Annotated in this window: 48 protein-coding genes, 2 tRNA genes and 2 pseudogenes; 32 read left to right on the forward strand and 20 right to left on the reverse strand. The window is 59.2% G+C overall.

Annotation, left to right across the window (positions count from 1 at the left end; genetic code table 11):
• The first annotated feature begins 502 nt into the window (after positions 1-502).
• The 12 genes from rimP (at position 503) to CBW50_RS07710 (ending at position 14,758) form a co-directional block, all read left to right on the forward strand.
• Positions 503-991, forward strand: coding sequence for a ribosome maturation factor RimP (gene rimP, locus CBW50_RS07655; protein WP_086145074.1), 489 nt, complete (start codon positions 503-505; stop codon positions 989-991).
• Positions 988-2,553: a transcription termination factor NusA gene (nusA, locus tag CBW50_RS07660; RefSeq protein WP_086144982.1), complete on the forward strand. Its 1,566-nt coding sequence runs from the start codon at positions 988-990 to the stop codon at positions 2,551-2,553. The genes rimP and nusA overlap by 4 nt, the downstream gene beginning before the upstream one ends.
• 46 nt (positions 2,554-2,599) lie before the next feature.
• Positions 2,600-5,458 carry a translation initiation factor IF-2 gene (infB, locus tag CBW50_RS07665; protein WP_086144983.1) on the forward strand — a complete coding sequence of 953 codons (2,859 nt, stop codon included), beginning with the start codon at positions 2,600-2,602 and terminating at the stop codon, positions 5,456-5,458.
• A gap of 116 nt (positions 5,459-5,574) precedes the next feature.
• Positions 5,575-5,991 (forward strand): 30S ribosome-binding factor RbfA, encoded by a 417-nt coding sequence (gene rbfA / locus CBW50_RS07670; RefSeq protein WP_076569135.1) that lies wholly within the window; start codon positions 5,575-5,577, stop codon positions 5,989-5,991.
• A gap of 2 nt (positions 5,992-5,993) precedes the next feature.
• Positions 5,994-6,929, forward strand: coding sequence for a tRNA pseudouridine(55) synthase TruB (gene truB / locus CBW50_RS07675; RefSeq protein WP_086144984.1), 936 nt, complete (start codon positions 5,994-5,996; stop codon positions 6,927-6,929).
• A gap of 355 nt (positions 6,930-7,284) precedes the next feature.
• Entirely contained in the window at positions 7,285-9,117 is a 1,833-nt protein-coding gene (gene typA, locus CBW50_RS07680; protein ID WP_086144985.1) for a translational GTPase TypA, read from the forward strand.
• A 120-nt stretch (positions 9,118-9,237) separates the two neighbouring features.
• Positions 9,238-10,233, forward strand: a complete 996-nt coding sequence (dusA, locus tag CBW50_RS07685) for a tRNA dihydrouridine(20/20a) synthase DusA (protein ID WP_086144986.1) — start codon at positions 9,238-9,240, stop codon at positions 10,231-10,233.
• Positions 10,233-10,697 carry a hypothetical protein gene (locus CBW50_RS07690; RefSeq protein WP_086144987.1) on the forward strand — a complete coding sequence of 155 codons (465 nt, stop codon included), beginning with the start codon at positions 10,233-10,235 and terminating at the stop codon, positions 10,695-10,697. The genes dusA and CBW50_RS07690 overlap by 1 nt, the downstream gene beginning before the upstream one ends.
• A gap of 534 nt (positions 10,698-11,231) precedes the next feature.
• A complete protein-coding gene (locus tag CBW50_RS07695; protein ID WP_086144988.1) occupies positions 11,232-12,983 on the forward strand; it encodes a methyl-accepting chemotaxis protein in 1,752 nt (583 codons plus the stop codon).
• Between the two features lie 148 nt (positions 12,984-13,131).
• The gene (locus tag CBW50_RS07700; protein ID WP_086145075.1) at positions 13,132-13,458 is read left to right on the forward strand and encodes an energy transducer TonB; all 327 of its coding nucleotides are present in this window, start codon (positions 13,132-13,134) and stop codon (positions 13,456-13,458) included.
• Positions 13,459-13,625: 167 nt separating this feature from the next.
• Positions 13,626-14,198, forward strand: coding sequence for a hypothetical protein (locus tag CBW50_RS07705; protein ID WP_139842437.1), 573 nt, complete (start codon positions 13,626-13,628; stop codon positions 14,196-14,198).
• 176 nt (positions 14,199-14,374) lie between these two features.
• Positions 14,375-14,758 (forward strand): hypothetical protein, encoded by a 384-nt coding sequence (locus tag CBW50_RS07710; RefSeq protein WP_086144990.1) that lies wholly within the window; start codon positions 14,375-14,377, stop codon positions 14,756-14,758.
• Positions 14,759-15,078: 320 nt separating this feature from the next.
• Here the strand turns inward: CBW50_RS07710 and CBW50_RS07715 are convergent, their stop codons facing one another.
• The 3 genes from CBW50_RS07715 to CBW50_RS07725 all read right to left on the reverse strand — a co-directional run bounded on the left by CBW50_RS07715 (position 15,079) and on the right by CBW50_RS07725 (position 18,905).
• Positions 15,079-15,528 carry a hypothetical protein gene (locus tag CBW50_RS07715; RefSeq protein WP_086144991.1) on the reverse strand — a complete coding sequence of 150 codons (450 nt, stop codon included), beginning with the start codon at positions 15,526-15,528 and terminating at the stop codon, positions 15,079-15,081.
• Positions 15,529-15,788: 260 nt separating this feature from the next.
• Positions 15,789-16,454: an FxDxF family PEP-CTERM protein gene (locus CBW50_RS07720; protein WP_086145076.1), complete on the reverse strand. Its 666-nt coding sequence runs from the start codon at positions 16,452-16,454 to the stop codon at positions 15,789-15,791.
• Between the two features lie 330 nt (positions 16,455-16,784).
• Positions 16,785-18,905, reverse strand: coding sequence for a TonB-dependent siderophore receptor (locus CBW50_RS07725; RefSeq protein ID WP_086144992.1), 2,121 nt, complete (start codon positions 18,903-18,905; stop codon positions 16,785-16,787).
• Positions 18,906-19,192: 287 nt separating this feature from the next.
• Between CBW50_RS07725 and CBW50_RS29300 the strand changes: the two genes are divergently transcribed.
• A complete protein-coding gene (locus CBW50_RS29300) occupies positions 19,193-19,639 on the forward strand; it encodes a response regulator (RefSeq protein ID WP_157792379.1) in 447 nt (148 codons plus the stop codon).
• 28 nt (positions 19,640-19,667) lie between these two features.
• Here CBW50_RS29300 and CBW50_RS07735 read toward each other — a convergent pair.
• The 6 genes and pseudogenes from CBW50_RS07735 to CBW50_RS07760 form a co-directional block, all read right to left on the reverse strand.
• Positions 19,668-19,965: pseudogene (locus CBW50_RS07735) on the reverse strand (addiction module antidote protein).
• Positions 19,965-20,263 (reverse strand): annotated as a pseudogene (locus CBW50_RS07740) (type II toxin-antitoxin system RelE/ParE family toxin). Before CBW50_RS07740 ends, CBW50_RS07735 begins: the two co-directional pseudogenes overlap by 1 nt.
• A 203-nt stretch (positions 20,264-20,466) precedes the next feature.
• A tRNA-His gene (locus tag CBW50_RS07745) sits at positions 20,467-20,542 on the reverse strand.
• A gap of 133 nt (positions 20,543-20,675) precedes the next feature.
• A complete protein-coding gene (gene murI, locus CBW50_RS07750) occupies positions 20,676-21,476 on the reverse strand; it encodes a glutamate racemase (protein ID WP_086145077.1) in 801 nt (266 codons plus the stop codon).
• Positions 21,477-21,663: 187 nt separating this feature from the next.
• Complete coding sequence (locus CBW50_RS07755) at positions 21,664-23,205, reverse strand: fumarate hydratase (protein WP_086144995.1); 1,542 nt, start codon at positions 23,203-23,205, stop codon at positions 21,664-21,666.
• Between the two features lie 105 nt (positions 23,206-23,310).
• On the reverse strand, positions 23,311-23,925 hold the full coding sequence (locus tag CBW50_RS07760) for a YqhA family protein (protein ID WP_070291168.1): 615 nt from the start codon (positions 23,923-23,925) through the stop codon (positions 23,311-23,313).
• 294 nt (positions 23,926-24,219) lie between these two features.
• On the opposite strand from CBW50_RS07760, the gene acs reads away from it, so the two are divergent.
• The 4 genes from acs (at position 24,220) to CBW50_RS07780 (ending at position 28,719) form a co-directional block, all read left to right on the forward strand.
• Positions 24,220-26,226, forward strand: a complete 2,007-nt coding sequence (gene acs, locus CBW50_RS07765; RefSeq protein WP_086144996.1) for an acetate--CoA ligase — start codon at positions 24,220-24,222, stop codon at positions 26,224-26,226.
• Positions 26,227-26,483: 257 nt separating this feature from the next.
• Positions 26,484-26,574, forward strand: a tRNA-Ser gene (locus tag CBW50_RS07770).
• 217 nt (positions 26,575-26,791) lie between these two features.
• Complete coding sequence (locus tag CBW50_RS07775; RefSeq protein ID WP_226936068.1) at positions 26,792-28,084, forward strand: integrase arm-type DNA-binding domain-containing protein; 1,293 nt, start codon at positions 26,792-26,794, stop codon at positions 28,082-28,084.
• A gap of 11 nt (positions 28,085-28,095) precedes the next feature.
• On the forward strand, positions 28,096-28,719 hold the full coding sequence (locus CBW50_RS07780; protein ID WP_172404707.1) for a DUF4102 domain-containing protein: 624 nt from the start codon (positions 28,096-28,098) through the stop codon (positions 28,717-28,719).
• Positions 28,720-28,757: 38 nt separating this feature from the next.
• Here the strand turns inward: CBW50_RS07780 and CBW50_RS07785 are convergent, their stop codons facing one another.
• From CBW50_RS07785 to CBW50_RS07805, 5 genes are all read right to left on the reverse strand, one after another.
• Positions 28,758-29,066, reverse strand: coding sequence for an AlpA family transcriptional regulator (locus CBW50_RS07785; RefSeq protein WP_086144998.1), 309 nt, complete (start codon positions 29,064-29,066; stop codon positions 28,758-28,760).
• A 1,103-nt stretch (positions 29,067-30,169) separates the two neighbouring features.
• Positions 30,170-30,787 carry a hypothetical protein gene (locus CBW50_RS30310; protein ID WP_086144999.1) on the reverse strand — a complete coding sequence of 206 codons (618 nt, stop codon included), beginning with the start codon at positions 30,785-30,787 and terminating at the stop codon, positions 30,170-30,172.
• Positions 30,771-31,154, reverse strand: coding sequence for a mCpol domain-containing protein (locus CBW50_RS07795; protein ID WP_086145000.1), 384 nt, complete (start codon positions 31,152-31,154; stop codon positions 30,771-30,773). The genes CBW50_RS30310 and CBW50_RS07795 overlap by 17 nt, the downstream gene beginning before the upstream one ends.
• Positions 31,155-31,300: 146 nt before the next feature.
• On the reverse strand, positions 31,301-32,413 hold the full coding sequence (locus CBW50_RS07800) for a hypothetical protein (RefSeq protein WP_172404708.1): 1,113 nt from the start codon (positions 32,411-32,413) through the stop codon (positions 31,301-31,303).
• A complete protein-coding gene (locus tag CBW50_RS07805; RefSeq protein WP_086145079.1) occupies positions 32,410-33,039 on the reverse strand; it encodes a hypothetical protein in 630 nt (209 codons plus the stop codon). The genes CBW50_RS07800 and CBW50_RS07805 overlap by 4 nt, the downstream gene beginning before the upstream one ends.
• 1,057 nt (positions 33,040-34,096) lie before the next feature.
• Between CBW50_RS07805 and CBW50_RS07810 the strand changes: the two genes are divergently transcribed.
• The 4 genes from CBW50_RS07810 (at position 34,097) to CBW50_RS07820 (ending at position 38,177) form a co-directional block, all read left to right on the forward strand.
• On the forward strand, positions 34,097-35,167 hold the full coding sequence (locus tag CBW50_RS07810; protein WP_086145002.1) for a nucleoid-associated protein: 1,071 nt from the start codon (positions 34,097-34,099) through the stop codon (positions 35,165-35,167).
• A complete protein-coding gene (locus tag CBW50_RS28725) occupies positions 35,168-36,853 on the forward strand; it encodes a hypothetical protein (RefSeq protein WP_139842439.1) in 1,686 nt (561 codons plus the stop codon).
• Positions 36,854-37,345: 492 nt separating this feature from the next.
• Positions 37,346-37,732 carry a BPSL0067 family protein gene (locus CBW50_RS07815; protein ID WP_086145003.1) on the forward strand — a complete coding sequence of 129 codons (387 nt, stop codon included), beginning with the start codon at positions 37,346-37,348 and terminating at the stop codon, positions 37,730-37,732.
• Positions 37,733-37,742: 10 nt separating this feature from the next.
• On the forward strand, positions 37,743-38,177 hold the full coding sequence (locus tag CBW50_RS07820; protein WP_139842440.1) for an STY0301 family protein: 435 nt from the start codon (positions 37,743-37,745) through the stop codon (positions 38,175-38,177).
• A gap of 249 nt (positions 38,178-38,426) precedes the next feature.
• On the opposite strand, the gene CBW50_RS07825 is transcribed toward CBW50_RS07820, so the two are convergent.
• On the reverse strand, positions 38,427-40,007 hold the full coding sequence (locus CBW50_RS07825; RefSeq protein ID WP_086145005.1) for an isocitrate lyase: 1,581 nt from the start codon (positions 40,005-40,007) through the stop codon (positions 38,427-38,429).
• 386 nt (positions 40,008-40,393) lie between these two features.
• Here CBW50_RS07825 and CBW50_RS07830 point away from each other — a divergent pair, with 386 nt between their 5' ends.
• Positions 40,394-40,807 (forward strand): SMI1/KNR4 family protein, encoded by a 414-nt coding sequence (locus CBW50_RS07830; RefSeq protein WP_157792375.1) that lies wholly within the window; start codon positions 40,394-40,396, stop codon positions 40,805-40,807.
• A gap of 216 nt (positions 40,808-41,023) precedes the next feature.
• Here CBW50_RS07830 and CBW50_RS07835 read toward each other — a convergent pair whose 3' ends face one another.
• On the reverse strand, positions 41,024-42,328 hold the full coding sequence (locus CBW50_RS07835) for an MFS transporter (RefSeq protein WP_086145007.1): 1,305 nt from the start codon (positions 42,326-42,328) through the stop codon (positions 41,024-41,026).
• A gap of 152 nt (positions 42,329-42,480) precedes the next feature.
• Between CBW50_RS07835 and CBW50_RS07840 the strand changes: the two genes are divergently transcribed.
• Positions 42,481-43,194, forward strand: a complete 714-nt coding sequence (locus CBW50_RS07840; protein WP_086145008.1) for an SDR family oxidoreductase — start codon at positions 42,481-42,483, stop codon at positions 43,192-43,194.
• A 3-nt stretch (positions 43,195-43,197) separates the two neighbouring features.
• Here CBW50_RS07840 and CBW50_RS07845 read toward each other — a convergent pair whose 3' ends face one another.
• Together CBW50_RS07845 and CBW50_RS07850 are read right to left on the reverse strand one after the other, a co-directional pair.
• Positions 43,198-43,716, reverse strand: a complete 519-nt coding sequence (locus tag CBW50_RS07845) for a hypothetical protein (RefSeq protein ID WP_086145009.1) — start codon at positions 43,714-43,716, stop codon at positions 43,198-43,200.
• A gap of 42 nt (positions 43,717-43,758) precedes the next feature.
• Positions 43,759-44,907, reverse strand: coding sequence for a DUF1566 domain-containing protein (locus CBW50_RS07850; protein WP_086145010.1), 1,149 nt, complete (start codon positions 44,905-44,907; stop codon positions 43,759-43,761).
• 115 nt (positions 44,908-45,022) lie between these two features.
• Here CBW50_RS07850 and CBW50_RS07855 point away from each other — a divergent pair, with 115 nt between their 5' ends.
• The 9 genes from CBW50_RS07855 to CBW50_RS07895 all read left to right on the forward strand — a co-directional run bounded on the left by CBW50_RS07855 (position 45,023) and on the right by CBW50_RS07895 (position 53,851).
• Positions 45,023-45,508 (forward strand): hypothetical protein, encoded by a 486-nt coding sequence (locus tag CBW50_RS07855; protein WP_086145011.1) that lies wholly within the window; start codon positions 45,023-45,025, stop codon positions 45,506-45,508.
• An 82-nt stretch (positions 45,509-45,590) separates the two neighbouring features.
• Complete coding sequence (locus CBW50_RS07860; protein ID WP_086145012.1) at positions 45,591-46,547, forward strand: bifunctional helix-turn-helix transcriptional regulator/GNAT family N-acetyltransferase; 957 nt, start codon at positions 45,591-45,593, stop codon at positions 46,545-46,547.
• A 107-nt stretch (positions 46,548-46,654) separates the two neighbouring features.
• Positions 46,655-47,302, forward strand: a complete 648-nt coding sequence (locus CBW50_RS07865) for a TetR/AcrR family transcriptional regulator (protein ID WP_216356324.1) — start codon at positions 46,655-46,657, stop codon at positions 47,300-47,302.
• Between the two features lie 107 nt (positions 47,303-47,409).
• Entirely contained in the window at positions 47,410-48,204 is a 795-nt protein-coding gene (locus tag CBW50_RS07870; RefSeq protein ID WP_086145013.1) for an alpha/beta hydrolase, read from the forward strand.
• Positions 48,205-48,355: 151 nt separating this feature from the next.
• Positions 48,356-50,575: a TonB-dependent receptor gene (locus CBW50_RS07875; RefSeq protein WP_086145014.1), complete on the forward strand. Its 2,220-nt coding sequence runs from the start codon at positions 48,356-48,358 to the stop codon at positions 50,573-50,575.
• Positions 50,576-50,659: 84 nt separating this feature from the next.
• A complete protein-coding gene (locus CBW50_RS07880) occupies positions 50,660-51,655 on the forward strand; it encodes a PHB depolymerase family esterase (protein WP_086145015.1) in 996 nt (331 codons plus the stop codon).
• A gap of 74 nt (positions 51,656-51,729) precedes the next feature.
• Positions 51,730-52,593: a hypothetical protein gene (locus CBW50_RS07885; protein ID WP_139842441.1), complete on the forward strand. Its 864-nt coding sequence runs from the start codon at positions 51,730-51,732 to the stop codon at positions 52,591-52,593.
• A 143-nt stretch (positions 52,594-52,736) separates the two neighbouring features.
• On the forward strand, positions 52,737-53,372 hold the full coding sequence (locus CBW50_RS07890; RefSeq protein WP_099419561.1) for a hypothetical protein: 636 nt from the start codon (positions 52,737-52,739) through the stop codon (positions 53,370-53,372).
• A gap of 44 nt (positions 53,373-53,416) precedes the next feature.
• Positions 53,417-53,851: a DUF695 domain-containing protein gene (locus CBW50_RS07895; RefSeq protein WP_076567214.1), complete on the forward strand. Its 435-nt coding sequence runs from the start codon at positions 53,417-53,419 to the stop codon at positions 53,849-53,851.
• On the opposite strand, the gene bla is transcribed toward CBW50_RS07895, so the two are convergent.
• Both bla and CBW50_RS07905 read right to left on the reverse strand, forming a co-directional pair.
• Complete coding sequence (gene bla / locus CBW50_RS07900) at positions 53,852-54,745, reverse strand: class A beta-lactamase (protein WP_086145018.1); 894 nt, start codon at positions 54,743-54,745, stop codon at positions 53,852-53,854. It lies immediately after the preceding gene.
• Positions 54,738-57,413, reverse strand: coding sequence for a PAS domain-containing hybrid sensor histidine kinase/response regulator (locus tag CBW50_RS07905; protein ID WP_086145019.1), 2,676 nt, complete (start codon positions 57,411-57,413; stop codon positions 54,738-54,740). Before CBW50_RS07905 ends, bla begins: the two co-directional genes overlap by 8 nt.
• Positions 57,414-57,671: the final 258 nt, after the last annotated feature.

Consider the following 57,671-nt stretch of genomic DNA (forward strand, 5'->3'; position numbering starts at 1 on the left):
GCGCGGTCCGCGCCAGCCCGATCCGCTGCAAACTGCCTTCGGCTTCGCCAACACGGGGCCGCGCCGCAATGCGGGCGGCGGCGCCGGCGGCCAGGCGCGTTCCGGCGGCCAGCCGCGTGGCGGCATGGACGGCATGCCGCGCCGCCGCAGCAAAGGTTAATTCAGGGGTTTTCTTCTTGCGCGCCCGCTAATCTGCTGCGGGCGCGCGCTCTTGTAACTGTTGTAAGCAGGGCCGCTCCTTGTGTGCGGCATTGCGGCGAAGTTAATAAGAGGTTATAATCTGCAGCCTAATAAAAGTTCTCCGCAGGGTTGTTTGGTGGGGAGTGCTTTCATCTGGTTGGGGAAATACAAGAAGATGGGCAGATGCCCATTTTTTTTTTGTTGAACCGTTTGTGATGGCGCCGGCAAGGCGCCATATATGACTTGTGCGTGTTTTTTTGCATGCCGCCGGCGCTGTTTCAGGGCCGCGATGCCGAAAACAGGCCTTTTTCTGGAGAATTTCTTGCAGCAGTTGGGATTAATTGAAAAGACAGTCACTGGTCTGGGCTATGAGCTCGTTGATGTCGAACGTGCCGAGCGCGGGCTGCTGCGCGTCTTTATTGATTTCAGCGCCGCCGATGCCGCTGAAAAAGGTCCGATCACGGTCGAAGACTGTGCCACGGTCAGTCACCAGTTATCGCATGTGTTGACGGTAGAAAACGTTCCTTACGAGCGTCTCGAGATTTCTTCCCCGGGTCTCGATCGTCCGGTGCGCAAGCTGGAAGACTTCGTCCGTTTCGCAGGCCATGAAATCATCGTCAAGCTGCGCGTGGCGATGCCGGGTACGAACAACCGGAAGTCGTTCCAGGGGATCTTGCAAGAACCCGTGGGCGACAATTTGTCGTTGGAATTTGAAGGTAAGGATGGTCCGGCGATGTTGGAGTTTACGCTCGCCGATGTGGATAAGGCACGCTTGGTGCCGCAGGTGGTTTTTAAGGGACGCAAAGCATGAGCCGCGAAGTTTTATTATTGGTTGACGCGCTGGCGCGCGAAAAAAACGTCGATAAAGATGTCGTCTTCGGCGCCCTCGAATTCGCGTTGGCGCAAGCCACGAAGAAACGGTATGAGGGTGAGGTAGACATCCGCGTTTCGATCGACCGCGAAACGGGCGAATTCGAATCGTTCCGCCGCTGGCACGTGGTGCCCGATGAAGCGGGCCTGCAATTGCCGGATCAGGAGATCCTGCATTTCGAGGCAAAAGAACAGATTCCCGATATCGAAGTCGATGACCACATCGAAGAACCGATCGAATCCGTCGAATTCGGCCGCCGTTTCGCCCAGGATACCAAACAGGTCGTCCTGCAGCGCGTGCGTGACGCCGAACGCGAACAGATCCTGGTCGACTTCCTGGAACGCGGCGATTCGCTCGTCACCGGCACCATCAAGCGCATGGAACGCGGCGACGCCATCGTCGAATCGGGCAAGATCGAAGCGCGTCTGCCACGCGACCAGATGATCCCGAAAGAGAATCTGCGTATCGGCGACCGTGTCCGTGCATACATCTTGCGCATCGACCGCAATATGCGCGGCCCGCAAGTGATCCTGTCGCGCACGGCTCCGGAATTCATTATGAAGCTGTTCGAGCTGGAAGTGCCGGAAATTGAACAAGGCATGCTGGAAATCAAATCCGCAGCCCGCGATGCCGGCGTGCGCGCCAAGATCGCCGTCTACACGGCCGACAAGCGCATCGACCCGATCGGTACCTGTGTCGGCATGCGCGGTTCGCGCGTGCAGGCCGTGACCGGTGAGCTGGGCGGCGAGCGCGTCGACATCGTGCTGTGGTCGGAAGATCCGGCGCAGTTCGTCATCGGCGCCCTGGCGCCGGCGAATGTGTCGTCGATCATGGTTGACGAAGAGAAACATGCGATGGATGTCGTCGTCGATGAAGAAAACCTGGCAATCGCGATCGGCCGCTCCGGCCAGAACGTGCGCCTGGCGTCGGACCTGACCGGCTGGAAGATCAACATCATGACGGCCGAAGAATCGGCCGACAAAGCTGCCCAGGAAACGGCTGCCGTGCGCATCCTGTTCATGGAAAAGCTCGATGTCGACCAGGAAGTGGCCGATATTCTGGTGGAAGAAGGTTTCGCCAGTCTGGAAGAAATCGCTTACGTGCCTATTTCCGAAATGCTGGAAATCGAATCGTTTGACGAAGATACCGTCAATGAACTCCGTACCCGTGCGCGTGATGCGCTTGTGACCGAGGCGATCGCTTCGGAAGAGGGTCTGGAAGGCATGGACGAGGCGTTGGTGGGTCTGGAAGGCATGGACCGCATTACCGCCGGCAAGCTGGGTCTGGCTGGTATCAAGACCGTTGAAGCATTTGCAGCACTGGCATACGACGAATTTGGCGCAATCCTGGCCTTGTCTGCGGACCGTGCGCGTGAACTGATTACAAGTGAATTTAAAGATGTGACCGACGATGAGATGAAGTTGGTTGACTCGAAATACGACGATCGTGCCAAGGCGCTGCAAGCCAAGGCATGGAGTCTGGCCGAATCCGCAAAGGCTTAATTTGAGTATCTTTATCATCTCCGCGACACATAGAAAAGAGGACTGAATGGCGAGTAACAACGTAGCCCAATTTGCCACCGAACTGAAGATGCCTGCAGATTTGCTGCTGACGCAGCTGCGTTCTGCCGGCGTCGAGAAAAGTTCGACGTCAGATCCATTGTCGAAAGATGATAAGGACAAGCTTTTGGATCATCTGCGCCGCACCCATGGCGCAGCGGCTGACACAGAAAAGAAAAAAATCACCGTGACCCGCAAGGAAACGACTGAAATCAAGCAAGCTGACGCCACCGGCAAGTCGCGCACCATCCAGGTGGAAGTGCGCAAGAAGCGCACTTTCGTCCAGCGTGACGAAGCGGCGCCGGTTGCTGCCGAGCCGGTCGCGCCTGCCGCGCCGGTGATCGATCCCGCCGACGTGGCGCGCCGTGAAGAAGAAGCCCGTAAACAGGCTGAACTGATCGCCCGCCAGGAAGCCGATCTGCGCGAAAAACAGGAACGTCTGGCCAAGCTGGACGCGGAAAAAGAAGCCCAGGCGAAAGCCACGCAACAGGCTGAACTTGCTGCGAAGAAAGAAGCTGAAGCGGAAGCGAAGAAAGCGGCCGCCAAGGCTGCCGCCGCGCCTGCCGCCAGCGCCGCCGCGCCTGTCGTTGACGACGCCGCCGCCGAAGCGAAAAAAGCTGCTGCCGCTGAAGAAGCGAAGAAAAAAGCCGCTGCCGCTGCTGTTGCTGCCAAGGAAGCCGCTGACAAGGCGGAAGCCACCGAGCGCGCACGCAAGGCCGTTGCCGACGAAGTCGCCCAGATCAAGGCCATGATGAACGCGCCACGCCGCGCCATCAAGGCACCGGAACCCGTACCGGTTCCCGTCAAGCCGAAGGCGCCGGAAGGCACCCTGCACAAGCCTGCTGACAAGAAACCTGGCGACAAGCCGGGCGACAAGAAGCCTGCTGTTGCAGACAAGAAATCCATCAAGTCGGCCAATGTGTCGTCCACCTGGTCCGATGACGCGAAAAAACGCGGCACCACCGGTGGTCCCAAGCCACGCGGCAACAGCGGCCCAGGCGGCCGTGACAGCTGGCGCGGTGGCGCGAAGGGCCGTCGCCCGACGCACCATGACGACCGTGAATCGAACTTCCAGGCGCCGACCGAAGCCGTCGTCAAGGACGTGCACGTTCCGGAAACGATCACCGTGGCCGAATTGGCGCACAAAATGTCCGTCAAGGCATCCGAAGTCATCAAGCATTTGATGAAATTGGGCCAGATGTGCACGATCAACCAGGTGCTGGACCAGGAAACCGCCATGATTCTGGTGGAAGAAATGGGCCACAAGGCGTTCGCCGCCGAACTGGACGATCCGGAAGCGCTGCTGGCCGACGTGGGCGAACACGCGCACTTCGAGACCAAGCCACGCGCACCGGTGGTCACCGTCATGGGTCACGTCGACCACGGCAAGACCTCGCTGCTCGATTACATCCGTCGCGCCAAGGTTGCCTCCGGCGAAGCGGGCGGCATTACGCAGCACATCGGCGCTTACCACGTCGATACGCCGCGCGGCATGATCACCTTCCTCGACACCCCGGGCCACGAAGCGTTTACCGCCATGCGTGCCCGTGGCGCCAAGGCAACCGACATCGTGATTCTGGTGGTTGCCGCCGACGATGGCGTGATGCCGCAAACGAAAGAAGCGATTGCCCATGCGAAAGCAGCCGGCGTACCGCTGGTGGTGGCGATCAACAAGGTCGACAAACCGGGCGGCAACGTGGACCGCGTGACGCAGGAACTGGTCGCCGAGCAAGTCGTGCCGGAAGAATACGGTGGCGAATCGCCATTCGTGCCGGTATCGGCCAAAACGGGCCAGGGTATCGACGACCTGCTGGAACAAGTGCTGTTGCAAGCCGAAGTGCTGGAACTGACGGCACCGGTCGATGCGCCAGCGCGCGGCCTGGTAGTCGAGGCGCGTCTGGACAAGGGCCGTGGTCCTGTCGCGACGATCCTGGTGCAGTCCGGTACCTTGCGCCGCGGCGACGTGATTCTGGCGGGCTCTTCGTATGGCCGTGTTCGCGCCATGCTGGACGAGAACGGCAAAGCCATCGCTGAAGCGGGTCCTTCGATTCCGGTCGAAATCCAGGGTCTGACGGAAGTGCCGGTCGCCGGTGAAGAAGTCGTCGTCATGGCTGACGAGCGCAAGGCGCGTGAAATCGGTCTGTTCCGTCAAGGTAAGTTCCGCGACGTGAAACTGGCCAAGCAGCAAGCCGCGAAGCTGGAAAACATGTTCGACCAGATGGCCGAAGGCGAAGTGAAAAACTTGCCATTGATCATCAAAACCGACGTGCAAGGTTCGCAGGAAGCGCTGGTCGGTTCGCTGCAGAAACTGTCGACCTCCGAAGTGCGCGTACAAGTGGTTCACGCAGCCGTCGGCGGCATCACGGAATCGGACGTCAACCTGGCAGTCGCCTCGAAAGCGGTCATCATCGGCTTCAACGCCCGTGCCGACGCCCAGGCGCGCAAGCTGGCCGAGTCGAACGGCGTGGACATTCGCTACTACAACATCATTTACGATGCGATCGACGAGATCAAATCGGCGTTGTCGGGCATGTTGGCACCAGAGAAACGCGAAACCGTCATCGGCCAGGTCGAGATCCGCCAGGTTATCCTGGTCTCGAAGGTCGGCGCGATTGCCGGCTGTCTGGTCACCGATGGCGTGGTCAAGCGTGCTTCTTCCGTCCGCCTGTTGCGCAACAACATCGTGGTGTGGAGCGGCGAGATCGACTCCCTGAAACGCTTCAAGGACGATGCGAAAGAAGTTCGCGCCGGTCTGGAGTGCGGCCTGTCGCTGAAGAACTACAACGACATTCAGGTTGGCGACACGCTGGAAGTGTTCGAAGTCCAGGAAATCGCTCGTACCCTGTAATCACAGAAGTAATGGCGCGGACATATCGTTGTCCGCGCAAACACGTGGGGCGCATTGGTCAACGGGCAACCGTTTGATCCATGCGCCCTGCGGCACTTAGGACAGCACTTACTATCATGGCTAAACATAGCAAAACCATGCCGGCGCGCGGCTTGCGCGTGGCTGACCAGATCCAGCGCGATCTGGCCGAAATCATCGCCTACGAACTGAAAGACCCGCGCGTGGGCACGATGATCACCATCACCGAAGTACAGATCACCCCCGATTATGCGCACGCCAAGGTGTTTTTCACGATGTTGAAAGACAGCAAGGAAGCCATCAAGAACACCACGGAAGGTTTGATGGCCGCAGCCGGCTTCATCCGTGGCCTGCTGGGCAAGCGCCTGCACATCCACACCTTGCCGATGCTGCATTTCGTGCACGACAGCTCGACCTCGCGCGGCATGGAAATGTCCTTGCTGATCGACAAGGCCAACGCCACGCGCGCGGCTGACGCCGAGCCGGATGTCAAACCAGAAGCGGACGAGCAATAATAGTGGCCGGTCCGAAGAAACCGCCCGGCATCAAGCGGGTGCGCGACCTGGTCGATGGCGTCTTGCTGCTCGATAAGCCCGTGGGCTGGTCCAGCAATGACGCCCTGATCAAGGCCAAGCGCGTGCTGAATGCGAAAAAAGCCGGCCATACGGGCACGCTGGACCCGTTCGCCACGGGCTTGCTGCCGCTGTGCTTTGGCGAGGCGACGAAGTTCTCGCAGGACTTGCTGGAAGCCGACAAAACCTACGAAACCCTGGTGCACCTGGGGCAGACGACGGATACGGGCGACACGGAAGGCGACGTGCTGGAAACGCGCGACGTCAACGTCACGCAAGAGCAGATCGAAGCCGTGCTGGCGCGATTCCGCGGGCCGATTTTGCAGACGCCGCCCATGTACTCGGCCTTGAAAAGGGATGGCAAGCCCTTATATGAGTATGCCAGGGCAGGTATCACGCTGGAGCGCGAAGCGCGTCCGGTGACCATCCACAAGCTCGAGTTTCTCGGCTATGAAGCCCCGTTCCTGAAATTGTCCGTGATGTGCAGCAAGGGCACGTATATCCGCGTGCTGGGCGAGGACATCGGCCAGGCGCTCGGCTGCGGCGCCCATCTGAACGCCTTGCGCCGCACGCAGGTGGGCAACCTGACTTTGGACGGCGTCGTCACGCTCGACGAGCTGACGGCGCATGCCGCGCCGCTGAGCTTGCTGGCGCCCGTCGATGCCTTGCTGTCGAGTTTCCCCGCCGTCCAGCTGACGGAAGAACTGGCCAAGCGCTTCCTGCACGGCCAGCGCATCGCGCTGGGCAAGGAAGACGTCGCCGTGCCGGCCGAGCCGGGCCGGGTGCGCGTGTATCACGACGCCAAATTGCTGGGCACGGGCCAGTTGCAGGAATACAGCATCCTGGCCCCGGAACGCCTGATCGCCACGGCACATCAGTGACCACCTGACCAAACCTACTGCGCGTCGTGATTTGCGGCCTGCGATGCTCACTGCCTCGGCGGCCCCGTGCCGCACACAGCTGCGCTTCTTAGCCACAACTCCCTTCCGCTCGCTACGGTTTTGTCAGGTGTCGTTAAGTCATAGGTAAGTCATGGTCAAGTCATATTGATCAGCGACACTGCTAACCCGGTGTCGTATTTTTAAACAATCCGTCCCCGACTGCGGGAGCCGCCAGCATTTTTAGATAGCGTTGCAACGCAACATGCTATACTACGCGGTTCCGGAAATAGATTAGCATTCGGGTATCTCGTACATCTTGTACGCACTCCGCAGTTTTTCAGTAACTACTACGACCATGTCAAATACAAAACGCGCAATTCGTAATATCGCCATTATCGCCCACGTTGACCACGGCAAAACCACGCTGGTGGATCAGCTGCTGCGCCAGTCCGGCACCTTCCGTGAAAACCAAGCGGTCGACACCCGAGTCATGGACTCGAACGACCTGGAAAAGGAGCGCGGCATTACGATTCTGTCGAAGAACTGCGCCGTTGAGTACGAAGGCACCCACATCAACATCGTCGACACCCCAGGCCACGCCGACTTCGGCGGCGAAGTGGAACGCGTTCTGTCGATGGTGGACTCGGTTCTGCTGCTGATCGATGCACAGGAAGGCCCGATGCCGCAAACCCGTTTCGTCACGCGCAAGGCGCTGGCACTGGGTCTGAAGCCTATCGTGATCGTCAACAAGATCGACCGTCCAGGCGCACGTCCGGACTGGGCCATCAACCAGACCTTCGAACTGTTCGACAAGCTGGGCGCCACCGACGAACAACTGGATTTCCCTATCGTTTACGCTTCGGGCCTGAACGGCTATGCCGGCCTGACCGAAGACGTGCGCGGCGGCGACATGAAGCCGATGTTCGACGCCATCCTGGAACACGTTCCAGTACGTGACGACAATCCGGAAGGCCCGCTGCAAATGCAGATCACCTCGCTGGACTACTCGTCGTACGTGGGCAAGATCGGCATTGGCCGCGTCAACCGCGGTACCGTCAAGGTTGGCCAGGACGTGCTGGTCATCAATGGCCCAGGCGCGACCCCAATCAAAGGCCGCATCAACCAGGTGCTGAACTTCAAGGGCCTGGAGCGCGTGCTGGTGGACGAAGCCGTCGCCGGCGACATCTGCCTGATCAACGGTATCGATGAAATCGGCATCGGTTCGACCCTGTGCGCAGTGGACACGCCTGAAGCGCTGCCTATGCTGACCGTCGACGAGCCGACCCTGACCATGAACTTCATGGTCAACAACTCGCCGCTGGCTGGCCGCGAAGGCAAGTTCGTTACTTCGCGTCAATTGCGTGACCGTCTGGAAAAAGAATTGAAAGCCAACGTTGCTCTGCGCGTCGCGCCGACCGACGACGACACGATCTTTGAAGTATCGGGCCGCGGTGAGCTGCACCTGACGATTCTGATCGAAAACATGCGTCGCGAAGGCTTCGAGCTGGCCGTGTCGCGTCCACGCGTGGTGTTCAAGATGGTTGACGGCGTGCGCCACGAGCCGTTTGAAAACCTGTCGGTTGACGTGGAAGAAGTCAACCAGGGCGGCGTCATGGAAGAACTGGGCCGTCGTCGCGGCGACCTGCAAAACATGGAATCGGATGGCAAGGGCCGCGTGCGTCTCGAGTACCTGATCCCGGCGCGTGGCCTGATCGGCTTCCAGGGCGAATTCATGACCCTGACCCGCGGCACCGGCCTGATGAGCCACGTGTTCCACGAATACGCGCCAGTCGACAACACCCGTGGCGAAATGGCTGGCCGTCGCAACGGCGTGCTGATCTCGCAGGATGACGGCGCCGCTGTTGCCTACGCTATCTGGAAACTGCAAGACCGCGGCCGCATGTTCGTGTCGCACAATGACCCTGTCTACGAAGGCATGATCATCGGCATTCACTCGCGCGACAACGACCTGGTCGTCAACCCGATCAAGGGCAAGCAGCTGACCAACGTGCGTTCGTCGGGTACCGACGAAGCGGTGCGCCTGGTGCCGCCTATCCAGATGTCGCTGGAATACGCCGTTGAATTCATCGAGGACGACGAGCTGGTGGAAATCACGCCGAAATCGATCCGTCTGCGCAAGCGCTTCCTGAAAGAGCACGAGCGTAAAAAAGCGTCGCGTGATTCGTAATCTGTTGTAGCGCATGGCCTGCGGGCCATGCCACGCTCAAGCCCGTTGCTCCGCCTTTCCTTCACCGGTGAGGCGCGCAGCGGGTTTGTCATTTGCAGCTCCTGTTTTTTTGTAGACACCATGACTTCCTCTTCTTTGCCTTCCCGCCGCCTGTCCGTCGCCCCGATGATGGACTGGACCGACCGCCATTGCCGCAAGTTCCACCGCGAAATCACGCGCCATACCTGGCTCTACACGGAAATGGTCACCACGGGCGCGCTCGTCTACGGCGACGTGGAGCGCCACTTGCGCTTCAACGAGGAAGAGCATCCGGTGGCGCTGCAGCTGGGCGGCAGCGATCCGCAGGACCTGGCCACCAGCGCCAGGCTGGGCCAGCAGTGGGGCTATGACGAAGTCAATCTCAATTGCGGCTGCCCGTCCGAGCGCGTGCAGAAGGGCGCGTTTGGCGCCTGCCTGATGGCCGAACCGCAACTGGTGGCCGACTGCGTGAAAGCCATGCGCGACGTGGTCGACATCGACGTCACCGTGAAACACCGCATCGGCATCGATGACAGCGAGTCCTACGACTTCGTGCGCGATTTCGTCGGCACGGTGGCCGATGCCGGCTGCAAGACATTTATTGTGCATGCGCGTAACGCCATCCTGAAGGGCTTGAGTCCGAAGGAAAACCGCGAAGTGCCGCCCCTCAAGTATGACTATGCCTACCGTTTGAAGCGTGATTTTCCGCAATTCGAGTTCATTATTAATGGCGGCATCAAGACGCTCGATGAAATCGACCTGCATTTGCAGCACCTGGACGGCGTGATGCTGGGCCGCGAGGCCTACCACAATCCGTACCTGATGGCGCAGTTCGACCAGCGCTACTATGGCGACGACGCGCCCGTGAAAACGCGCGAGCAGGTGCTCGAGGCGATGATTCCGTATATTCGTGCGCAGCTGGAGAAAGAGGCGGGGCGGCTGAAGCTGAACAGCGTCACGCGCCACATGCTGGGCCTGATGCAAAACCTGCCCGGCGCGCGCGGCTTCCGCCAGACCCTGTCGGACTCGAAGAAGCTGGCCTCGGGCGACCCCCGTTTGCTGCTGGAAGCGGCGGCGCGCCTGTCGCTGCCTGCCTGATGAGCGGCGACTGCCGCGCCCATGCACAGCAGTTGCATGGCTACCTGCTGGCCGTCAGTGCCCTGAAGGATGACGGCAGCTTGTTTCTTTGCGAGTACCTGGGGACCGCGGCGCCGCAGGCGTCGCTTGATGTCCTGTGCCGCGCGCTGCGGATTGCGCCGGAAGGCTTGTCCTTGCAGCCGCTCGAGAGCGTGGCGTGCAGCGGCGTCGCCTGCACGCCGCGCCAGTGGCTGCTGGAACGGTTTCGTCCCATGAGCGAGGCGGACCGCCAGCCGCTCGACGCGCGTTTATATGACGGTTTCGAGCGCGAACTGGCCGAACTGCTGGGCGGCGAGCCCCGCTGGTATCAACTGGTATCGTCTGGCCAGCGCAGCCTGGCCGGGCAATTGGGCGCCATCTGGAGCGTCTTTGTCTTTGGCACAGAGTGCCACGCCTATGTGATGCATTGCAGCTGGGACAGCTGATCGAACTTGTCTATACCGCTGCCCCTGCGCAGTGGTATTGTCCGCACGCCCCCTTCCTCTGAGCACCTCTTCCAAAACGCTGCAATATGGCAACGCCATGTGTTGTAAATGCGCTGTTTCGGCGCACGCCCGCACTGCGATGGGGCATTTCTAAGGCGCAAGAATCGGCGTTGTTGCCATTTCCCCGAAGAAAGTTAATCTGCTATTTATTCAGGTACTTATTGCTTGCTTTGAGGCAAAATTTACACCTATAATTGATTATAGACAAATATTTCTCATATGAATGTTTGATGTTGATCTCACATCATCAGTGTCAAAACTTCAGCGTGTGGAGCAAGTTTGCATTCGCAGTCACTGGGTGTTTCAGGGCTGGCGAAAGACCAGGAAGTACCTCGGGCTGCGTGCGGCCGGATACCGCCAGCATACCAATGGCTTAGGGCGGATACCGGTGTTCCGCGGCCTTCGTCTTGTCGTGCCGGGCAAAATTCTCATCAATAGTTTCATTTACGAAGAGCCGAAATGAATTTAGCAAAAATGAAGGTTGGTACTCGCCTGGGCCTGGGATTCGCCCTGGTACTGGTTCTGCTGGTGGCCGTGACCGTCCTCGGCATCGCGCGCATGGCGCAAATCCAGGAACGTCTCGATCACGTGATCAATGTCAACAACGTCGTCACCCGCCTGGTGATCGATATGCGTGGCAACGTCAGCGACCGCATCACCTCGCTGCGCATCCTCACCCTGATGACGGACGCAAGCGATATGGAGCCGGAAATGGCGCGCATCAAGACGCAGACCAGCACCTATCAGGAAACGCAGAAAAAGCTCGAAGAGAAATTCGCCATCGAGTCGACTGCCGAAGAAAAGACTTTGCTCGCTTCGATCAAGGAATACGAAGCGGCCGCCATGCCGGCCATTGCCAAGGCGTCGGCGCTGTGGATGGCCAATGATGCGGAAGGCGCCACGCGCGTGATGATCAAGGAAATCCGCCCGGTACAGAAAAAATGGATGGAAGCGCTGGAGCAGCTGGCCACCCTGGAAGACAAGCTGAACGAGCAGATGCAATCGGATGCCCGCAAGGCCTTCGACAGCGCGCGCCTGTTCATGATCATCCTCGGCGTGCTGGCCGTGGCGATGGGCGTGGCGGCGGCGCTGGTGATTACCCGCGGCCTGCTGAAGCAGCTGGGCGGCGAGCCGGACTACACGGCGTCGATCGCCGGCAGCATCGCCAACGGCGACCTGTCGATCGGCATCCACACCCAGCCATCGGACAATTCCAGCCTGCTGGCGGAAATGAAGGAAATGCGCAACAGCCTGGTGGGCATCGTCGGCCAGGTGCGCGTGGGCACGGAAACCATCGGCACTGCCTCGCGCGAGATCGCCGACGGCAATATCGACCTGTCGTCGCGCACGGAAATGCAGGCCAGCGCGCTGGAAAAAACCGCGTCGGCCATGGAAGAGCTGACCTCGACCGTGAAACAGAATGCCGACAATGCGCGCGAAGCCAATAAACTGGCCGCCACCGCCTCGGACGTGGCGCTGAAGGGCGGCTCCGTCGTGTCGCAAGTGGTCGATACCATGAGCTCGATCAATGAATCGGCGAAGAAAATCGTCGACATCATCGGCGTGATCGACGGCATCGCCTTCCAGACGAATATTCTGGCGCTGAATGCGGCCGTGGAAGCGGCGCGTGCCGGCGAACAAGGCCGCGGCTTTGCCGTGGTGGCGTCCGAAGTGCGCAACCTGGCGCAGCGCTCCGCTGGCGCCGCCAAGGAAATCAAAATCCTCATCGACGATTCTGCCGAGAAGACGGAACGCGGCACGCGCCTGGTGGGCCAGGCCGGCGTGACGATGGGCGAGGTGGTCGACAGCGTGCGCCGCGTGACGGACATCATGAGCGAGATCGCCAGCGCCAGCCAGGAGCAGAGCGCCGGCATCGAACAGGTCAACCTGTCGATCATCGAAATGGACGGCATGACGCAGCAGAATGCGGCCCTGGTGGAGCAGGCCGCCGCCGCGGCGCAAAGCCTGCAGGACCAGGCGGCCGAACTGGCCCACGTGGTCAGCATTTTCAAGCTGGTCGAAGGCGAGGAAAAGCCGGCGGCGTACGCGCCGGCCCCCGTGGCTGCCGCAGCCGTCGCGGCGCCGGCCGCCGCGCGCAAGCCGGCGCCAGCATTGCGCCCGGTCAAGTCGCTGACGCGCAATACTGAAGCGGCCGCCCCCGCGGCCGCCMCGGCGCCACGCAAGGCGGCGGCAGCCAGCAGCAATGATGAGTGGGAAGAGTTTTAAGCGCCAGCCGGCGTGAGGAGGGCGGCTGTGTCCAGGCAGGGAATCGGCGAATTGCCGCCTCGACGGCAGCGCCCAGCGTAGTAGGCAGAAATTGTAATGACCGTATCTGATAATCATGGGGAAGCACATGTTTGAGAATAAGCGTTTTATGAGTGTTGCAGCAGCCTTGCTGGTTTCCGTCTCCTCCTCGGCGTTTGCTGCCGAAGTGCCGGCGTCGTTCGATGCCAAGAATTGCAAGGCCGACTATCCGAAAGCCTCGCTGATGAACGAGGAGCAGGGCACCGTGTCGATGTCCTTCCTGGTGAATGCCGATGGTAGTGTTGCCGATTCGAAAGTCGAAAAGAGCAGCGGCTTCAAGAACCTGGACAAGGCCGCCATCAAGGCCCTGTCCGCGTGCAAGTTCAAGCCGGGCACCAAGGATGGTTCGCCTGCGCAAACCTGGACCAAGGTGGACTACGCCTGGAAGCTGGACTGATCCACATGCTGCCGGGAGCCTGTCTCCCGCGCCTGGCTTATCCCGTACGGGCAGCGCTTGCGAAGGCGCTGCCCGTATTGTTATGTGCGCCAGGCAACGGCGCCATCGCGCCCGATTCTGTTACCCTCGGGGCATATCATCGCGGTTCCCGCCAGAAGAGGTTTAATATGCAACGCACCCTGATGCTCTCCACCGTCGCCGCCGCCAGCCTGCTGCTTGCCGCCTGCGCCACCCCGGGCACGCCCACGGGCTTGCAGCCGGGACAAACCGTCGCCATCGTCAATAGTTTGAGCTGGGACAATCCCCTGAGCGGCAAGCGCGATGGCGTGCGCACCAGCTGGCCCATCAAGGATGGCAAGATTGCCGCCGAGTATTTTCCACTGGCGCAATTGAAGCAGTGCGACGCCGGCGGCAAGGCTTGCGCCTGGGGCGTGATGCGCGCGCAGCGCGGCACCCCCGCGCTTGCGTATGCGCAGGGCGGCGTCGACGTGGCGCTGAGCGTGTCCATCGACGTGGCGCGGCGTCAGGATGCGCGCCAGGGCGAGACGCAAACGGCCATGGCGATCCCGCTGGACGTGGCGGCCCTGGCGGGCAAGCAGCGCGTGCAGCCGAGCTGGAAATTGAAGTATGGCAAGGTCGAACAGGTGGACCTCGATTATGGCGTGCGCTACCAGGTGTGCGTGCAGCGCTACGACGCGGCCGGCAAGGCGATCGACAGCTGCGACATTCCATTTATCTGAGGAAACATGCCGCATGGGCTGGGTGTGGCGGCTTTGCCACATTCCATGTTGCGGCGTGCGTCGGGGTGTAACAATCGGTAAAAGGGCAGCAAAGCGCGGCGTAATTTCTTATAGTACTTAATTAGAAGTCGTACAAGAGCAGCAGTACACAGAATGAGTACAAGAGGAGAATTGCGATGAAAACCCTGTTGGCAGTAATTTCACTGGCAGCCTTGGGTGGCTGCGCCGTGGCGCCGCCCGGTCCCGCGTATTACGGCTCGCGCGCGCCGCAGGCGGCCTACAATCCGTATGAGTGGCACACGGTGTCATCCGAACCGGTGCAGTCAGGCGGCGTGGTGAGCGCGCCGCGCGTCGAGTACACGAATGAACCCGTGTACGTGCAGCAACAGCCCATCTACGTGCAACAGCCCGTGTATGTGCCGGCGCCCGTGTATGCGCCGCAGCCGTATTATTACAACCCGCCCGTATCGATCGGGCTGGACTTCGTGTTCGGCTTTGGCCGCTACGGTGGACACCGCGGCGGCTGGGGCGGGCACGGACGTTACTACGGCCGCCGCTAGGCTATGGTTCTGGATGCATGACACAGCCGGGCTGGCTTTGCTTGCCCGGCTTTTTTGCTAGTGGAAATATACGGACGCCTGGTGCAGCACATCCGCCGAGCACAGGAGATACATCGCCGCCGCGGCCAGACCTATTTGCAAGGCACCAAAGCTGATCGGGATGAGGCGGGACATGTCGTACTCCTGAGTGGTAGGCGGCGTGTGGATGCGGTGGGCATGCTTGCATCATAGGACGAGTTGATGCTCATGGGCATCGGATGACTGTCCGACACCTTGTAGGACAACACCTCGTCACGCGGCCAGGCCCGCGTTTCCGCCGATCAGCGGTTCTTCCAGCGTACCACGGGCTCTTCCGGCGCCGTGTCGGGCACGTTCGAGATGGCCAGCCAGTGCCGCAGGCGCTCCGGATGCTTGAGATTGATCCCCATGCCATCGATGATGCCCACCTGTTCCAGCATGCGCGCATCGATCTTCGCCTTCGATACCGTGGGCGCGCCCATGACCATGCGGTCATAGGCCTTGCGCGCCTTGTGTTCCCACTTGTGCAGGTTGCTTTCATCGAAGCGGTTCGCCTCGAAATACACGGTCAGGCTGCCATCGAGGTTGCCGAAGCCGACGATCCCCGCGCCTTTGCGGATGGTGGTGGTATTGTCGATGTCAAATTCGGCCGTGGGCACGAAAATGCCGGCGCGGCCATCGATATCGGGACGTCCGACGGGCGTTTCCTTGCCGTAGGAACTTGTTTCAGTGATGGTTTTTTCTTCAGACATGGTGCGTGCTTGGTGGCGGCGCCAGGCGCAGAAACGGACCCGGCAGCGCCAGCCTTCCTGTTCAATAAATGCGTGCTGATGATCAAGGCGGGGTAGGGGCCTTGGCGGAGCGATGCTGGGCATTGCTTGATATAAGAAACGCTATTGTAGTCCCAATTTAATTCTTTTGGGCAACACTCCGTGAAACTTTCTACAGGGGCGGCGCCATGAAAAAAGCCGCCCGGCCTTGCGGCGGGACGGCTTAGGCGACGTGGCGGGGATCAAAMCCTGGCGGCGGCCTTGCGGCGTGCCACGAAACCGAGCATGCCCAGGCCCAGCAGCATCATGGCGTAGGTTTCCGGTTCCGGCACGGCGGCCGTCACCGAGACCTTATCCAGGTAGGAACCGTAGGTGGGGGCGGAAACGGGGCCCACCGATTCGAAGCGCAGCAGGGTCGAGGCGCCCAGCGCCGTCACGTTCTGGCTGTAGGCTTGCCAGATGCCGCCCGTGTTGCCGGACAGCGCCGTCGGCGTCAGCAGGGTGGAGCCCCAGTAGACATTCATCAGGCTGTTGGCGCCGCCCGGCGTGTCGGGACGGCCCGAGTAGGCAAACGACAGCGCATACGTGCCGCCGGCCGTCGTGGCGATCGCTTGCGAAACGGACGTCAGGCGGTCCGTATTGAGTTCCAGGTATTGCACGCCGTTGGCGGCAACGGGGTTGAAGCCGCCCAGGCCGCCTTGCGTGGCGCCCTTCTGGATTTCAAAGGCGGAACTGCCGCTGGCCGACGATGTCCAGCCCGTCACGCTGCTGACGGGCGCCCAGGCGGAAGCGATGACGTTGTTTTCAAAACTGCCATTGACCACCAGTTCGCTCGCGGCGTTGGCGGCGCCAGTGGTGAGCAGGGCGGCCAGTGCGGCGATCTTGCAGAGAGTGGCAGGCGTTTTCATGTGTGATCCATTTGCTTGGTTAAAAGTTAATTTTATTTCCTAAATGACATTTAAAGAATATCACCAAAACTCACACAAAGAACAAGCGCTCGCTAAAAAAAGATGCGATTGTGAAATTAGTTATACCCACAATGCAAGTTATTGACGAAATAAACTCATTGCAATATTCGACCGGGGCGAAGCGGGCCTGGGCTGTACTTGCATCAGAGTATTTTTGTGACATCGGGGTGAAAAAAAACCTGCATCGTTACAACAACGATGCAGGTTCTTGCATGCCGCTGGGGGGGCGCGGCGGCATATCGATTCGATAGGCGCTGCCGCGCGCGGCCATCAGAACGCCAGGCGGCCCTGCAGGTAAACCATGCGCGGCGCGCCCACCATCTTGCCCAGGTTGCCGTCGTTGGTGCGCGTGAAATAGCGCTTGTCGGCCAGGTTGTTGACGCCGGCGAGCAGTTCCAGGCCAGCCTGGCCCGGCACCTTCCATTTCACTTGCGCGTTCCATGTGCGGAAAGCGGGAATGAGGCCCACGTCACCCTTGGCGCTTTCCGCCACGGTGTTGGCGTCGTCGGCGAACTGGCGGCTCTGGTGGCTGCTCGACAAATCAACACCCCAGGCGCCCAGCTGGTAGTGGGCGCCCACTGTATCCGTGTTGCGCGAGTAGTAAGGCACGTCGTTGCCCGCGTTCGCGCCATCCTGCAGGGTGGCCTTGGTGTAGGTGTAGGTGGCGTAGGCATTCAAGCCGGCCAGCGGGCCGGACTGGTCGAAGCGGTAGTCGAGCGCCGTTTCCAGGCCCCGGTGGTGCGTCGCGCCCACGTTGTAGAAGGTGACGTTGCTGCCGCTGCCCACGGACTGGATCTGGTTGTCGAACTTGATGTTGAACAAGGTCGCCTCGGCCGAGAGCTGGCCGCTCTTCCAGCGCGCGCCCAGCTCGGCCGTTTTCGCCAGTTCCGGCTGCAGCGGGTTCTTGCCCGATTGCGCATTGAGCTGCGTGTTTTGCACGGCGCCGAAGGAACTGTTGTAGTTGGCGAACAGGGTCGTGTTGCTGTTGAGCAGATACGCCACGTTCAGCGAGGGCAGGGCCTTGTTATTGATCAACTCGATGCTTTCATCGGCCGGCAGGTGGTTGATGCGCTCCGTCCTGATGTGCTCGTAGCGCACGCCCGGCGTGATGCGCCACGCGTCGATGGCGATCTTGTTGTCGATGTAGACGGCTTGCGCATCGGTGGCATTGTCGGCAAAGCGCGTGGGCGCCTGCTGCACGCCCGTGGCGATGACGACGTTGTAGACGCTCTCGTCGGCCCGTTCGGCCAGGTAGCGGTAGCCGACGGTGAGGTCCTGCGTGACCTTGCCCGTAGTAAAACGCTGCGTGTAGCGCGGCTCGACGGCCATGGTTTCATAGTTGCGCGGCTGGTGGCCCATGCCGGTGCCGGTGGCGTTGACCAGCGTGCTCTGGCGCGAACTCTTGTTGTAGTAAGCGCGTACTTCCACTTCCTGGGTGCCCGAGATGGCATTCAGGTAGCCGATGTCGAAGGCCTTGCGCTCGCCGCTCCAGAAGTCGCCGCGGCGCGTGTTCTGGAACGGGTCCTGCTGGTATTGGGCGGCGGTGAGGCCGCCCGGCGTGCGCGAATTGACGTCGTAGTAGGACAGCTTGCCGTAGATCTCGGCCGTGGGACTGAGGTCGTAGCGGAACTTCAGCGCGAAGTCGTTGACCTTCTCGTCGCTTGCCACGCGCCAGTCGCTGCCGCGGATGCCCGAGTACAGCACGGCCAGGCCCAGGCCATTGTCGAGCTGGGTGCCGGCAAACACGCTGGCCTGGGTATTGTGGCCCACTTCGCTGTAAGCGTTGTAGCGCACGGTGGCGTCACCCGTGACGCCGGCCGTGGCGGGCACGCGGCGCGTCTTGAAGTTGATGATGCCGCCCACGTTCTGCGGGCCGAAGCGCACGGCGCCGCCGCCGCGCACCACGTCGACCGTCTCGATATTGGCCAGGCTGACAGGCGCGAACGACAGCTGCGGCTGGCCATAGGGCGCCACCGACATCGGTATGCCATCGAGCAAGACCGTGCTGCGCGGCGAATAGCGCCCGGCCAGTCCCCGCACGCCGATGTTGAGCGACACGGCGCTGCCGGCGCTGCCCGAGTTGTCGCTGATCTGCACGCCGGGAATGCGGCGCATCACGTCGCTGACGCTGGACGCGCCCGAGCGCTCGATGTCGTCCTTCTGCACCAGCGTGCGGGCGCCGGCGAAATTCTTCGTGCTGGCGGCCATGCTGGTGCCCAGCAGGTTGCTGCTGACCTGGATCGATTCCAGGATGGGGCCGGCGTTATCGGCGCTATTGGCGCCATTGGCGTCCTGCGCCTGCGCGGCGAGGGAAGCGCCCAGGCTGGCGAGGGCGATGACCAGCGCGCATGGGCGCAGGGAAAACGGCAGTGGGGAACGAGTGGCGGCCATGCGTGGATCTCCGTAATGACAAGGTTTGCGCGTTCGCTCAGGCGGCGCGACAACATCGTGGCGTAGGCATCCGGCGCAAGGGGATAAGAATGATAATGATTCTCATTTTATTCGTCAATTGCGCATACCGCGTAGTGGCAGGCGCATGGCCGATGGGGCGGGGAAGTGTTGTTGGCGCGGTACAGCCGTTGCCCGGATTGTTGCTTGGCGCCATTGCTGGGGTGCGGCGGCATTGCGCGCGCTTCTTGTATACTGCCGCTTTTGCAGCCCTCAGACGTGAACGTACAATGAGCCAGACAACTGAAACGACGCCAGGCAGTTCCTCCGTGGAGCGCCGCCAGGGCGACAGGCCGGCCACGGCCGCGCGCAAACTCAATCTGCTGGTGGTCGACGACAACCAGGAAGTGGGCGAATCGCTGGCCATGCTGCTCGAAGCGCTGGGCCACCACGCCGTGGTGGTGCGCAACTGGCAGATGGCCGTCGAGCAAGTCAAGCTGTGCGTGCCCGACGCCGTCTACCTCGACATCGAAATGCCCGGCATCAGCGGCATCGAAATCGGCCGCCGCCTGCACAACAATCCCGACACGGCCAACGCCGTGCTGATCGCCGTCACCGGCCACAGCTTGCCCATGTACATGGACGACGCGCTGGCCGTGGGCTTTCGCCACTTCCTCGTGAAGCCCGTGCGCATGGAAGACCTGGCGACGACGGTGCAGTCGGTGCTGGCGGGGTAGCCTTTCCGCTGCCCAGGCTGATGGCTGCTCAAGTGGTCAGCGCTGCGGCGCGAAATTGCAAACCGAGTGCATGCGTCACCTTCCAAGCGCTGTCGAAGCGCGGCTTGCCTTCGCCGGACAGCGCCTTGTACAAACTTTCCCGTCCCAGTCCCGTGTCTTTGGCAAGTTGCGTCATGCCGCGTGCGCCTGGCAATATTGCCTAGCGCTTTGGCGATGAAGGATGCGTCGTCGCCAGCTTCTTCCAGGCAAGCTTCAAAGTAGGCGACGATATCCTCTTCGGTTTTGAGATGCTGTGCGCTATCCCATTGGTTGAGTTTCTGTGCCATCAGACCTCCTGGAGTACTTGCGCGAGCTGCTGCGCCGTTTTGATATCTTGCGCCTGCATTGACTTGTCGCCGCCAGCGAGCAGGATCATGATTTCCATGCCGCGTTGAGTGAAATAAACGCGGTAGCCGGGACCACAATCAATGCGCATTTCCGAAACACCGCCACCGACAGGCTTGCAATCACCGAAGTTGCCATCTTCGGCACGATCAATACGGGCCTGAATGCGGAAAAAGCTTTCCGATCCTTCAGCTTGCTGAACCGGTCATCGAACGTGGCGGTGGTATGGAGGTTTTTCACACATACCAGTGTATTTTTCGGGATACGGAAAATTCAGTGTATGCATCAAGTTTGACTGCCGCGCGCAGGCTGGCTTTGTTAGCTGATGCGTTTGCCTGGCATGCCGCGCAGGCGAGGGCTGCAGCTGCCTCATGCAAGTGCGCGGAAATGAAAAAAGGGTTACAAGCCGAAGCATGTAACCCTTTTATTTACCGCTAATTCTGTGGGGTGGCTGATGGGGCTCGAACCCACGACAACAGGAATCACAATCCTGGACTCTACCAACTGAGCTACAGCCACCACTGTCTTACTTGCCTGTTTAGCTGTTTTGCTGAACAGGTGCCGAATTATACAAAGAACTCGGCAAAGTGGCAAATCTAAATGCAGTCTTTTTCAAAGAATCGGAAGATTGCTTGAAAAGCCCCGTTTTCCCTCACACGGACAGGTGTGCCACGGGCGGCTGCAAGTCCAGCAAGCCGGCGAAGGCTTGCGCCAGGGACTCGACCTTGGCCGTCGTGTAGCCCTGCAGCCGCGGCGCGTCGTTATTGATGCGCCGCAAGCTGGCAGCGTCGAGCAGGCGGGCCAGCTGGCGCGCCACGGCGTCGCCCGTGTCGACCAGGGTGATCGTTTCCTGCGTATGCGCGCGCACCGTGCGTTCGATGGCGTCCTGCACGAAGGGGTAGTGCGTGCAGCCGAGCACCAGGGTGTCGACGCCTTGCTCCAGCATGGGGGCGATATAGCGTTCGAGCATGGCGCTGGTGGCGTCGAGCGGATCATTGCCCAGCTCGCATTGCTCGATGCGGTCGGCCAGGCCGATGCAGGGCTGCAGGATGAACGTGGCGCCGGTCGCGCTGCTGACCTGTTCGCGCAGGGCCAGCAGCTTGTCGCCGCGCAAGGCGCGTTCCGTGGCCAGCACGGCGATCTTGCCGTTGCGGCTGATGCTTGCCGCCGGTTTCAGGCCCGGCTCGACGCCGACGATGGGCAGGTCCGGGTAGCGCGCGCGCAGCGCCTTGATGGCGGCGATGGTGGCCGTGTTGCAGGCCACAACTAACGCTTTCGCGCCTTGCTGCAACAAAAAGGCGGTGATCGCCAGCGAACGGTCGACCACTTGCTGTTCCGTCTTGTCGCCATACGGGGCGTAGGCGGAATCGGCAAAGTAAATCAAATCCTCCTGCGGCAGCTGCGCGCGGATATGGCGCAGCACGGACAGGCCGCCCACGCCGGAGTCAAAAATGCCGACAGGCAGCTTGACTGCCGGGGACAGACCCGCTGGGGGAATCTGCTCCAGTGGAGCAGATCCCGAAGGGACTGACCCCAGATTTGCGCTATTACTTAAGGTAAAAGTCATATAAAGCCGAAGCCGATGAAAATAAAAAAACGCCGCGCTGGTGTTGCCGCGCGGCGTCTATGGTAGAGCTTGTTTAAGCGACCGTCACGGGAATCTTGCTGACGCTATTGAGTTGCTCGATCTTCGCCTGCCACTCTTTCGGGCCCGTGTTGTGCACCGACGTACCCTTCGCGTCGACGGCCACCGTCACCGGCATGTCGACGACGTCGAATTCGTAGATGGCTTCCATGCCCATGTCGGCAAAGCCCAGCACCTTGGCGTGCTTGATGGCTTTCGACACCAGGTAGGCGGCGCCGCCCACGGCCATCAGGTAGGCCGACTGGTGCTTCTGGATCGATTCGATGGCGACAGGGCCACGTTCGGCCTTGCCGATCATGGCGATCAGGCCCGTCTTTTCCAGCATCATGTCGGTGAACTTGTCCATGCGCGTGGCCGTCGTCGGACCTGCCGGGCCGACGGCTTCGTCGCGCACGGGGTCGACGGGACCGACGTAATAGATCACGCGGTTTTTAAAATCGACCGGCAATTCCTCGCCTTTGGCCAGCATGTCCTGGATGCGCTTGTGCGCGGCGTCGCGGCCCGTCAGCATCTTGCCGTTCAACAGCAAGGTCTGGCCCGGCGTCCACGAAGCGACTTCTTCTTTCGTCAGGGTGTTCAGGTCGACGCGCTTGGATTTTTCCGTGTCCGGCGTCCAGTGCACTTCCGGCCACGACGACAGCGATGGCGGCGTCATGTAGGCAGGGCCGGAGCCGTCGAGCACGAAGTGGCCGTGGCGCGTGGCGGCGCAGTTCGGGATCATGGCGACCGGCTTCGACGCGGCGTGCGTCGGGTGCATCATGATTTTCACGTCGAGCACGGTCGTCAGGCCGCCCAGGCCTTGCGCGCCGATGCCCAGCGAGTTGATCTTGTCGCACAGCTCGATACGCAACTCTTCCAGTTTATTCTGCGGGCCGCGTTGCTTCAGCTCAAACATGTCGATGTCTTCCATCAACACTTCTTTTGCCATCAGCATGGCTTTCTCGGCCGTGCCGCCGATGCCGATGCCCAGCATGCCGGGCGGGCACCAGCCGGCGCCCATGGTCGGCACGGTCTTCATGACCCAGTCCACCAGCGAATCGGACGGGTTCATCATGATCATCTTCGACTTGTTTTCCGAGCCGCCGCCCTTGGCGGCGACCTTCACGTCGACGGTATTGCCTTCGACCAGTTCCATGTGGACCACGGCCGGCGTGTTGTCCTTGGTGTTCTTGCGGTCGAAATGCGGGTCGGCCACGATGGAGGCGCGCAGCTTGTTGTCGTCGAAATTGTAGGCGCGGCGCACGCCTTCGTTGACGGCGTCGGTGACGGTGCCGGAGAAGCCCTCGAAGCGCACGCCCATGCCGATTTTCAGGAAGACGTTGACGATACCCGTGTCCTGGCAGATAGGACGCTTGCCTTCCGCGCACATGCGCGAGTTGGTCAGGATTTGCGCGATCGCATCCTTTGCCGCCGGGCTTTGCTCGGCCGCGTAGGCGCGCGCCAGGTGCTCGATGTAATCAGCAGGGTGGTAGTAGCTAATGTACTGCAACGCTGCGGCGACGGATTCGATCAGGTCTTCTTGCTTTATGACAGTCATGGTGTTCTCGCGGTGGATAAGAAGGGTAAGACTCTTTACTCATACTAGTTACTGCATTGGAATGACAAAAGCCCATGGCCGCCGCTGGCAGCCATGGGCTTCTTGTTAATGGGGTGCTCTTGCCTGGTTCTGCGTCACGGTCATGATGCGGTCCGTGTAGGCAATCGCCATGGCCGACAGGATGAAGACCATGTGTATCACCGTTTGCGCGATGATCACTTCGATCTTGTACGAGTTGGCATTGATGAAGGTCTTCAGCAGGTGGATGGACGAGATGCCGATGATGGCCATCGCCAGTTTCGTCTTCAGCACGGACGCATTCACATGCGACAGCCATTCCGGCTGGTCCGGGTGGTCGTCGAGGTGCATGCGCGAGACAAACGTTTCATAGCCGCCGATGATGACCATGATCAACAGATTCGAGATCATGACCACGTCGATCAGGCCCAGCACCACCAGCATGATGGTCGCTTCGTTGAGCTTGGTCGGCAGGGCGCCGCCCGGTACGGCCACGGCCGTCAAGACGTGCTGCAGGGCCGCGTCATTGCCGAACACGGCGCCGATCAGGTCCGACAGTTCCACCCAGAAATGAAATACGTACACGCATTGCGCAAGGATCAGGCCCAGGTACAGCGGCAGCTGCAGCCAGCGCGACATGAAGATGAAGGCGGACAGGGGATGCAGTTTGCTATGTTTGGGCTTTTGTAAGTGGTCGATCATCTGGAGTTTCCTGGGGGTAAATACCAATTTTTGGTATGCCCGACATTTTACACTTGCTGCTGATCACTGCGCATGCCATCAATCTGGATTCTTGGCCTTGATGAAACGCAAAGCGGCATCAAGTAGTTGGCGCGTTATCAGTTTTTCCATCCAGAATGCCGTAGGGCGTTCCCTTGACGCCTGTCGCTTGTGGCGATTATGGTTAGAATTGATAGAGGAAAACGCTGACTGTAAGGCGTCCGTAAGACACGGCGCTTATCGTGTTAGCAAACAATTACTACACTGGAGACTAGCATGGCCGGTACAGAGAACCAAGGGCAGGGCACACAGCAGCAGGGACCAGAAGAGTCGCGCGTATTTGAACCGTCGGCGGCGTTTGCCGCACAGGCAACGATTTCCGGCATGGACGCGTACCGCGCCATGGTGGCCGACGCCGAACGCGACTACGAGGGCTTCTGGGCCAAACTGGCGCGCGAAAACCTGAGCTGGAAAAAGCCGTTCACCCGCACCCTGAACGAAGACAACGCGCCATTCTACAAATGGTTCGAAGATGGCCAGCTGAACGTGTCCTACAACTGCCTGGACCGCAACATCGAAAATGGCCTGGGCGACAAGACGGCCATCATCTTCGAAGCGGACGACGGCACCGTTACCAAGGCAACATATAAACAGTTGCACGAAAAAGTCTGCAAATTCGCCAACGGCCTGAAAGCCAAGGGCATCGCCAAGGGCGACCGCGTCATCATCTATATGTCGATGTCCGTCGAAGGCGTTGCCGCCATGCAAGCCTGCGCGCGCATCGGCGCCACCCATTCCGTCGTCTTCGGCGGCTTCTCGGCCAAGTCCTTGCAGGAACGCATCATCGACGCGGGCGCCGTGGCCGTGATCACGGGCGACGAGCAATTGCGCGGCGGCAAAAAACTGCCGTTGAAATCCATCGTCGACGAAGCGCTGGCGCTGGGCGGCTGCGATTCCGTGAAAAACGTCATCGTGTATCAACGCACGGGCAGCGACCTGCCGATGGTGGCCGGCCGCGACACCTGGCTGCACGACCTGGTCGAAGGCCAGAGCGCGCAATGCGAGCCGGAATGGGTCGATGCCGAGCATCCACTGTTCATCCTGTACACCTCCGGTTCGACGGGCACGCCGAAGGGCGTGCAGCACTCGAGCGGCGGCTACCTGCTGTGGGCCGCGCTGACGATGAAGTGGAGTTTCGACATCAAGCCCGACGACGTGTTCTGGTGCACGGCCGACATCGGCTGGGTGACGGGCCACAGCTACATCGCGTATGGCCCGATGGCCGTGGGCGCCACGCAGGTGGTGTTCGAAGGCATCCCGACCTACCCGAATGCGGGCCGTTTCTGGGAAACCATCAAGAAACACGACGTCAGCATCTTCTACACGGCGCCCACGGCCATCCGTTCGCTGATCAAGGCGGCCGACGTGGACCCGAAAGTTCATCCAGGCAACTACGACCTGACAAGCTTGCGCCTGCTGGGCACGGTCGGCGAGCCGATCAATCCGGAAGCGTGGATGTGGTACTACAAGCACATCGGCGCCGAGAAATGCCCGATCGTCGATACCTTCTGGCAAACGGAAACGGGCGGCCACATGATCACGCCATTGCCGGGCGCCACGCCGATGGTCCCCGGTTCCTGCACCCTGCCATTGCCGGGCATCATGGCCGCCATCGTCGACGAAGCGGGCCAGGACGTGCCGAACGGCCAGGGCGGCATTTTGGTGGTAAAGCGCCCATGGCCATCGATGATCCGCACGATCTGGAACAACCCCGAGCGCTTCAAGTCCAGCTATTTCCCGGAAGAACTGGGCGGCAAGATGTACCTGGCAGGCGACGGCGCCATCCGCAACAAGGACACGGGCTACTTCACCATCACGGGCCGCATCGATGACGTCCTGAACGTGTCGGGCCACCGCATGGGCACGATGGAAATCGAGTCGGCCCTGGTGGCCAACCCGCTGGTGGCCGAAGCGGCGGTAGTCGGCCGTCCGGACGACACGACAGGCGAATCGATCTGCGCCTTCGTGGTGCTCAAGCAAGCGCGTCCGACAGGCGAGGAGGCGAAGAAACTGGCCCTGGAGCTGCGCAACTGGGTCGGCAAGGAAATTGGCCCGATTGCGAAACCGAAGGAAATCCGTTTCGGCGACAACCTGCCGAAAACCCGCTCCGGCAAAATCATGCGCCGCCTGCTGCGCGTGCTGGCCAAGGGCGAGACGATTACGCAAGACGTGTCGACGCTGGAAAATCCGGCGATTCTGGAGCAGCTGAAGGAAGCGTCTTAACAGCCCCAAGCAACACCTGGGGTCGGGCGCTCCAAGTATGCCGATGATGCTTGGGTAGTCGAAACCCAAATCAACATCCGGGGTCGGACCCTCACTCAGGGGCCGACCCCAGTCCTTGCGGGTTTGCTTTCGATGCCTGAATGTTTTACCCCACGGTAAATAACTTTGGCAGTCCGTAGAATCTTTGCTATAATCTGCGGCTTCGCGACAAGCGAGAAATAGTACGCAGTGTGTGCAAGTAAGGCGCATTGCCTGCAGGAGAGGTGGATGAGTGGTTGAAGTCGCACGCCTGGAAAGCGTGTATAGGTTCATAGCCTATCGGGGGTTCGAATCCCCCTCTCTCCGCCACAGATACAAATTGGCCAGTTCAAGGAAGTCCAAGAACGTCCACAAAAAACCGTTTTAGCCCGTGCTAAAGCGGTTTTTTTGTATTCTGGCGTCCGGCACTGTCCAGCTGCAGCCAAATTTTTTGAGTGTTTGTTTGGGATCAATGCCTAGTTCACACTGGAGACCATTCCCTGGTTAGTCGCCTATAGTGGTTTCTGACGCTTACGCAGAGGAGACCATGATGCCCAAGCTCATCCCACCCCTTACCGAACTCCAGGTCAAGAACGCCAAGCCCCGGTCCAAGCCGTACAAGATGTTCGACGGCGGCGGCCTGTACGTTGAAGTGATGCCCAGCGGATCGCGGATCTGGCGCTGGAGATTCCGTCATGCAGACGGCAAGGAAAACGCGCTGACGTTTGGCCCGTATCCGGAAATTTCAATGCAGGATGCGCGAGAAAAGCGCCTGGAGGCGCGCCGCTTGCAGCTGCAGGGTATCGACCCTGCCAAGCATCGCGACGACGCCAGGCGGCTCGCCGCCGAAAAAGCCGCCAATACCTTCGAGAAGGTGGCCCGCGAGTGGTACGAAAACAAGGTGCCAACCTGGAGCGAGCGCACTTCCAAGAACATGCTGCAGCGCCTGGAGGCCGATATCTTTCCAAAGATTGGCAGCAGACCGATAGCGGAAATCAAGCACCGCGAACTGATTGCCACGCTGCGCAAGATCGAAGAGCGCGGCGCGACCGAGATTGCGCATCGCCTGAAGGCCGTTTGCTCGCAGATATTCAGCTACGCCATCCAGTGCGGCCTGGCCGAGCGTAACCTGGTGGTGGACATGAAGGACGTCCTGAAGACCAAGCGCGCCTCGCACTATGCCGCCATCGATGCCGATGAATTGCCTGCCTTCCTGGACGCGCTGGCGCGCAACGAGGCGCGCATGTTCGAGCCGACGCGCATCGCGCTGCGCCTGATGCTGCTGGTTTTCGTGCGCACCAGCGAACTGATAGAAACGCCATGGAGCGAAGTCGATCTGGAGAAGGGCGAGTGGATCATCCCCTGGCAGCGCATGAAGCGCGGCAAGCTGACCGTCAATCCGGATACGACCAATCACCACGTTTGTCTTTCGCGCCAGGCGCTGGCCTTGCTGCGCCAGCTGCACACGATTACGGGCCATGGGATTTATCTGTTTCCAAACCAGCGCGACCACGATAAGCCTCTGAGCAACAACACGCTGCTGGTGGCGCTGGCCCGCATGGGCTACAAGGGCCGCATGACGGGCCACGGCTTCCGGGCGCTTGCCATGAGCACCATCAAGGAGCGCCTGGGCTACCGCCATGAAGTGGTGGACCGCCAGCTGGCGCACGCGCCCAAGGACAAGGTGGCCAGCGCCTACGACCGCGCCCAGTTCCTGGCAGAGCGCCGCAAGATGATGCAGGAGTGGGCTGATTACCTGGAGGCCGTGGAGCGCGGCGATACGCCGCAGCCAGGCCATCATGGATCGCTGGAACTGGTGTGGCCAGCGCCGCATCGTTAAAGGAGATGGTCATGGCAAAAGCAATTGTACTCCTTACCGAACAACAGGTGGCACAGGCGGAGCCGCAAAAGAAGTCTCGCAAGTTGTTCGATGGCCTTGGGCTGTATATTGAGGTCATGCCGACCGGAACCAAGGTATGGCGGATGAAATTTCGTCAGCCAAATCGGAAGGAAGACAGGTTGACCTTCGGCCACTACCCGGAAGTTTCGCTGGAGCTAGCGCGAAGTCGCTGCTTAGTTGCCCGGAAGATGCTCGACGAGGGCCAAGACCCGCGCACGGAATTCAATGCCGCGCACATGCGCCTACCAAAGCGGCTTTGGCGAAGCCGTCCGCTCCCGCCTGCCATAAAGGCCGGAAAAGTGGAGCGTCGCGCAAGCCATGTCGGCATGCAGGCGGTGGAACGGATGCGGCTGCTGGCCTTCCCGGCACTGAGCCGCGTTTCCACCGATGAAATAGTGCGCAGCGACATGCTGGCCTTGCTGGAGAAAATCCAGCAAGAGCGCGCCGCCGAGGTGATTGACGTGCTGTATGACTACTGTGCCGATATCATCTTCGGCTGCCTTGAATTGGGCATGGATGAAGATGACTTGATCGAGGCCATGAGGGATGCCAGGGTGGCGCAGCGGCGGAGGTGAGCGTCTCTATGCCGCCGGTATCTCCCGCTTCATTTGGCTCAGGCACCTTTGTTGCCGATTGGCCTGGTGCTTGATGAATTGTCGATTATTGAGCATACCGTGTCTGCAGGTCTGCTGGCCTCGATACACGCTTGCATCCAGCGTAGCACCTCGCTCCTGAGCCAGGCGGAGGAGCGTCCCTGCAGCTTGACAGGGGGAGGGAAGGTGCCTTCCTTGATGCCCGCATAAACGCTGCTGCGCGACTTGCCGCAGGTTGCCAGCACCTCGCCCAGGCGGATGAAGCGCTCTTCGCCCATGCGAGGTTCAACGCGGCGCTCTTTCAGGTATTCGGCTGTCGCTGCTTTCATGGCGTCCCCCTTCGTGAATCAAAAATGCCAGCGGCAGCACCGGGGCGAATGGCATATGCCGCAGGCCTTGCCCTGCCACCGATTCGTCCTTCGTCTAGACGCGCTCGCAATCATTATTCCGAAAACACGCGTCCAGTATCGAATGCCGTAATAGCTGGTGCAACAAGAATTGGCCTGCCATTCCACTTGGATCAAGCCTGCCGCGCACTTTGTGTGAGATCAAGGCTGGACACAGGAGCGGGTTCGTGGAAGCTTTAGCAGCTAAAAATTGGGCAATCGACAGCGCATTCTTCATGCGATAGATGCATTGGCGCGGCCCCGATTTCATTGGTCCTGTTGCTGTATCGCCGCCACATGTGCATGCGACTTCTGGCATCTCACGCCGTCAATACCTGCCAGCAATAGTTTTAACCGCCTCCTGGGGGGAGTTCTTTCTGTCCACGCGGAAAGGCGCGGCCATCGGAGGAGACGCGCGCTATTGCCGTGTAGTACTCGTACAGCAGACTATGAAAATTTGTTGCTGACATTGATCAAGGTCGGCCCAGATGCATGTCAAATGTTCCCGCTTGGACGCTGCCTATTGCCGCTGATCAACCGTGCTACTTTCGGCATACATTCCTGCTAAATCTGCTCTCGTACCTGCAAAAAAATGGTTCGACCGAGGTATTACCCGGTGATTAAAGGGTTTCAGTCGCTGCACAGGGCGGAACTACCGTGCTAGTTTCGGCATACATTCCTGCTAAATTTGCTTTCGTACCTGTAAAAAAATGGTTTGGTCGAAGTTGTGTCCGACGATTTTTGTGGTTTAGTCGCTGCGCGAAGCGGGGCAGGATAGGTGAAGTTAGCTAACCTGCGGTTAGCTAACTTCACTACCGTTATTCGCACCTGCGGTGCTCAACGGTACCCGCCCTGCGGGGGCGACCTCTGCTGCCGCTATAAATGCCCAACTTGCTGCGTCAAAAGTGCTTTAGCTGTACTGAGCAATCTCTTTATTTTTGCGGCTCACTGATCTGCGTCATTGGTATTAATCATGAAATTTGAGAGGCTAGATCTGACCGTTAGACGTGGGCGGTGAGGCGGTCAAATCGCACAAGCTGTGGCGTTCAATAATATGAAACGTCCTCATGCACATCTTTGTTGATCTGGCGAAAACGCACACGTCCATTGGATTTACGATCCGTAAAATATTGCCCGGACAATTCCAGAATAACTTCAGAGCCAATCGTCACATGACGTACATCAAAGATGGTTGTTCCGTAATAGGAGTGCCAATCGGGGTTTTTAGGATTAGCGCGATAACTATAGTACAGTTTGCATTGTCCTCCCTCGACCGCTGGCGTAGATTCAAGTGTCTGTGACTTGGACGTTTCAGTGTGAATGTCAATCCAAGTCTGAAAAAGAGTTTGTCGGATGCGCGCCCGGGCAGGAAGGAGTGGTCTGCCTTCTCCAATGAGGATTTCCCCCTCCCAAGTACCGTTTAGGTCCGGGAAAAGCGACTTATCTATCTTCCGTACACCCCACCAGACAGCACGAGATGAAATACCTGAGGACAGAACCAGGATAATCAGTAGGCTGACTAATGGTGCGATACTAATGACTCTGATAAGTGGAATGTCGTTATCCCAGTAGCGATGTACTACTTCATAAATTAGGATGCTTAATATTGTAGTTATTATGGCAATTGATCGAATTAGTATTTTAAAATTAATTATTCGAAACATAGTTATCTATATTGTCGTAAATGTGAATGCATCCTTTGCCGCTCGCTTTCGCGGAAAGCAGCGCAACATAGGCTTCTCTCAGACTGCTACCGCACCCTGCTGAAAAACTCATTTCACTTGAAGCAATCGTTTTAATGGCCAAGAATATATTTTCCCATTCAATATTATCATCTGCCGAGTATGCTGCTACTCCATCAGCGGCACAGAATATGATAACGAAGTTTATTGACCTTAAATGTTCAGCAATCAAGTCTGTCTTTTGTTTTACAACTTCGTTTATGTTTATAAGATGTAGTAAGTCATTGTGCAAATATGCAGAGGCAATTTTTTGCCCCACATCGTCGCCGTCGATAGTAATGTATTTCATGAATTCACTTCGCTAACTTTTAAATTTCCACAGTGCCGCTCTCGGCCTGCGAAGTCGGTTAAAACTATGATGAAGGTCTCTTTGTCACTTCGGGAAAACCAGACCGGATAGCCGCTGCGGGGCCGGAGGATGCAGCACTCCATGCTCTAAACCCACGAGTTGCGAAGAGCTCTTTCAACTTCATCCCAACCACCTCCTCCACCTTGTTCAATTGCGACTTCAATAGCCAAATCAGTGATTTCGTGACTGAGTGTTGCTAAAGATTCCAATTTCTCGGGGCGATCAAATATTTTTCTGGTTCCATCAGGTACCACTAACGTCTGAGCATAGGGTTGATTTTTTTGCAAAAATTGTAAATGCCTAGCAGTTTCGCCAAGAATCGCCAATTCCTGATAAACAGAGTATTTTAGGATATGCAAGTTGGAATGCCACATGGTCGCTGCTATATCGTAACTGGAAAGCTGAATGTTGCCGCCCTCATCATTAAAGTCTTCTTTCACGTTCTTGCAGAGACGGATGGATTTGCGGAGCGAGCCACTAGCCAGTTGATCTTTCTCATCAATACGCTGAATATGTAAAAAAGGCATGTTCAGCAAACGATCAGGTTTATCGTTATCAAGGATGTAAACCCCACGGTAATAATCTTGGTGCCGTTGTTGATATTCAGCTGTATCGTGCCAGTGCGATGGCACTACATCAATATCGCGGCGAAGCGACCCACCTGAGAGGCCGATTGCTTTTGGACCATCGTTCACTGTTACGGTCAGATACTTGCTGCGCAAAATTTTGATTGCCTCAGTTCGTATTTCTTGTAGGCTCTCTGTTGCTCCCTTTATGTAAGGCGAGTCATAGCCGCCGGATTGCGCTTTGCTTCCGGTTATGTCGTACGTATAGAATCGGTCATCTAGCAATAGCATATCTACGTCGCTGCTGCCTTTGATGTGGAGATTTGCGGCGACTGATCCTTGGATTTTGAACGCGACGGAGATGTTGATCGCGTCAAACCCCGTTTGCAACTGTCCCTGTACTCGGTTAGCTTCAGCAAGGCTAACTTGGGTGTATTTTGGGCCTACCTCCTGCATGGCCCCTAGTGAGTACTTGGTATTTTCTTGGGTTGTACGCCGTTGATAGCTTTCTTCGGGAGGGGCCCAGGACGCTTCGTTCAGCGAATCCATGCCCATCTCGAGAGGACTTGATCTTTTGAAACCAGTCCGCCTGAGGGCCAGATTGTTAAGTCTTGTTTTTGCGTTTTTACTCATCTTTTTCTCGTCAGTTTCATGGTCCCGAATGTGGCAGAGTTCACGCCGTTGAAGTACTCGCCGCGAGCGAATTCGAGGCTTGGGTCGAAAACCAATTCGGCATGACCGCGATGCGAGTTGGAATGGGCGGAGTCTGCGTTTGGCGAGCTTGCGTAGCTATACATAAGTCTGTAGCCTTCGGCTTCATCGTGAAGAAGTGCAGCTGAAATACTGTTCGATTTGGAGCTGGCGCCGCTCAGGTGTACTTTGATCTTGTCCCAACTTTGTACGATTTTCACGTCTGCGCGCCACTGTACCTTTACGGACTTATCTGGATTCAAGCTGACCCCGGCGCATTCCCAGTCGCCAGCTAAGTCAGGCACACGGAGAAGTTTCGATATCCAGCGAACCTTCCATACGTGTTTTTCGAAAAACCAGTACAGGCCGGCGTACACGGCTCCAGCGCCCACAGGCCACAACACAATTCGGGGGACGTTCGTGAGCCAGCCGAGGGTAGCAAATAGCTGGACGAGAGCAATGTACCCAGTTGCCAGCCCTGACGCAATTATTGAGGCGAGTACGCCAATAGCATGGCCGATCTTCGCCCTGTTGTGGCCACCTAAGACGGAATATTCGTGCTGTGTCATTTTTTGAACCAAAATGCAAAGCAACAACTTATCATAAAATGAATCATTGTTGATGATTTGTGTTGGTGAGTATCTTTCTGTTGATATGGAAAGTTGTAGGGGGGCTACTGGCTCATGTTTGCGCCAGCCACTAGATCGCCACCGCTTTTATAATCGACCGTCGCTTATTGTCATAAGTCGTAGCCACCGCCGAATGGGCCGGGGTCAGGTCCGCCATTTGGACACGGGCTGATGCATTGAGCACTGCAGAAGCCCAGTTAATTAGAGCAACGAACACACGTCCTCGGAACGCGATGCTACCGACAAAGACCTAAGGTCTTCTACTCCAACCACTGCACCAATCCGTCCCCAAATGGCGGATCTGATTCCGCGCGCATGGCAGAGATGGCGCGTGGAATAGACTACGGGAAAGAACTGGAACGAGTGCACTTTATCGCATCAGATGTCGACGCCATGCACTCCTTGCATTGTGCATTGCGCGATGGTCAAGTAAATTCGGGCATCTACGGCCCTATGCCTGAGCCCGTGTCCGAATGGCGGACCTGACCCTGGCGGTGCTGGCGGGCCTTGGTAAATTGGATCGAATTTCTATGCTGTGTGGTTCCCGATCGCAATTTACACGATTTCAGCAATACTATCCAAATGTAACGTGGAAAACTCTTGCCACTGTGGGGTGTACGCATCGTCCAAATGGCGAACTACTGCTTAAAATCGACTAGAAGCACCGCTATTACGAAATTAATGATATTAGTGCATCGACGCACCTAGCCGATATAAAATTGCTCTGGCAACGTTAAAACGATTTTTTGTACGCTGCCACAGCGTATTCTATCCATTTCATCTTTGCTTCGCGGTGTACTATTCTGTTGTTGTACACATTTTTCCATCGACAAATGTTATCACTCTTCGTAGAGTGGGAGGTGGCAATTTTTCGCGCTCTAAATGTAAAAAGTAGTGAGCGATGGTTCAGCACCATTTTGCTTTTCATCCACCTGGCTGTCCTGGCGATGTTGCTCAGGAGATCGTCAACATGTTTTAAGCATAAAGTGAGAAAATAATGGCAGATAGCGAACCAGTAGTTACAGATGAAATTTTGAGTACAGTTTTACATCATATAGATTTAGATAATCAGGCATGTACGAGTTTGGCTACAATTAATGAGTATTCAGATTTGAGCGGTTATTTGAAAGATTTATTAAAGGAAATTAACATTCGTGATCAGAGGCGTTCATATGAATTCGCTCGTGATAGTACAGAGTTTTTTACATCGCTTGTTTCATTTAATGTTACCAAAAATCTTTCAATTAATCCATGTTCGCAAAAGATCGCTGAGCGATTATTGGATAAGGAAATCCAAACAGATGCGCATTATGGCCATTTGAGCGCGTCGGGTAGCGGGCATGTAAAGAAAGGAAGTTTTTTACAGTTCTTGTTTCGGGAGGGGGGGAAACTTTGCTATCTTGGTGTAAAAATTGAGCACCAATCTTTTTTGGACGAAGACGACTTTAGAAAAAAAATTGGGTTGTCTATCGAGAATAAAATTTATAAGGCGTGCAAAGTGACTTGGGTTGGAGAGGTGCCAACTTCTGTTTTGGTTTTTGATACTAATAGTAAACCTGCTATATATTGGTGGCGTGAATTTTTAGAACTTAAGGAAGTGAGGGATGATTCCTTTAATACAAGGATCGCCTCGCAAGAGGTTGTGAAAATATTAAACTCAATAAAGAAGGAGTTCCCTATAGATCATACCATTTTGAGAAATGCGACTATCGCTGCTTTTAAGCAAAATGGGACAATGAAATTTGATGTATTTATAGAGACGACTTTTGGGAAGTATGTGCCAGACAATATTTTATTGGTAGATAAATTGCCCAACCTGATACGAAATTTGAACGATCTTCCCGAGAAGAAGAGGTTCGACACAATGTTCAATTTGGTTCCTAGTGAAGTTTCTTTTAATAAGAAAAAAGTCGAGCTAACTAAGGAAATATATATATCATTCGATGAGGGAATAAACGATTTGGAAAATAAAATATGGGCAGAGGAGTCAGCTTCAGGTCAAAAATTGGTGGTAATCGATTCACCGGAAGGTTTCAGTAAGTTTAAATTGAAAGTGAGGGAGGCATAAATGCTTTTCGATATATTTCGTGTGGAGGTTTTTCCAGATGTAAAATTTCATGAGACTTTGGAGCTGGTTAAGATTTCAGGAAATTTAAAAACGCCGATTCAAATATTTGCATTGGAGTTGTTGGAGTCACTTAAAGGAATATCTTCGCGCGATACGTTCGAACTAATAATTGACGCCAATGGAAATAACTTAATAATTACAGACTGCCAGATAGTTTCAATAGAGAAGTTTACTCAAAATGTATCAGAATACGCGGAACTGATAGATTTTGATATATCATTAAGTATTGCTAAGGGTAATGTCGGGGGCGTAACTTCAGTTTATTTTTTGCAGGAGTTTGCAGCATACTTAAATAATGGGAATTTTAATGATGTGCTGAAAACTTTTTCTGCAATATTTTCTGATAAGCATGAGTTTGAAGTTTATCACGCGATGGAGCCATTTCATTCAGAAACCATCTGTTTTTATAGTGTGTTAGGGCATGGTAGTATTTTTGTAAATGTTGAATGGAAGCGAGAAGAGATATTGGAGTTGTTTCGGGAGAATTCTACAACTTCAAATAAACAAAACGATTTTATACCGAATGATTTTCATTTTTTGAAAGAGTCAAGAGTCAGTGCAATAAATAATTTTTTCTCTACTGCATGCTCTGTTTTATGTTTGGCGTTCATTTCTAATTATTCAAAAGTCGAGCGCGACCTTTTCAATTATCGAATAACTGGTTACAAATCAATAATTTGTGATGATGTTCCTTTGTTGCAATTAGCATCTCACCAAAAAATACTTTTCAAAATATACTGTTGGGCATACAGTGGGGGTAATAATTCTGATAAGGTTGGACTTATTCGGAATGTATTGTCTATTCATTTGAATCAGGATGGAAGTATACGATTCGATAGTAAAGTATGGGACGCTGTTCAATCAAATTATCAAATTTATCTAAAAAGAAATATTCAAAGCTATTTGGAGGTTAAAAGCAAGTTGGGTGAATTGATAATGGAGTCAACTTCTAAGAGTTATGCTATGGTTGATCAAGTCCTTGATTCCTTTAAAAATAATGCTTTTATAATTTTGACATTTATACTGACTGTTGTGGTAATTAATGGATTGAAAGACTCGGGTGAAACTACCGTCTTTTCGAATGCATACCTTGCTATTGTAGTTATACTATCCATTGTTTCTGGATTTTGGTTGATTTTCACTAGAATAGAGGTTATTAAAAGATTCGATACGGCATCAAATGCCCTGGCTAAAATTCTGAAGATAAATTATGGAAAAATTTTAATGGAGGCTGAAATAGATGAAAGTATTAATCCGGTAGTTACTATTAATAGAGATTATCTGACAAAGCAGATGCGACGGTACACCTGTTGGTGGTTAGTGATGTTGGCAGTGTTTGTAAGTTCTTTTGGAATCTGCAATCGAATTTTTTCATCTAAGGTACTACAAAGGAATCATGCTCCTGAAAAGGCTATAGTTGTTGATAGGATAGATGTATCGAAGGTTTCATCTGCCAGCACAGCGTCTGTTGAAGAGGCGAGTGGAGCAAGAGCCCTCGTCAATGGAAAAAAATCTGAGTCGCTCGAAGCAAAGAAGGATGTTGTATCTGCCCCCGCTAAGAAACAAGAAGGTGGAAAAAAGCTACCGGAACAAAGATCTGAAGCTTCTCATGTACCAGAAAAATAGAATATTTTTGTTGTGATTAGACGGGACTGGGCGTATGTCGAGGGGCATAGATGATGAGAGCGCTTCTAATTTCTGCCTACTACAAGAATACGATACGATGACAGTCGTCAACCTCGGTGAAATCTTATTTTCGATCATCGAAATCATGCAACAAAGTTGTCTGCAGCGGTGAAAACCGCGTAAAATTCAGGATTCTCAGGTATAGCTCAATAGTAGAGTAGAAGCTTCCTAAGCGGCTACTGCCTATCGCCAGGAAGGGTATGTTTTGGGTTATGTTGAAATTTCAAATCGCCATAATCTAGGATATATATGGGTCCTGACTGAGGATTTGAATCCCCCTCTCCCATTTCTGAGCGGCATCGGCATTGGCGGAACATCCCAGCTCATCACCACGAATATCCCAAGCCCCCCCCCCAAACCTTATCCCATCTCAACCCCCTCACAGTTTCCCGCATGTATCGTAAGCCTCTCCCACAAAGCTAGGAGAGCCCCATGTCCTACACCTACACCAAAGTCGACGACCTGGAAAAAACCACCATGGTCGGCAATCATCAATGCGTGGCGCTGGTCCGCCATTACGCGGGCGCGCCGGCCACATTGGCCTGGAAGCAGGGCGAGGCGGTGCTGGGGAACCGTTTGCTGCGCAAGGGCACGGCCATTGCCACTTTCGTCGACGGCAAGTATGCGAATTTGCAACATGGCAATTACGCGGCCCTGTACATGGGGCAGGCGCTGGACGGCATCCTTGTCATGGATCAGTGGAAGGACAAGCGCCCGCCTCTCGTGACGTCGCGGACCTTGCGTTCCAAAGGCTGCTACAAGAATGGCTTGTATATCGATCCTAGCAACAATGCCGACGCCTTTTTCGTCATCGAATAGGGGAGCATCCATGCAACATCAACGTTGGTTGACCGGCATCGCCTGCTGTCTATTCCCCGTGTTCGCGCAGGCTGCGATGCCCGCCGCCCACGCTTGCCCGGACAGCGTGCCCGAGGCATCGATCAGCCTGAACGCCGTGCCGGCTGGCTGGACGCCGTATATCGGCAGCCCGCTCTACCTGAGCGCCGCGGCGCCTATCGACGGCGCGCCGGCGCGCAGGGGGCAGCTCGTGCCCAGCGGGGAGCGCACGAAGCAAGGGCAAACGACGCTCAGCTACCGCCTGGAAGGCCGCTATCCAGAGGGCAAGTGGCTGCAATGCAGCTACGGCGTGCATGGCGAAGTCACGCTGTCGCGGAGGATGGACGACAGCGTCAGCCTGTGCGAGTTCACTTACAGGAAAGGCCGTAAGGCCGGGCAGAACGAGATCGATATCGATTGCCGCTGATTCATTTTGGCATCGCCGGTATTGCCGGGCTCCGCGCTTTACCTCACCGCGCACCGCCTCCCTTGGCTTCGGCCTCGATCAAGCAGAGCGCCGCACGCGACAGCAGGCCTCTGCCAACAGCACCTGCGCCTGTGCATGTCGGCTTACGCGTTCCGCTATGCCGACCTACGCAACTGCCGCCCGCCAGCGGCCCAGACGCAAAAAAGCCCGCCGAAGCGGGCTTGGTCACTCTACCGTCAAGCCAAAAGCTCAGAACTGGTTCATGGTGTTGTCTTTGCCGGCAGCTTTCAATGCCGCTTCGCCGCTGAAGTAATCCTTGTGGTCGTCGCCGATGTCCGAGCCGGACATGTTTTGATGTTTCACGCAGGCGATGCCCTGGCGGATTTCCTTGCGCTGCACGCCGGCCACGTAGCCCAGCATGCCCTGGTCGCCGAAGTATTCCTTGGCCAGGTTGTCGGTCGACAAGGCGGCCGTGTGGTAAGTAGGCAGGGTGATCAGGTGGTGGAAGATGCCCGCTTCGCGGGCCGAGTCGGCCTGGAAGGTGCGGATCTTTTCGTCGGCCTGGACCGCCAGTTCCGTCTGGTCGTATTCCACGCTCATCAGCTGGGCGCGGTCGTAGGCGGACACGTCCTTGCCTGCCGCTTTCATCGCATCGAAGATTTGCTGGCGGAAGTTCAGGGTCCAGTTGAACGACGGGCTGTTGTTGTACACCAGCTTGGCGTTCGGGATGACCTTGCGGATTTCGCTGACCATGCCGCCGATTTGCGCGATATGCGGTTTTTCCGTTTCGATCCACAGCAGGTCGGCGCCGTTTTGCAGCGAGGTGATGCAGTCGAGCACGCAACGCTCTTCGCCGGAACCGGTGCGGAACTGGAACAGGTTGCTCGGCAGGCGTTTTGGACGCAGCAGCTTGCCTTCGCGCTTGATGATGACGTCGCCATTGCCCAGCGCGTCGGCCGACACTTCTTCGCAGTCGAGGAAGGAATTGTATTGGTCGCCCAGGTCGCCTGGTTCATTCGTGACGGCGATCTGTTTGGTCAGGCCGGCGCCCAGCGAGTCGGTGCGGGCGACGATGATGCCGTCGTCCACGCCCAGTTCCAGAAAGGCGTAGCGGATGGCGCGGATCTTGGCCAGGAAGTCTTCGTGCGGCACCGTGACTTTACCGTCCTGGTGGCCGCATTGTTTCTCATCGGACACCTGGTTTTCGATCTGGATGCAGCAGGCGCCCGCTTCGATGAACTGCTTCGCCAGCAGGTACGTTGCTTCGGCATTGCCGAAACCGGCGTCGATGTCGGCGATGATGGGCACGACGTGGGTGACGTGGCCGTCGATCTTGGCCTGGATGGCTTGCTTCTCAGCACCTTGTGCTGCGTCCAGCTGGCGGAACAGGCCGCCCAGTTCGCGGGCATCGGCCTGGCGCAGGAAAGTATACAGTTCCTTGATCAGTGCCGAGACGGCAGTTTTTTCATGCATGGACTGGTCCGGCAGCGGGCCGAACTCGGAGCGCAGGGCGGCGACCATCCAGCCGGACAGGTAGAGGTAGCGGCGGTCGGTGCTGTTGAAGTGCTTCTTGATCGAGATCATCTTCTGTTGACCGATGAAACCGTGCCAGCAGCCGAGCGACTGGGTGTACTTGGATGGGTCCGCATCGTAGGCGGCCATGTCGTTGCGCATGATCTTCGCCGTGTACTTGGCGATGTCCAGGCCGGTCTTGAACTTGTTCTGGGCGCGCATGCGGGCGGCGGACTCGGGATTGATGGCGTTCCAGGCGCTGCCTTGTTGGTCTTTCAAACCGGCAACAGCTTTGATGTCGTCTTGATATTGGGGCATGTGAATCTCCTAAAAAGAAAAGCTATGTTTGAGAAAATCGCCGAGTGCGCCACAACGTCTTGTCGAAGCAAACTGCATGACTAAATAGTAGGCCGATTCGCACCGATCTTCAAGTCTTATATAAGACATATAACTTAAATTTAATCGTTTTTTTTCAACGACTTAATTATAATTTTTCAGGATGTGAAATGAATTTTCAAAAAGTGAGAGAACTAATGGCTGAGTTTGCTGCTTGAGATTTTGCGATGTGAAACGCCTTTTCAGAATTTGGTGCAGCGCGACAAATCGGGGCGAAAAAAAGCCACCCGAAGGTGGCGTAGCGGTACATTTGTTTTAATATCATGATCCGCTTGTGAAAGGTAACGTCAGCGATGCAGATTAACGGTATGGATTTACCCGTCGAGTATATTGCTTTTGCGGCAAGATATCGGGATGCGGCAGGATTCTGCAATTTGAGGCTGAAGGAGGAGATTGATTCTTTCGGTCGCGTGCTGCAGACGGAATTGGCTCACATCTATACGGATGCCGTCGAATTGACTGCCCGGACAGCGCAGCTTGGGGCGTATTTCGTCGGCGATGGCTGCTATGGAGAGCCTGGAAGCGGCAGTGCTGGCCCGGGAGCCATGCCGGACATCGTTGATTTTACAGAAATCATTTGTTTCGGCATGGCCGGTGACGGCAGTCCATTCTGTCTCGATTTCAGGGGCGCCCGGGGCGCGCCCTCTGTCATCTTGTGGGACGATGATTACTGGCGGAAGATTTCAAACTCCCTTGAAGACTTTTTATTGTTATTTTCTTGATCGCTTACCGGGGCAACTGCTGCAGCGCGCGAGGCAAGCCCGCGCGCTGCCCGAGTCTAAGTAACCCCCAATAAATTATTGTGATTTCTGACTTCCATAACCGGCGCTCTGCGGCGTTGCCCGCTGCTAGCAGTGCTCGCACTGCGTCGCAGCGGGCGCCTTGCATAGCATCCAGTTCTGTTCGTCATAAATTCACAATAATTTCCTGAAGATTACTTAGCGTCCCACCGTCTGCCGCTGATCCTTGATGAACAGCGCCGTCAGCATGCCGATCACGCACACGCCGATCACATAATAGGCGGGGCCCAGCACGTTGTTCTTCAACATCAGGGTCACGACCACGGGCGTCAGGCCGCCGAAAATGGCGTACGACAAGTTGTAGGAAAACGACAGTCCCGAGAAGCGCACCTGGGCCGGAAACGCCTGCACCAGCACGTAGGGTACGGCGCCGACGACGCCGACGAACAGGCCCGTCATCGCGTACAGAGGCAGCAGCAGGTCGGGGCGGGTGCCGACGGTGGTGTAGAAGAGATAGGTACTGATGGCCAGCAGCACGGAGCCGGTGAAGATCACGCGCTTGCCGCCCAGGCGGTCGGCCAGCATGCCGGCGATGATGCAGCCGAAGGCCAGGCACAGGGTCGCCACGGTATTGGCCACCAGCGTGGTGCGCGGCGCGATGTGGTGGATTTTTTGCAGCAGGGCAGGTGTCATCAGGATGACGACGACGATGCCGGCCGACAGCATCCACGTCAGCAGCATCGACACGACGACGGCGCCACGGTGGCTGCGCAGCACGGATTTCAAAGGCATTTCCGTGGCCAGCGCCTTGCGCTGCTGCATTTCCGCAAAGACGGGGGTTTCATGCAGCCAGCGGCGCAGATACATGGCGCCGAAGCCGAAGATACCACCCAGCAAGAATGGATAGCGCCAGGCGCCGTCGGCGATTTCCCCCGGCGTATAGACGGTGTTGAGGCCCGTCGCGACGAGCGAACCGAGCAGGATGCCCACCGTCAGGCCCGCCGTCAGCACGCCGCAGGCAAAGCCCGTGTAGCGGCTCGGCACGTGTTCCGAGACAAACACCCAGGCGCCCGGCACTTCGCCGCCCACGGCCGCGCCCTGGAAGATGCGCATCAGCAGCAGCAGCAGCGGGGCGGCCAGGCCGATGCTGGCGTAGGTGGGCAGCAGGCCGATCAGCAGTGTCGGCACGGCCATCATCAGGATGGACAATGTGAACATGCGCTTGCGGCCGAGCAAGTCGCCGAAGTGGGCCATGACGATGCCGCCCAGCGGACGCACGACGTAGCCGGCGGCGAAGATGCCGAAGGTTTGCAGCAAGCGCAGCCAGTCCGGCATTTCCGGCGGGAAGAACAACTGGCCGATGGCGTTGGCGAAGAAGACGAAGATGATGAAATCGTAGAATTCCAGCGCGCCGCCGAGGGCGGCCAGCGACAGGGTCTTGTAGTCTTGCTGGGTGAGGGGACGGCTTGCGGCGTGGATGGCGGCGGTGTTGGAAGTAGGCATGTGTCTCGTTCTTGTGTGTTATCGGAGATTGCCAGATCTAGCATACGCATTTCCGCCGCGTGAGTAAATGCGGCGCGTATGGGGAGCCGCCTCAGCTGCGCTTAATACAACGCCGCTATCATCAGCGTTGACTTCATTGGAAAGGACATCGCATGAAAATCATGATCGTGGGCGCCAGCCGGGGCCTGGGACGCGCGCTCGTCGACGGGCTGAGCGAGGGAAACGAGCTGGTCGGCGTGTCGCGCCAGCGGCCCGCGGGCGCCGATGCGGGCGATAGCGCCGCCGTGCAGTGGATCGCGGCGGACATGGCCGAACCCATGGCGGCGGTCGAGCAGATCGCGCGCGAGGCGCCGGCCGACCTCGACGTGCTGATCTACAACCTGGGCGTGTGGGAAGAAAAGGCGTTCACCGATGACTACGCTTTCCTCGACGACGGGGACGAGGCCATCGTCGACATGATCAATATCAACATCACGGCCACGATATTGCTGCTCAAGCGCCTCGTGCCGCGCCTGCTCGCCAGCTCCAAGCCGCTGCTGATATTGACGGGTTCCACCTCCGGCTTGCGCCAGAGCGGCCGCCCGGAAGTGGCGTTCAGCGCCTCGAAGTTCGCCCTGAACGGCATCGCCGACGCCTTGCGCGAAAGCTTCCGCGCACAGGGACTGGCCGTGACGGCGCTGCAGCTCGGCTATCTGAATACCTACGATGGCTTGGCCGTGCCGCTGGCGGACGCCGCCGCGCGGGGCGAGGGCGAGCTGATCCCCGTGCATGACGTCGTCACCGTCGTGCGCGCCTTGCTGAGCCTGTCGAACGTGTCCTTCGTGCGCGAGCTGGTGATGCCGGCGCTGCGCGACGAGCGCTTCTAGCCGTTAGGCGTCGTCGCCGTAGACTGCGCTCCAGCCGAGACGCTCTTCCAGCCACTCATCCGCCTCGGACGAGTCCATCTGCAGCAGCAGCGCGCCCAGCCGCAGTTGGCCCTTGGCAAGCGCCAGCACGGCGAACACGGATTCGAGCATGACGGGGTCGAGCTGGCCCTGCAGGTCGCGCGCGGCGATGGCGGGCAGCTGCGCCCAGGCCGCCTGGTAGCTGGCGGCCAGCCAGTCCGGCAGCGGCGGATTGTGCTTGCGGTGGCGTTCCAGCTCGATCAGGGCGATGAGCGCATAGAAATCTTCCTCGCGCGCATAGGCGCCGCCCAGCATGTGGACGAGCTGGGGCACGGCCGCATACGAGGCGACACCCACGTCGCCCTGGTGGTGCAGCTCGTCCCACAGCTCATGCCAGACATCCTCGCCCGCCTGCATGGCCTTGAGCGCCGCGGCCACGTCGTAAGGCACGCGGTAGCCGCCTTCCAGGGTGGGCCAGATGGGATCGTCGAGTGATAGCAGCATGGGTTTCCTTCATGGAACAGTGCCCGCCTGGGCAAACGCGCACTATACAAGCACGCGGCGCACGCAGCGCGCATAGCCGTCAAGCGCGTGCGCATTTTGGTAGGCAACGCCCGTGTCGAAATCCTTGCACCAGGCTTCGTCTTCGCTGTCGCCCGGTTCGCTCGACCAGTGCCAGTTGGGGCGGAATGCGTCTTTCAAGGTCGCATACAGCAAGGTCTGCTCGCGCCGATCCGGCAGGCTGTGGCCCAGGCTGGCGGCCCAGTTGGATGCCGCTTGCCAGGACTGGTACTCCAGCTCGCACTCGTCCGGCAGCAGCACCAGGTGGTAGTCGGGCGCGCCATCCCCGCCGAGGATCAGGCCGGCATAGCGTTCGCCCTGCTGCAAGGGGACGGGCGCGGCGGCCGAGGGCGGCAGTTCGGCGCGGCGCACGGCGCAGGCGCGGCCTGAGTAGGTCTTGCGAAAGTTGTACTGGGTGCCGTTGTCGAAATCGTGGCTCCAGGCCATGCGGGGCAGGATGGCGTCCGCTTCCGACGACCAGTACCACGCAGCGGGAAACGCGTGGCCCAGGTTGGCGTGCAGCAAGGCCAGTTCGCTGCGCGTCGGCAAACAGGCGCCGCGCGCCGCGGCCCAGTCCAGCGCGGCTTGCCAGGGCAGGGCATCGGCCTCGCCGGGCAGCAGGAACAGCTGGTAACTGGCGCCGCCATCCTGGCCAGGCATGACGCCCGCGTAGCGCTCGCCGGCAACGGCGCCCAGCACGCCCGGGCAATGCTCGAACCAGCCATCGTCTTCTTCCGTGGCAATAAACGCCGCGATCAGTGCTTGCTGCGTCAGCGGCGCGGCGGCCAGCAGGGTGTTAAAGCAATTAATCGCCGAAGCGTGGGGCGTGCCGGCGCCGTTGGCGATGCCGACGAGAAAGTCGCCTGCCCAGTCGGGCAAGGTGGCGATCAGCCGCGGCAGTTCCTGCAGCAGGGCGGCGCAATACGCCGTCTCGCCGAAGCGCCAGGCGGCGCGGCTGGCCGTCTGGTAGGCGCCGTAATCGTGTTCGGCTTGCACGGACTGAAAAATGGCCAGTGCGTAGTGCGCGCCTTCATTCCCCGTCAGCGCATCGAGCATGGCGCAGTAGCGCCGGAAACGCCGCTGGGCTTCCTCGGGCGGCGTGACGGTGTCGTCATCCTGGACGACGTTACCCACAATTAATAATTCGGCTTTCCAGAGTTCAAAGGCTGTCGGCATCGGTGTGACTGGCGAGAGTGACGAAGGTGATTATTATGCCCGCGCCAGCCGTGTTTTAGCGTGCCGGTTGAACATGCTACAGTCCGCCTTTGCCGCCAGCCTGGCGCGGCCTTCCTGGATCACGTCGATGCCCACCTGGACTTCCCCGCCCCAACTCGTCGCCCTCGCCGCCTTCTATGCGCGGGCGCAAGCCCATCCTGAAACAATCAGTGACGCTGTCTTCCTGGCAAACGTGAAAGCTGCCCACTGGCCCACCAATTGCTGGAGTTATGTGGAAGCATCGTTCGCCATCATCGCCCCAGCCTGCCTGCTGCGTCCGCATCTGACCGCCGAGCTGATTGCATGCCCCATCGACGCCATGATCGCCGGCGGCCTCGAGGATGCGGGCGAGGTCATTGCAATCGGCCTGGACTGCGCCAGGCGCGACGCGCCGTATGTGGAGGTAAGCGAGGATGGCAGGCGCTGGCTGACGCAGCTGTGGCCGGGACTGGGGGAGGTGGTCGAGACCGTGTTCCGGGCCAGGCTGCAGGCGGCGCTGGCCGATGACGAGGATGAATGAACGACCAACTAACGCCCACGCTTGACGCCGAAAGCCCGTTTACGTTAGGGTATACGTAACTACTTACATATATTCTGATCTCATGTCTTCCAACCTGCAAACCTATGGCTCGCTGATGCTGGCCAGCCGCCTGCGCCGTCTTTCCGATCAACTGTATGCGGGCGTCGATACCAGCTATCTGGCGGCCGGCGTCGAGCTGACGTCGCGCTGTTTCCCCTTGTTATTGCTGCTGCGCGACAACGGCCCTACGGCTATCACGGCCCTGGCCGCGCAGATCGGGCAGACGCATCCGGTGGTGGTGCAGCTGGGGCGCAAGCTGCTCGATGCCGGTGTGGTGCTGGAGCTGCCGGACGCCAGGGATGAGCGGCGCCGCCTGCTGGCGCTGTCCGACGCGGGGCAAGCCTTGCTGCGCAACATGGCGCCCCTGTGGGACGACGTGCGCGCCGCCGTCGACGCCGTGTTCGAACAGGGCACGCCGCAGCTGATGGCCAGCCTGGACCGGGCCGAAGCGCGCCTGCAGGCGCAAGGCTTCGGCGAGATGATCGCCGCCTGCCGGCGCCAGCGCGAGCGGGCCGCCGTGGAGATCATCGACTATGCGCCGCCGTTTGCGGCCGATTTCAAGCGCCTCAATATCGCCTGGCTGGAACGATACTTTTATGTCGAGGCGCTCGACGACCAGGTGCTGTCCGACCCGCAACGCTCTATCCTCGACGACGGCGGGCAGATTTTCCTCGCGCGTTTGGACGGCAAGATCGTCGGCACCTGCGCCCTGATCCGCGCCGGCGGAAACAGCATCGAGCTGTCGAAGATGGCCGTCACGCCCGCATGCCAGGGGCTGGGCATCGCGCGCCGGTTGATCGAACGGGCCTTCGACGCCTTCGAGGCGAGCGGCGCCAAGCTGCTGTTCCTGGAGTCGAACAGCAAGCTGGGGCCCGCCATCGGCCTGTATGAAAGCAGCGGTTTTACCCACGTGGCGCGGCCGGCCGGCGACGCCCATTACCAGCGCGCCGACGTCTACATGGAGTGGCAGGGCAGGTAGCACGCGCCAGGGCGCCACGCGGCGCTCCCCATCGGCCGTCTCCCGCGTTACAATACGTGCTCCCATAACGGAACCATGGTTCCACTATCGAGAGACGCCGACGCCGCATGCCTTCCTTCCCGATGCCCTTCCCGCAGATGATCGTTCCACCGGAGCCCACCCAGGCGCGCAGCAAGCAGGCGTTCGAGCGCCTGCTGCTGGTGGGCGAACAGTTGCTGGCGGAAAACCGTTTCGATGAAATCGGCGTGGCCGACCTGGCCCGGCTGGCGGAAACCTCGGTCGGCACGTTTTACCGTTTATTGGGCGACAAGGACACCCTGAGCCGCTTGCTGCTGCAGCGTTTTTTTTCCGACATGGTGGAAAAGGTCGAGACCCTGACGGAGTTGCGCCAGTGGGAAGGGCGCAGCCTGGAGGAGTTCATCCGCGCCATGGTGGCCATGTTCGTGGCCGTCAACACGGGCCGGCGCGGCGTGCTGCGCGCCCTGATCACGCGCGCGTCGCAGGATGCGCAATTCCGCGACAGGGTGCACCAGATCAATCATCTGATCTCGCAGCGCACGGTCGCCGTGCTGGCCAGCAAGTCGTCCAGCATCCGCCACCCGAACCCCACGCAGGCCATGATGGTCGTGCCGCCCGTGCTGCTGGGCATACTGAACCAGCATACCTTGACGGGCTCGCTATCCTTTTTGTCGGGCGTGGCGCTCGAGGATGAACTGGTGCGTGTTGCTTTAAATTACCTGACTTCAGATATTTAGCGATTTAACTTGAAATCGGAATTCGGATTCCGTATTATGTTTTCCAACAGCAGGAAAACATATTCCTGCACCTGAACACAAAGCATGTTCAACAGCAAGGAGACAGAATGCGGCGTCACACGACATCCGATGTTCCATTGCATTACCTCGACCTGGGCAAGGGGCAGGGAGATCCTGTGTTTTTGCTGCACGGCCTCGGCTCCTGCGCCGCAGACTGGCGCCCGCAGATCGACGCCCTCGGCGCAAGCTATCGCCTGATCGTGCCCGACCTGCGCGGCCATGGCGCCAGTCCCGCGCCAGGCTGCGACTGGCAGATCGGCGACTTCGCCAATGACCTCTTCAACCTGATGGACCAGCTCGACGTGGCGCGCGCGCACATCGTCGGTTTTTCCCTGGGCGGCATGGTGGGCCTGGAAATGGCCAACCGCGCCCCTGGCCGGGTGGCCAGTTTGTGCCTGATCAACTCGCAACCGTTCCAGGGCAGCAAGCCCGCCTCGCTGCTGTTTGCCTACTGGCTGCGGCGCACGGTGATCGCCACCGTGGGCTTGAGGCCCATGGGCAAGATTATCGGCAAGAAACTGTTTCCCGATCCGCCACAGCAGGCGCTCGTCGAGCGTTTCGCCGCGCAGATGGCGGGCATGGACAAGCGCGCCTACCTGGCCGCCCTCGACGCCATCTTTCACTGGGATATCGACATCCATTTCCAGGCCCTGGCCATGCCCGTCCTCATCATGGCGGCCGACCAGGATTACACGCCCGTCGCCAGCAAGCGGGCCTTTGCCGCACAGATTCAGCATTGCGAGTTTGAAATCATCGCGAACTCGCGCCACGCCACGCCCCTGGACCAGGCGCAGCGTGTGAATACCTTGTTGCAGTCCTTCCTCGCCATACATTCAAAATAAACAGGCCGCTTGCCGCAGGGGCAGGGGGCCGGGAATCAGCCATCGCAGGACGGGTGCACGCTTTTTGCGCGCCGGTATCGTTACGTCTTGTGATTCTGCAAACCGGCCGTCCGCCAATGTTGCCAGCGAGCATGAAAAACATGGAGACGCTATGAAACTTGCTTTGAACCCCTTATCCGCTTCCCTCGCCCTGGCCGGCGCCTTCAGCTTTTCCACCCAGGCCCTGGCGCAGGAGGCGGCCGCGCCTGCCGCCGCCAGCGCCCAGAGCGCCAGCGAAGCCAGCGACGCGAAAGAACGCATGGACACCGTCACCGTTTCCGCCCGCCGCCGCGAAGAGCGGCTGCAGGACGTGCCGCTGGCCGTCACGGCGTTTTCCGCCAAGGCCCTGGAACGGGCGAATATCCAGAACCTGGCCGACCTGCAGGAGCGCGTGCCGAACCTGACCGTGTACGCCTCGCGCGGCACGAATACCACCTTGACGGCCTTCATCCGCGGCGTGGGCCAGGCCGACCCCGTCTGGGGCGTGGACCCGGGCGTGGGCATTTATTTCGACGACGTCTACATGGCCCGGCCGCAAGGCGCCCTGCTCGACGTGTTCGACGTGCAGCGCATCGAAGTGCTGCGCGGCCCGCAAGGCACCCTGTACGGCAAGAACACCATCGGCGGCGCCATCAAGTATATTTCGCGCCCCCTGGCGAAGGAAAACGGCGCCTCGGCCGAAGTGGGCCTCGGCAATTACAATCAGCGCAACTTCAAGGCCGCCTTCAACGTGGCCAACGAGAGCGGCACCTGGCGCGCGCGCCTGGCCGCCGCCAAGCTGGACCGCGACGGTTTCGGCCGCAACACGTTTAACGGCGAACAGGTCAGCAACCAGGACAGCACGGCCGCGCGCCTGTCCGTCGGCTATTTTCCGCAGGACATCCCGCTCACCGTTGTGCTGAGCGTGGACGCCACCGATGACGAATCCGGCGTGCGCGGCTTCCAGCGCATGGGCGTGAGCGCTTTCGACCCGCTCAAGCGGCCCGCCAGCACCAGCGCCTACGATATCGAGAGCGGCATGCCTGGCCACAACTTCACGCATAACCGGGGCGGTTCGCTGGTGGCCAACTACACCTTGTCGAACGACTGGTCCGTGAAAGTGATCGGCGCCCGGCGGCACAGTACCTCCGAGCAAACCATCGACTTCGACGGCTTGCAGCAGCCTATCGCCGACGTCTTCGGCGATTCGCGCGACGAGCAGAAAAGCCTGGAATTGCAGGCCTCGTACAGCGGCGACTACGGCGCCGGCGTGATCGGCCTGTACCGCTTTGAAGGCAAGGCCGGCGGCGGCATCTACAACAACTTCCTGGGACGCCAGTTCACGGCCGCCGTCAGCACGGTGGAAACGGACAGCACGGCGCTGTACACGGACTGGACCTGGCCGCTGGGCAAGGTGTGGAGCATCAACGCGGGCTTGCGCCACACGCGCGAGGACAAGCGCGCCATCGTACTCAACCGCGCCTTTGCCGACGTGGGTTTCACGCGGCCCATCCAGACGGCGGCCGACTTCGACAAGTCCTTGTCGGTGAGCAATACCTCGCCGAAAATCTCCGTGCGCTATGAAGCGTCGAAGACGACGAATTTCTACAGCAACCTGTCGCGCGGCTTCAAGTCCGGCGGCTACAACGTGCGCGCCAACAACCTGGTGGTGCCCGATTCCGCGCGTCCCTACAAGGACGAAAAACTCGACGCGCTGGAAGTGGGCATGAAGTACGCGGCGCCGGACGACACTTTCGACGCCAACGTGGCCCTGTTCTACAACCGCTACAAGGATATTCAATTGTCCGTCTTCACCAGCTACGTGCAGCCGGGCGGCGTGCCGGGCTTCTATGGCGACTTCACGAATGCGGGCAAGGGCACCGTCAAGGGCGCGGAGTTCGAATTCTCGTGGCGGCCGAACCGCCAGTGGGAAGTCAACGGTTTCCTGGCCCTGCTCAATGCCGGCTATGACGAGTTCATGAGCGGCGGCAAGAACATTGCGGATACGCAAAAGTTCAGCAATACGCCGGCCCGGCAAGCGGGCTTGAACGTGACGCGCACGGACCGCGGCGTGTTCGGCGGCGCGCTGCGCAGCATGGTCGGCTATGGCTACCGCAGCAAGGTCTACCCGACCACGGACTTGAGCGAAACCCTGGCGCAGGGCGGCTACAGCATCTGGACGGCCGGCCTCGTGTGGGAAGCACCGAAGAACTGGACCTTCAGCCTGCACGGCAGCAATCTGGGCAACAAGCGTTACCGCACGGATGGCTACAACATTCCGGCCGTGTTCATCCTAGACGGTTTCTATGGCCCGCCGCGCCAGATCATCGCCAAGGCAGGCTACAAATTTTAAGGGCTTGTAGAAGTACCGGCTTGATGTGTATCAAGCCGCTTCGTTGTCGCTGTTTTCGTCGTGAATAATAATCAGGAGACTGGCATGGCACATCTGCATCAGCAACTGCGTCACTTGTTATCTGCACTCATCGCCGCCTGCGGCTTGCTGGCCGCGCTGCCGGCTGCCGCCGGGCAGTGGGATTTCGGCCTGTATGCGAGTCTGTGGGGCTCGCGCGAATACCAGGTCTGGCTGCCGAGCAATTACAATCCGAATACCCCGCTGCCCGTGGTGCTGATGCTGCACGGCTGCGGTTCCGAGCCGAACAGCATGGCTGCCGTCAGCCGCTACAACGAGCTGGCCGACCGCGAGAATTTCATCGTCGTCTACCCGCGCCAGAACGTCACGGCCAACCCCATGCGCTGCTGGAATTTCATGTTGCCGCTGAACCAGGAGCGGGGCACGGGCGAGCCGGCCGTGCTGATGGGCATCTTGAACAAGGTCAAGGGCAAATATGCGGTGCAGGACAGCCGCGTGTACGTGACGGGCATCTCGGCCGGCGGCGCCATGGCCTCCATCATGGCCGCCTGTTACTCCGACGTCTTCGCCGCCGTGATGGTGCATTCGGGCGGCATGTACAAGGGCGCCATCGGCATGATTACGGCCGCCGACTCGCTGTTCAACGGCAGTTCCTTTGACCCGAAGGTGCGGGGCAAGGATGCGTGGCGCTGCTCCGGTTCGCCGCGCCGGCTGATGCCGACGATGGTGTTCCACGGCACGGCCGACATCGTCGTCAACCCCGTCAACGGCGAGCAAACCATCGAGCAATTCCTGCAGACCAGCGATTACGGCGACGATGGCCTCGACAATGACAGCGTGCGCTACCGTGCCGACAGCATCGTGCGCCAGACCGTGCCTTACGGCCGCAGCTATTCCATCGACACGTATCTGCATAACGGCGCCGTCATCGCGCAAAAGTACACGGTCGAGGGCATGAACCACGCGTGGAGCGGCGGTCCTCCGGGCTGGCCCTTCAGCGATGAACTGGGCCCGGACGCCACTGTCATCAGCTGGCATTTCTTCAGGAATTACCAGCGCTGATGCCGTGAGGAAATTACAGCTTGTACAATGGGGCGCGGCGATTGCGCCCCATTTTTATGCCTGTGAAAGATCCCATGCCCGCTTGCCGTTTGCTGTCCTGTCTTGCCCTTGTATTGCTGTCCGCCTGCGCCGGCGGCGGCCCGTCCGCGCCATCGGCTGCCTACACGCAAGCGTTCGAGCGTGCGGCCCAGCAAGACAGCATGCGCAGCGAGTGCGACTGGAACGTGCGCTATGCACCCGTCGCACCCAAGGACGCCAGCGTGGCGCAATTGCAGGCCATCGCCACGGCGCGCCTGGCGGTCCTGCAACTGGCGCCCGCCTGGACCCTGGCCATGCCCGCCAGCGAGGCGCAGCCGTTTACCGACTCGGTGCAAGACCGTGCCGGCCTGCAATTGCTGCTCAGCATCGTGCTGCCGGCCATGGAGCGCTACCCGGCCGGCGTCTTCGCGCGCACGGGCTTGCGCCGCGTCGTGCTGGTGAAGGACTTGAGCGTGGATGGCCAGCGCCGCCTGGCCATGCCGGCGCCGGACATCGACAGCGTCGTCTACGCCGACAACCTGCTGGCCGCCCTGTGTCCATCCGGCATGGAATTGCGCGTACACCACGAGTACTACCACTTCATCGAACACCGGCTGTTCAACGATTTCTATTACCGCGACCCCGCCTGGCTGGCCCTGAATCCGCCCGGCACGGCCTACGGCCAGGGCGGCGCCACGGCCTACGGCAAGGGTTTCCAGAACCTGGGCCACCCGCAGCCCGCCCTGGTGAGCCTGTACGCCGCCTACGGCCCCGAGGAAGACAAGGCGGAGGTGTTCGGCTGGATGATGACCCCCGCGTATGCGTTGCGGCTGGAACAGTGGACGGCATTCGATCCGGCCTTGCTGGCGAAGCGGCAATTGTTGCTGGATGTATTGCGCAGCAAGACAGATTCTTACTAAATATCAAGTCTGTTTCGCTTTCGCCACCTTGCGCACCTGCTGACAGGCCGTCCGCCCGGCATTTCCTGGTAACTATATAATCGGCGCTTGAGCGATACCCGTCCCTGAACGTCGATTGAAGGAATGCCATGCCAGGATATTTCATGCGCTCTGTCGCGCTTTTTACCGTATCGGCCGTGTGCCTCTCAGCCAGCGCCGCCGAGGCCGTGGCGGTGGATGCGCAGCAGCGCGCGTCCTTGCTGGCATTTTATGCGCAGCAATATCCGGGCGAACCGGCGGCGCGCACCGTGTTCGAGAGCGTACCCATCGTGGGGGGACGTGGCAGCGAAGTGGTGGGCAGCGTGGAAACGCCGCCGTATCGCGGGCATGGCGCGCTGTGCCGCACGCAGCGCACCAAGTTCGTGCTGCACGGCACCGGCTGGCAAGAGGCGGGCATGGAATACTTCGCCTGGCTCGACCGTGGCGCGTGCCGCCCCGTGGCCGAACCCGTGCGCATGTTGCAGCGGATACCCGATGTGGAACTGGAAGGCGTCTTGCTGTACCAGAAGCCGCTGCTGGAACGGGCGCGATTATTGATGGCGGGTAACACGGCCTGCGCACCGCTGCGCGCGCTGAAATTTTCGCTGGCGGCCGTCGACGTGGGCGCCGCCGCGCCGCGTGCCGAGGAGCGCTATGCGCTCGTGTTCAAGAGCGACCGCGGCAGCTACGCCCGCATCTGGCTGCGCAAGAGCGGTGCCCAGTATGACGCCTGGAATGTCACTTGCCCTCCAGTGCTGTAGACTGCTCGCCCTTTGCCCGATTTTACTTTTTGACTGTTGCAACCATGAACGAAAATTCCACTTCCGCCCGCAGCTGGGGCACCATCGTCACGCATAGCGACGAGATGGCCATCATCTACCGCTACGTCGACGCCTTCCATGACGACTGGGATTTGTCGTCGCAGCCGGACCGCATCATCATCGCCTGGCGCTATGAGGATGAAACGGGCATGCCCGCGCCGAACGAGCGCGAGCATATGGAAGAGCTGGAAGCGGCGCTGGCGCCCGTGGTGGAAGAAGAGGGCTTCGCCACCCTGGCGCTGGTATCGACGGGCGAAAACTTGCGCGAATGGATTTATTACACGCAGTCGGGCGAAGAATTCTTCAACCGCCTCAACACGGCCCTGGCGCCGCGCCCGAAGTTTCCGATTGAAATCCGCAGCGCGGCCGATCCCGCCTGGTCGACTTATGCGGGCTTCATGGCCGCCCTGCCGAAGTAATTACACCAGCGCAGCCGTCACGATGCGCGTGGCGGCCGTGATGATGTCCTGATTCGTGTCCGCGTTTTTCTGTTCGCGCGTGTAGTACACGGCGATGAGCAGCGGCGCGCCGCCGGGCGGGTAGGCGACGCCGATGTCGTTGACGCTGCCGTAGGCGCCCGAGCCCGTTTTATCGGCCACCTGCCAGCCGGCCGGCACGCCGGCGCGGATGCGCTTGTCGCCCGTCGTGTTGCCGCGCATCCAGCTATCGAGCTGCTGGCGCTGCGGGGCCGGCAAACTATTTCCCAATAACAATTGCTGCAAGCTGTGCGCCATCGACGCGGGGCTGGCCGTGTCGCGCACTTCGCCGGGGATGGCACTATTCAATTCCGTTTCCCAGCGCTCCAGCTGGAATACCGTGTTGCCGATGCTGCGCGCAAACGCCGTCACGGCTTGCGGCCCGCCCAGTATTGTCATCAGGAAATTGGCTGCGCTATTGTCGCTGTACTGCAAGGTGGCGGCGCACAGGTCCGCCACGCTCATGCCGTCGGCCAGATGCTTTTCCGTGATGGGCGAATAGGTGACCAGTTCCTTTTTCTCGTAGCGCACCTGCTGTTCCAGCAAGCCCGGCTGGCTGGCGCTGCGGGCCAGCACGGCGCCCGCCAGCATCGCCTTGAAGGTGCTGCACAGGGGGAAGCGTTCGTCGGCGCGGTAGGCCACACGCTGCTCGCTGCCCTGGCGCCAGGCGGCAACGCCGAGGCGTCCGCCGGCGACCTGTTCCAGCGCGGCCAGCTGAGTTTGGGCGGCGGCGATGCCGGTGGCGGGCGCGGCAAACAGCAGCGGCGCCGGGCACAGCAGGGCGGCGCCGCTGGCCAGCAGGAGGGTGCGGCGAACGTGGTTCGGGGAGTCAGTCATGGTCTGTCGCTATGTTTGGAGTGGAAAGGGTGGCCAGCAGTTCGCCGATGGCATGCAGGTTGGCCGGCTTGGTCAGATGGTGGTCGAAGCCTGCCGCGCTCGATTGACTGCGGTCGTTTTCGGCGCCCCAGCCCGTCAATGCGACGAGCACGGCAGCTGCGCCGGCCGCTGTCCGGCGCAGCGCGCGCGCCACTTCGTAGCCGTTCATGCCGGGCAGGCCGATGTCGAGGAATATGACGTCAGGCAAGAATTGCGGCGCCACGGCCAGCGCCTGCGCGCCGTCGTGGGCCACTTGCGTGGCATGGCCCATCATGTCGAGCACGGCCGCCAGGGTCTCGGCCGCATCGACATTGTCGTCCACCACCAGCACGCGGAAGTGGGGGGCGGCGGCGGCGCTGGCGGGGGCGACCGTCGCGGCGGGTGTTTGGGCTTCCTCTGCCAGCAGCGGCAGGCGCACGCTGAAGGTGCTGCCCAGGCCGGCGCCGGGACTGGCCGCCGTGGCGCTGCCGCCATGCAGCTCGGCCAGGCGCCGCACCAGCGACAGGCCGATGCCCAGCCCGCCCTGGGCGCGGCCCATGTTCTGGCCCACCTGGGTGAACATGTCGAACACGGTGGCGATCGATTCGGCGGGGATGCCCACGCCGCTGTCCTTGACCTCGATCAATGCTTCGTTGCCGTCGCGTACTGCGCGCAAGGCGATGTGGCCGCCGGCCGGCGTGTACTTGGCGGCGTTGTTGAGCAAATTGCCCAGCACTTGCGCCAGGCGCGTGGGGTCGGCGTCGAGCGGCAGCGGCTCTTCAGCAAGTTGCACCTGCAGCTGGTGGCGGCTCGCCTCGATCAGCGGCATGCTCGTTTCCACGGCGCCGGCGATGATGGTTTTCAAGTCCGTGCGTTCCAGCCGCAGTTCGATCTGCCCGCGCGTGATGCGGGCCACGTCCAGCAAGTCGTTGACCAGGTGCACCATCTGATTGACTTGCCGCTCCATCACGTCGCGCACTCTCGCCACGGTGGCGGGCTTGTCGGCAGCCAGGCGCATGATCTGCAAGCCATTGCGGATGGGCGCGAGCGGGTTGCGCAGTTCGTGCGCCAGGGTGGCTAGGAATTCCGTCTTGCGCCGGTCCATTTCGGACAGGTTGTCCGCCAGCTGGCGCAACTGCTGTTCCGAGCGCTTGCGTTCGCTGATATCGCTGAACAGCACCGTCAGCAGGCGGCTGCCGGGGCCGCCCAGGCGCGCGGCGAAGACTTCGAACCAGCGCTCCATGGCCACGGCCTCGTTTTCGTAGCGCACGGGCTCGCCAGTCTTGACGACGTGGTCGTACAGGTCGAACCAGTGCTGGTCGTGCTCGGGCACGAAGCTGCGGATGGTCTTGCCGATGGCATTGTCCAGGCCCGACTGCTTGACGAAGGCGGGGTTGCCTTCCAGGTAGCGGAAATCCACGGGACGGCCATGCTCGTCGTACAGCATTTCAATGACGCAAAAAGCCTGGTCCATCAGTTCGATCAGGGTGCGGTAGCGTTCCTCGCTGCTGCGCAGCGCGTCTTCCACCTGTTTCTGGCGCGTGATGTCGAGCAGGACGCCGGGCAATTGCAAGGGCGTGCCGTCCGGCGCATAGTCCACGCGCCCCCGCGCGATGACCGAGCGGTAGCGGCCGTCGTGGTCGCCGATGCGGTAGCTCGCTTCGAAAGGCGCATGCGCGCGCACGGCCTGCTCAATCTGCGCGCTGACTCGCTCACGGTCATCGGGGTGGATGATGTCAAGGTAGCGCGCCAGCGGCGCCGCCGTGGCCGCGCCGGCATTGACGGGGAACAAGCGCGCCATGTTGTTGTCGGCAGTCACGCGGTCAGCGACGATATCCCAGTTCCACGTGGCCACTTCGCCGGCCGCCAGGGTCAGGCGCAAGGTTTCCTCGTTCTGCTTGCTGGCCGTCAAGTCGAGCGAGATGCCGGACAGGGCGATGACATTGCCGGCGCCGTCACTGGCGCAGGTGCCGCGCATGTGCGCCCAGTGCAGCGAGCCATCGGCCCAGCGCACGCGGATTTCGACCTCGAAATCGCTGGCGCTGGCGATGGCCGCGTGCACCGCCGTCTGCCAGTGCTGCAGGTCGCCGTCGAGCATGGCCCCCGTCAGTTGCGCGTAATCGATGTTGCTGGCGGGCGGCAGGCCCAGATTGGCCTTGAACGCGTCGGAGCAGCTCATGCTGCCGCTCCCCAGGTCGATTTCCCACGTGCCCATGCGGCCGCCCTGCATGGCCAGGCGCAAGCGTTGTTCCGTCTGCCGTTGCTGCGTCACGTCGCAATGCGAGCCCAGCCATTCAACGATGCTGCCGTCGGGCGCCAGCACGGGCAGCATGCGCACGATGACGTTGCGGTAGCTGCCGCTGACGTGGCGCAGCCGGTATTCCGCTTCGAACACGGTCGTCAGATGCGATGGCATGACATAAGGCAAGTTGCGGTCGTCCGGATGCAGGGCATTGAGCCAGCCGCGGCCCAGCAGTTCGGCTTCCGTCTGGCCCGTGAAGGCGCGCCACGAGGGCTGGTCGGCATCGAACTGGCCGAAGGTTTTCGTGCTCCAGACGATGTCGCAATGGGCGCCCAGCAGCATATGCGCGGCCCGGGCGGCGGCGGGAGAAGTGGGCAAGTCGTGGCTATGCAGGCTGGGTTCTGGCATGGATAGGGTACGTAATGGTGCGGCGCGCCGCCGCTGCACCGGGATGTGGCAGCACGGCTGGGTCAGGTACGGCGATATTACAGTCAAATCTCCGCCCGGGGGTGTCCTTCAGGGACCGCGTCGCCGCTTTGCGGAAATCGCGGCGCCCGGGCTGGAAAACGCGAATACAGCAAGGTCTCGTCCATATTGTGGCTGAATAACCACTAGTCAGCCTTGAATGTTGGTGAATAAATATTTTACATAACAATATTCTTGCCG

Origin of the sequence: Janthinobacterium sp. GW458P, assembly GCF_002127585.1 — a bacterium.
Lineage (GTDB): Bacteria > Pseudomonadota > Gammaproteobacteria > Burkholderiales > Burkholderiaceae_D > Janthinobacterium.

Excerpts from the sequence above, each read along its gene's own strand:
- nusA (WP_086144982.1), top strand. The coding sequence starts at position 988 with ATGAGCCGCGAAGTTTTATTATTGGTTGACGCGCTGGCGCGCGAAAAA.
- infB (WP_086144983.1), top strand. The coding sequence starts at position 2,600 with ATGGCGAGTAACAACGTAGCCCAATTTGCCACCGAACTGAAGATGCCT.
- rbfA (WP_076569135.1), top strand. The coding sequence starts at position 5,575 with ATGGCTAAACATAGCAAAACCATGCCGGCGCGCGGCTTGCGCGTGGCT.
- typA (WP_086144985.1), top strand. The coding sequence starts at position 7,285 with ATGTCAAATACAAAACGCGCAATTCGTAATATCGCCATTATCGCCCAC.
- dusA (WP_086144986.1), top strand. The coding sequence starts at position 9,238 with ATGACTTCCTCTTCTTTGCCTTCCCGCCGCCTGTCCGTCGCCCCGATG.
- CBW50_RS07690 (WP_086144987.1), top strand. The coding sequence starts at position 10,233 with ATGAGCGGCGACTGCCGCGCCCATGCACAGCAGTTGCATGGCTACCTG.
- CBW50_RS07700 (WP_086145075.1), top strand. The coding sequence starts at position 13,132 with ATGAGTGTTGCAGCAGCCTTGCTGGTTTCCGTCTCCTCCTCGGCGTTT.
- CBW50_RS07705 (WP_139842437.1), top strand. The coding sequence starts at position 13,626 with ATGCAACGCACCCTGATGCTCTCCACCGTCGCCGCCGCCAGCCTGCTG.
- CBW50_RS07710 (WP_086144990.1), top strand. The coding sequence starts at position 14,375 with ATGAAAACCCTGTTGGCAGTAATTTCACTGGCAGCCTTGGGTGGCTGC.
- CBW50_RS07715 (WP_086144991.1), bottom strand. The coding sequence starts at position 15,528 with ATGTCTGAAGAAAAAACCATCACTGAAACAAGTTCCTACGGCAAGGAA.
- CBW50_RS07725 (WP_086144992.1), bottom strand. The coding sequence starts at position 18,905 with ATGGCCGCCACTCGTTCCCCACTGCCGTTTTCCCTGCGCCCATGCGCG.
- CBW50_RS29300 (WP_157792379.1), top strand. The coding sequence starts at position 19,193 with ATGAGCCAGACAACTGAAACGACGCCAGGCAGTTCCTCCGTGGAGCGC.
- CBW50_RS07755 (WP_086144995.1), bottom strand. The coding sequence starts at position 23,205 with ATGACTGTCATAAAGCAAGAAGACCTGATCGAATCCGTCGCCGCAGCG.
- CBW50_RS07760 (WP_070291168.1), bottom strand. The coding sequence starts at position 23,925 with ATGATCGACCACTTACAAAAGCCCAAACATAGCAAACTGCATCCCCTG.
- acs (WP_086144996.1), top strand. The coding sequence starts at position 24,220 with ATGGCCGGTACAGAGAACCAAGGGCAGGGCACACAGCAGCAGGGACCA.
- CBW50_RS07775 (WP_226936068.1), top strand. The coding sequence starts at position 26,792 with ATGATGCCCAAGCTCATCCCACCCCTTACCGAACTCCAGGTCAAGAAC.
- CBW50_RS07780 (WP_172404707.1), top strand. The coding sequence starts at position 28,096 with ATGGCAAAAGCAATTGTACTCCTTACCGAACAACAGGTGGCACAGGCG.
- CBW50_RS07785 (WP_086144998.1), bottom strand. The coding sequence starts at position 29,066 with ATGAAAGCAGCGACAGCCGAATACCTGAAAGAGCGCCGCGTTGAACCT.
- CBW50_RS30310 (WP_086144999.1), bottom strand. The coding sequence starts at position 30,787 with ATGTTTCGAATAATTAATTTTAAAATACTAATTCGATCAATTGCCATA.
- CBW50_RS07795 (WP_086145000.1), bottom strand. The coding sequence starts at position 31,154 with ATGAAATACATTACTATCGACGGCGACGATGTGGGGCAAAAAATTGCC.
- CBW50_RS07800 (WP_172404708.1), bottom strand. The coding sequence starts at position 32,413 with ATGAGTAAAAACGCAAAAACAAGACTTAACAATCTGGCCCTCAGGCGG.
- CBW50_RS07805 (WP_086145079.1), bottom strand. The coding sequence starts at position 33,039 with ATGACACAGCACGAATATTCCGTCTTAGGTGGCCACAACAGGGCGAAG.
- CBW50_RS07810 (WP_086145002.1), top strand. The coding sequence starts at position 34,097 with ATGGCAGATAGCGAACCAGTAGTTACAGATGAAATTTTGAGTACAGTT.
- CBW50_RS28725 (WP_139842439.1), top strand. The coding sequence starts at position 35,168 with ATGCTTTTCGATATATTTCGTGTGGAGGTTTTTCCAGATGTAAAATTT.
- CBW50_RS07815 (WP_086145003.1), top strand. The coding sequence starts at position 37,346 with ATGTCCTACACCTACACCAAAGTCGACGACCTGGAAAAAACCACCATG.
- CBW50_RS07820 (WP_139842440.1), top strand. The coding sequence starts at position 37,743 with ATGCAACATCAACGTTGGTTGACCGGCATCGCCTGCTGTCTATTCCCC.
- CBW50_RS07825 (WP_086145005.1), bottom strand. The coding sequence starts at position 40,007 with ATGCCCCAATATCAAGACGACATCAAAGCTGTTGCCGGTTTGAAAGAC.
- CBW50_RS07830 (WP_157792375.1), top strand. The coding sequence starts at position 40,394 with ATGGATTTACCCGTCGAGTATATTGCTTTTGCGGCAAGATATCGGGAT.
- CBW50_RS07835 (WP_086145007.1), bottom strand. The coding sequence starts at position 42,328 with ATGCCTACTTCCAACACCGCCGCCATCCACGCCGCAAGCCGTCCCCTC.
- CBW50_RS07840 (WP_086145008.1), top strand. The coding sequence starts at position 42,481 with ATGAAAATCATGATCGTGGGCGCCAGCCGGGGCCTGGGACGCGCGCTC.
- CBW50_RS07845 (WP_086145009.1), bottom strand. The coding sequence starts at position 43,716 with ATGCTGCTATCACTCGACGATCCCATCTGGCCCACCCTGGAAGGCGGC.
- CBW50_RS07855 (WP_086145011.1), top strand. The coding sequence starts at position 45,023 with ATGCTACAGTCCGCCTTTGCCGCCAGCCTGGCGCGGCCTTCCTGGATC.
- CBW50_RS07860 (WP_086145012.1), top strand. The coding sequence starts at position 45,591 with ATGTCTTCCAACCTGCAAACCTATGGCTCGCTGATGCTGGCCAGCCGC.
- CBW50_RS07865 (WP_216356324.1), top strand. The coding sequence starts at position 46,655 with ATGCCTTCCTTCCCGATGCCCTTCCCGCAGATGATCGTTCCACCGGAG.
- CBW50_RS07870 (WP_086145013.1), top strand. The coding sequence starts at position 47,410 with ATGCGGCGTCACACGACATCCGATGTTCCATTGCATTACCTCGACCTG.
- CBW50_RS07875 (WP_086145014.1), top strand. The coding sequence starts at position 48,356 with ATGAAACTTGCTTTGAACCCCTTATCCGCTTCCCTCGCCCTGGCCGGC.
- CBW50_RS07880 (WP_086145015.1), top strand. The coding sequence starts at position 50,660 with ATGGCACATCTGCATCAGCAACTGCGTCACTTGTTATCTGCACTCATC.
- CBW50_RS07885 (WP_139842441.1), top strand. The coding sequence starts at position 51,730 with ATGCCCGCTTGCCGTTTGCTGTCCTGTCTTGCCCTTGTATTGCTGTCC.
- CBW50_RS07890 (WP_099419561.1), top strand. The coding sequence starts at position 52,737 with ATGCGCTCTGTCGCGCTTTTTACCGTATCGGCCGTGTGCCTCTCAGCC.
- CBW50_RS07895 (WP_076567214.1), top strand. The coding sequence starts at position 53,417 with ATGAACGAAAATTCCACTTCCGCCCGCAGCTGGGGCACCATCGTCACG.
- bla (WP_086145018.1), bottom strand. The coding sequence starts at position 54,745 with ATGACTGACTCCCCGAACCACGTTCGCCGCACCCTCCTGCTGGCCAGC.
- CBW50_RS07905 (WP_086145019.1), bottom strand. The coding sequence starts at position 57,413 with ATGCCAGAACCCAGCCTGCATAGCCACGACTTGCCCACTTCTCCCGCC.